Source organism: Streptomyces sp. NPDC055287 (assembly GCF_053646035.1).
In genome coordinates this window covers 337,928-391,871 of the sequence record NZ_JBSHNE010000005.1, presented here as the reverse complement: position 1 = coordinate 391,871, position 53,944 = coordinate 337,928, and the positions used below count along the sequence as shown (strand labels likewise).

Sequence of the window (53,944 nt, the reverse complement as noted above, 5' to 3'; positions counted from 1 at the left end):
GGTATCAACATATCTGGCGTTGACTTTTGGCACGCTGTTGAGTTCTCAAGGAACGGACGCTTCCTTTGTACTCACCCTCGCGGGCTTTCCTCCGGGCTTTCGTTCGGTATTTCGTGTTTCCGACTCTATCAGACTCTTTCGTGTCCGACTTCCTCGGCGCTTTCCAGTTCTTCGCTTTCGCGTTTCCCTTTCCGGCGGTTCCGACTCTATCAGATCCTTTCGGGCCTGACTCCCAGTCAGCGGGCTTTGTCTTTGCGGCTGTTCTGCCGTTCCGACGCCTCAAACCCTAGCGGATTTCCCGGGTGGCTCATAATCGAGCCTGTCGAATGAATTCCGGCATGCCGAAATTCTCTCCGAGTAGGAGACCGTGCAGAGTTTGGGTTTGCCGCGTGTGCGGCGAGTGGTTGTCGCAGAACCGTTCCGGCTCCGTGACAACTCGAAGAACCTTACAGATCGACAGGTGGCGTGTCAACCCCCGCCTCGGTCGCGCCAGTCCGGGCCCACGAGGGGCCCTCAGTCCAGGTCGGTGAGGCGGCCGCCGGCGTCCGGCTGGGCGTCCTCGACCCTGCGCAGCAGGCGGATCAGCATCTCGCCGAGCGAACCTCGCTCGTCGGCGGAGAGGTCCTGGAGCAGGTCCTCCTCGAAGCTCGACGCCATCCGCATCGCCTCGAGCCACTTGGCGCGTCCCTCGTCCGTGAGCTCCACGATCACGCGTACGCGGTTGTTCTCGTCGCGGTCCCTGGTGACCAGACCGTCCGCTGCCATCCGGTCGATGCGGTGGGTCATGGCGGCCGGGGTGAGGCCGAGGCGCTTCGCCAGCTCGCCGGGGCCCAGGCGGTAGGGGGCGCCGGAAACCACGAGGGTCTTGAGTACTTCCCACTCCGTGTTGCTGATGCCGAGTGCGGCGACCTGTCGGCCGTACGCGACGTTCATGCGGCGGTTCAGGCGGCCCAGGGCCGAGACGACCTTCTCGACCTGCGGGTCCAGGTCGCCGTACTCGCGCTGATAGGCGGCGATCTGTTCGTCGAGGCTCGGCTCCTGGAGGCCGGGCGGCTCATGGGTCTCAGGCATGCCGCGCAGTATGACACGGAGCCGTTGGCAGTTAAGTCCTTCGGTGTGTACTGTTGAGGGTCTAACTTTAGTGTTGAAGTCTTCAGCCTTCAGCTCTTCTCTTTCGAACCTTGAGGTAGGTGAGTGTGACCAGGGCTATGGGCGCCGCGATGCGCCGGATCCAGATGGGGAACGCGCTGAGTGCGTTCGGTATCGGATTCACCGTTCCGTATCTGTATGTGTACGTCGCCCAGGTGCGGGATCTGGGCGCGAGTACAGCAGGTGTGGTGCTCGCCGTCTTTGCTGTGGCCGCACTCCTCGTCCTGCCGTTCACCGGGCGCGTCATCGACCGGCGCGGACCGCTGCCCGTGCTGGTCGCCGCCGCTGTCATCGCTTCCGCCGGCTCACTGTGCATGGGGCTCGCGAGCAGCGTGCCGATGGTCCTGCTGTCCGCGGCGCTGCTCGGCGCGGGTACGGCGGTCGTCCAGCCGGCGCTCGCCACGATGATCGTGTGGTGCTCCACGCCCGCCACCCGTACGCGGGCCTTCGCCATGCAGTTCTTCCTCGCGAACCTGGGCCTCGGCATCGGTGGCCTCATCGGCGGCCAGCTCGTCGACGAGAGCCGGCCGGACAGCTTCCTGTTGCTCTTCAGCATCGAGGCCGTGATGTTCCTGGTGCTCGCCGGAATCGGTGCGAGCGTCCGGCTGCCGCGTGCCGCCCTCATCCCCGGCGCCATGCCGCAGGACGACGCCACTCCCAAGGGCGGGCTGCGGGCGCTGCTCAAGCACCGGGCGATGGTGCAGCTGTGCGGGCTCGGGTTCGTCCTGTTCTTCGCCTGCTACGGGCAGTTCGAGTCGGGCCTGGCGGCGTACGGCACCGAGGCGGCCGGGATTCAGCCGTCCACGCTCGGGATCGCCCTGGCGGCGAACACCGCCGTCATCGTGCTCGCGCAGTTCGTGGTGCTTCGGCTGGTCGAGCGCCACCGGCGTTCACGCGTCATCGCGCTCGTCGGGCTGATCTGGACCGTCGCGTGGATCGTGGCGGGTTACGCCGGGCTCGGGCACGGCAGCCAGACGATGGCCACGGCGGCGTTCGTGTCGACGTACGCGCTCTTCGGGCTCGGCGAGGCGATGCTCTCGCCGACCGTCGCGCCGCTGGTCGCCGATCTGGCGCCGGAGTCGATGATCGGGCAGTACAACTCGGCTTTCGCGCTGGTCAAGCAGCTCGCGCTGGCTGTCGGGCCGGCGGTGGGCGGGCCAATGGGCGCGTCGCTGCACGCGCCGTACATCCTCACCTTCGTCCTCTTCTCGCTGGGCATCAGCGTGCTGGCGCTGCGGCTCGGCAAGCAGCTGACTCCGGCTCAGGACAAGCCGCTGCCGGCCAAGTCGCGGGTCGTCGCCTCGGGCGCGCCGAAGAAGGATCTCGCTCCGGCGGGCTGAGGCGTCAGGACGTCGGCAGGGCGAATTCGCACCAGACGGCCTTGCCGCCGCCCGGTGTGCGGCGGCTGCCCCAGGACGAGGCGATCGTCGCGACGATCGAGATGCCGCGGCCCGCCTCGTCCGCCGGTTCGGCGCGGCGGCGGCGCGGCAGGTGGTCGTCGCCGTCCGTCACCTCGATGATCAGGCGGCGGTCGGTACGGCGAAGGCGAAGGCGCATCGGCGGCGTGCCGTGCTGGAGGGAGTTCGCCACCAGCTCGCTCGCCGCCAGGACGCCCAGGTCGCACAGCTCCACCGGGAAGCGCCAGGAGGCGAGCACTCCGGTGGCGAAAGCGCGGGCCCGCGGGGCCGCCTCGACGCCGCCGAGCAGGTCCAGCGCCGCGTTGTGGAAGAGCTCCGCGTTCGCGCCCGTGCGCGTGGGGTGCTGGAGGACCAGTACCGCCACGTCGTCGTCGTGGTCGGCGGTGACGCCCAGCGCGCGGATCAGGCGGTCGCAGACGACCTGCGGCGTGCCGGTGGCGCCGGACAGGGCGCGCTCCAGGGCTGCCACGCCCTCGTCGATGTCCTCGCGGCGGCGCTCGACGAGACCGTCCGTATAGAGGACAGCCGTGGAGCCGGGAGGGAGGGCGATCGTGCCCGAGGTGTGCATCCAGCCGCCGGTGCCGAGCGGGGGGCCCGTGTGGTCCTCGGCGCGGCGGACCGCGCCGTCCTCGTCGCGGACGAGGATCGGGAGGTGACCGGCGGACGCGTAGACGAGACGGCCCTCGTTGGGGTCGTGGACGGCGTACGCGCAGGTGGCGATCTGGTTGGCGTCGATTTCGGCGGCGAGGCCGTCGAGGAGTTGAAGGACCTCGTGGGGCGGGAGGTCGAGGCGGGCGTACGCGCGGACCGCCGTGCGGAGCTGGCCCATGACGGCGGCGGCGCGCACGCCGCGGCCCATGACGTCACCGATGACCAGGGCTGTACGGCCGGCGCCGAGGGTGATGACGTCGTACCAGTCGCCGCCGACCGCCGCGTCCGTGCCGCCCGGCTGGTAGGTGGCGGCGATGCGCAGGTCGTCGGGTTGTTCCAGCTCCTGCGGGAGGAGCGAGCGCTGGAGGGTTACGGCCGTCTCGCGCAGGCGGCGCTCGCTGGCGCGCAGGCGCTCGGCCGCCTCGGCGTGGTCGGTGACGTCGGCGGCGAACACGAGGACGCCGCCATCACCCGCTCCCGCGCCGCCCGGGATCTCGATGGGCGTGCAGGTGATGGTGTACGAGCCGCCCTTGGGCACCTTGCGGGACTTGACCGTACGGGGCGTGCCGCTGCGCAGGACCTGGTCCAGGAGCGGGAGCAGGCCCAGCTCGTCCAGCTCGGGGAGTGCGACGGCGGCGGGGGTGCCGGTCTCGCGGGGGCCGAAGGCGGCGGCGTAGGCGTCGTTGACGTACGCGACGCGGTGCTCCGGGCCGTACACCAGGGCGACGAGGGCGGGGAGCCGACCGAGGATCTCGCGGACGGACAGGTCGGTCAGGGGGTCCGGCGAGTGCAGGGGGTCGTCACCGGACGCGTCCGGGGCGTCGGGTCCGTGCTCGGACTGCCGACCGTACTCAACGCGGGCCGCCGGGACGGAGCCGCGGTCGGTCCGCGCTGCGGCGCGGCGCTGCGTTCCGGGGAGACGGGCGCTCCAGCGCGTGAAGTTCACTGACTTTCAAGCCTCATGGTGTCGCGTTGCGTTGTGTGGCGTCGCTGACGCTGCGGTCGCCGTCCTTGCTTGGTTGCTGCTGTTGCTGTGAGGGGGAGCTGCTGTGTGGTTACAGCGGGTCACTCTGAGCGGGTGTGAACCAACCTATGGTCACACGCCCAGTGTGACCGACCGCACTGACAGCCGTCACTTGGTCTTGGGGGGCTTACCGCCCGCGGCCAGTTCGAATTCTGCCCGCGGGTGCTCCAGGGAGCCGAGCGAAACGATCTCTCGTTTGAAGAGTCCGGCGAGTGTCCATTCGGCGAGGACCCGGGCCTTGCGGTTGAAGGTCGGCACCCGGCTGAGGTGGTAGGTGCGGTGCATCAGCCAGGCCGGATAGCCCTTGAGCTTGCGGCCGTAGACGTGCGCGACCCCCTTGTGGAGACCGAGCGAGGCGACCGAACCGGCGTACTTGTGCTCGTAGTTCTTCAGCGGTTCGCCGCGCAGGGCGGCCAGGACGTTCTCGGCGAGGACCCTGGCCTGGCGGACGGCGTGCTGGGCGTTGGGGGCGCACTCCCTGCCCTTCTCGTCCGCCGTGAGGTCGGGGACGGCTGCGGCGTCCCCGGCGGCCCAGGCGTGCTCGGTTCCTTCGATCGTGAGCCTGGCGGTGGCGGTGAGGCGGCCGCGCTCGTTCAGCGGCAGGTCGCTCGCGGCGAGAACGGGGTGCGGCTTGACGCCCGCGGTCCATACGACGGTGCGGGTGGGGAAGCGCGAGCCGTCGCTGAGGACGGCGACGCGGTCCGCGCAGGAGTCGAGGCGGGTCTCCAGGCGTACGTCGATATTGCGACGGCGCAGCTCACGGATCGCGTACTTGCCCATCTCCTCACCGACCTCGGGAAGGATGCGGCCCGTGGCCTCGACCAGGATCCACTTCATGTCCTGGGGCTTGACGTTGTGGTAGTAGCGGGCGGCGTAGCGGGCCATGTCCTCCAGCTCGCCGAGCGCCTCCACGCCGGCGTACCCGCCGCCGACGAAGACGAAGGTGAGGGCGGCGTCGCGGACGGCCGGGTCTCGGGTGGCGGACGCGATGTCCATCTGCTCGATGACGTGATTGCGCAGGCCGATGGCCTCTTCGACGGTCTTGAAGCCGATGCCGTAGTCGGCGAGACCGGGGATGGGGAGGGTGCGTGAGACGGAACCGGGCGCGAGGACGAGTTCGTCGTACGTGATCTCGATGCCGCCGGTGCCCTCCTCCTCGGTGGCGAGGGTGGTGACGGTCGCGACGCGCTTGGCGTGATCGATGGACTTGGCCTCACCGATGACGATCTTGCACTTGTCCAGCACACGGCGGAGCGGGACCACGACGTGGCGCGGGGAGATGGAGCCGGCCGCCGCTTCGGGCAGGAACGGCTGATACGTCATATAGGGATCAGGAGTCACCACAATGACCTCGGCCTCGCCGCTTCTCAGCTTCCGCTGGAGGTGCAGCGCGGTGTACATCCCGACGTAGCCGCCGCCGACAACGAGAATGCGCGCAGGTTCTGTCACTGTCCCATGACGCAACGGCCGAAGGACTTTGTCCACAGGCCCGGCAAATTGTGTGACCGGAGGTCATGGGTACCGCACGCTGCGGGAATTCCTGCTCGGTCTGGAAGGTTTGCAGGTCAGCGAGTGGGGAGGGGGTGTCGACAGTGGCCGAATCAGGAAGGTTCCGGTCGATACTCCGATCGGGCGGGCGCTCCGTGCGGAACTACCCCCTTCTGAATCCACGCGCGCTCAACTATGTTCGTATCTCGTCGGGGCGGCCAGGTCTGCGGTCCCGGCCGACTATCAGGGCGGGGAGTCTCCGGGGGGAGACATCATTACCGGGGGAACGCTGATGCACATTCAGGACTCACATTGGCAGACGGCCGTCGCATCCGACGGCCACGGGCGCGCGGGGGCAGGCGGATCTCGCTCCGCGCCGCTGCGTGTGGACGCACAGCGCAATCTTGAGCATGTACTGCGGGCCGCTCGCGAGGTATTCGGCGAGCTGGGCTACGGGGCGCCGATGGAGGACGTGGCGCGACGGGCCAGGGTCGGTGTCGGGACGGTGTACCGCCGCTTCCCGAGCAAGGACGTACTGGTGCGCCGCATAGCCGAGGAGGAGACCTCCCGGCTGACCGATCAGGCGCGTACGGCCCTGGGCCAGGAGGACGAGCCGTGGTCGGCGCTGTCCCGCTTCCTGCGTACGTCGGTGGCGTCCGGCGCGGGCCGGCTGCTGCCGCCGCAGGTGCTGCGGGTGGGCGTGGACGGCGCGGACGCTGCCGAGTCGCCGCACGTGCGGGACGAGGTACGGGTGCCGCAGCAGCGGCAGGCCGTGCGTCCGGTGGCGTCGGGTCCGGCTGCGACCGGGACGGCTGCGGGGCCGGCGGCGCCGGAGCTGCGGCTGGTCGGGCAGCGGCCCACGGGTGCCGGATCCGACGGCCTGGGGAGTGACGACGCGGGTGCCGCGGAGCTGCTGGAGGTCGTGGGGCGGCTCGTGGACAGGGCGCGTGCGGCCGGTGAGCTGCGTGGCGATGTGACGGTGGCCGACGTGCTGCTGGTGATAGCCACGGCGGCGCCTTCGCTGCCGGACGCGGCGCAGCAGGCGGCGGCTTCCGCCCGGCTGCTGGACATCCTGATCGAGGGGCTGCGGTCCAGGCCCGCGTAGGCCCGTAGGTGGGACTTTCGCGGGAGTTCGACCTGTCGGCCCGCTTGTTCGCCAGGTGGCGGACGGGCGGGCCTTCCGGTTCCAGGAACCGTTGAACCTTCCCCGTTCGAGTGAACGGTAGAGCTCGCATACGGCAAAACTCCCCGGATGAGTGGTTGCCCGGTCGGAGCAATGGGCCGTGGTGCGCTCTGTGGGATTCTTGGCCGGTATCTCCGGTCCGAGGGTGCTTACGGGGGCTTCCGCTATGGGTGTTGAGGGGCGCGACGACCCGCTCGACCGTGTCGGTATGGAGTCCGACGGGCTGCCTTCGCGACAGGTGCCGAGCCAGGCGGGACCCGGCCGGGCGGAGAACAAGGCACGCGGGTACGAGGACGGGTACGGGGACACGGACGGCGGGACCGTGCTGCCGGGGCCGTGGCCGGCCGTGGACGGTGACGACGCGAGCGTCCCCATGCAGCGCAGCGGCCCCGGCACACAGACGCCGAGCGCCGACGTGGCGCTGATCCAGCGGGTGCGCGGCGGTGACGACGGTGCGTACGAGGAGTTGTTCCGGCGGCACTCCGACGGCGTCCGCCGGTACGCCCGTACCTGCTGCCGGGACGCCCACACCGCCGACGACCTGACGGCCGAGGTCTTCGCGCGCACGCTGCAGGCGGTGCGCAGGGGCTCGGGACCCGAGCACGCCGTACGGGCGTACCTGCTCACGACGGTGCGGCGGGTGGCGGCGGCGTGGGCGACGACCGCCCGGCGTGAGCACCTGGTCGAGGACTTCGCCGTCTTCGCGACGCAGTCAACCCGTTCCGTGGAGGTGTCGGACGACGACACCCTGGATCTGGGCGCCGACGTCAGGGCCATGCACGAGGCCGAGCAGACGCTCGCCATGCAGGCGTTCCGCAGCCTGCCCGAGCGCTGGCAGGCCGTGCTCTGGCACACCACGGTCGAGGAGGAGTCGCCAAGCGATGTCGCGCCGCTGTTCGGGCTGACCGCGAATGCCACGGCGGTGCTGGCGAGCCGGGCCCGGGAGGGCCTCAAGCAGGCGTACCTCCAGGCACATGTGAGCACCGCGCTGACGGCCGGCGGCGACTGCGCGCGGTACGCCGACCGGCTCGGCGCGTATGCCAGGGGCGGGCTGCGGATGCGGGCCGAGCGGGGGCTGCGCAAGCATCTGGAGGAGTGCTCGAAGTGCCGGGTGGCGGCCGGTGAGCTGAGCGATGTCAACGCCGGGATTCCGGCGCTGCTTCCGGTCGCGGTCATCGGCTGGTTCGCCGCCGGGTACGCGGTCAAGGGCGCCGGGCTGGTGGCGGGTGGTGCCGCGGGGGCGGCGGGAGCCGCCGGAGCGGGGGCCGCCGCTGCCGCGACGGGCGGGGGTTCGAGTTCGGCCGGGGGTGCGGCCGGTGCCGCCGGGGGCGAGGCCATGGGTGCCCCGGCCAAGGTGGCGATCGGTGCGGCGGTGGCTGTGTCGGTGGCGGCAGGGGTGGTGTTCGCGCTGGTGGGCGAGGACGCGAAGCCCAAGGCGAAGCCGGTGGCCAAGCCGCCGGTGTCGCAGCCGGCCGTTCCGCGGCCGCCGAGTCCGGAGCCGCCCGCGCCGCCCGCGCCCAAGCCGCCGCCGGTGGTTCCGGCGGGGCCGTCCCCCACGCCCACCCCCACTCCTACGCCCTCGCCCACACCGGCCGAGGCGGAGCCCACGCCGAAGCCGCCGGCGCCCAAGCCCCCGCCCCCGCCCACCCCGACTCCGAAGCCCACGCCGCCCCCAAAGCCGCCCCCGGCGCCGACGCCGCCTCCTCCGCCGCCCGCCCCGGTCGTCTACCAGGTGAACACGCTGGATTACGGCACGTTCGGCGATCACACCGAGCCCGAAGTGCGGCTGGGCGAGAGCAGTTGGCTGTGGCAGCGCTACGGCATGTCGATCGGCGGGGTGCGGTACGGGAACGGCGTGACCACGCACGCGAAGTCGTCCGTCACCATCGACCTCAACCGCGCGTGCACCACCTATGACGCCCTGGTCGGCATCGACGACATGACGATGGGGATCGGCGCGGCGCGCTTCTCGCTCTACGGGGACGGCTCACTGCTGTGGCGGTCGGGGTTGGTGCGCGGCAGTGGGGGTGCTGTGGCGGTGCGCGCCGGTATCTCGGGACGGGAGACGATCCGGCTCGTCGTGGAGCCGGATCATCCGCACGAGTCGATGGTGCTGGCGGACTGGGCGCAGTCACGGATCAGCTGCGGGGGGTAGTGGGGGGCGGGGCGTGAGCACGACCCGCCTCCGGCGGAATAGCCCCTACTGGCCCCTCCCGGCTGTGGCACTTGCGGCTCCGCCGCGTGAGGCAGTTCCGGACCCCGTGCGCCCTCCGGGCGTGTCCTGGCGTGCCCTCGAAGGCCGGACGGGCTGGGCACATCCAGATGTCCGCCCGGAGTCAGAGAGCCCGGCGTGGGGGCACGCCGCCTGCCACCGCGCGTTGGCGGGGGGCCGCCGTGCCCGTCCAGCAGGTTCCCCGGCGCGAGATCAGCCGGCGCAGCCACAGTTCCGTGGAGACCAGGTCGGCCAGGCCGTCCAGCGGGACCGGTTCACCCTCGGCGGCCGCGCGCAGGGCTTTGCGTACGACGCGGGCCTCGATCAGGCCCGCGTCCGCCAGCAGCGGGGCGTCGAAGAGTGCGATCAAGTCGCCCACCGACGCGCGCAGTCCGGCCCGGGCCGCCGTCGCCGAGGAAGCGTGGGACGTGGCACCCCAGCCCGGCGGGAGGTCCTTGATGCCCGCCCCGGACAGCACGGCGCGCAGGATCGCTGCCCGGGCGCCCGGCTGGACCCGCAGTGCTTCGGGGAGGGTGCGGGACGCCCGTACGACCTGGTTGTCGAGGAACGGGGCGTGGAGGCGCTGGCTCCGCACTTCCGCGGCCTGCTCGAAGACCCGGTGGTCGGCCGCCGCCCGGGCCAGGGCGGCCCGCGCGCGGGCCTCGCCCGGGCGCTGCACCGACGAGGGCCTGGCGGCCGAAGCCTGGAGGCGAACCGATACTTCAGCCAGTGCCTCCCCCGTCAGCCAGCGCGCCGCGGGGCCCGGCCTGGTCCAGGCGAGGGCGGCGAGTGAGGCGTCGAGGGCGGACGCGGGACCGTTGGCGGCGCCCCTGGTGCCCGGCTCGTCGAAACGGCCGTCCATGAGGCGGGCCGCCGCCTCCTCGATGCCCACGCGGTACGGCGTACGGGCGAGCCGGCGTGCGGCGCGGTAGACGGTCAACGGGACGAAGAGCGAGTGGGCGGAGGGCCCTTCGACCTTGGCGAGGGCCGCGACCGGGCGCAGCAGGTCGCGGCGTCTGCGGTCCATCAGGAGGTCGGCGAGCCGCGCCGGGTGGGCGTCCAGGACCTGACGGGCGCCGTGCCCCGTGAAGTGGTCGGCGCTGCCCGCGGCGAGGCGCCGGCGGTGGCGCTCGGCGGTGACCAGGGACGGCCCGGGCTCGTCGGTGAGCGGGCCGCTGTCCAGGTCGGCGTACGGCAGGGCTTCCTCTCCGGCGGTTACGACGACGTGGTGCAGGCGGGGGTTGGCGGCGATCGCGCCGGCCCGTGCCAGCTCGGCCTCGGTGCCGGGCCCTTCGGCGGTCAGATCGTTGAAGGTGACAGCGAGGAGCCGCTCCCCCGCACCGGTGCCGTGGCCGAGGACGGTCCCGGGCAGCCCCGGCAGGCCCGCCGCGAGGAGGGCCAGGGTCGCCGACGCGCTGCCGCCCGAGAGGTCGGCGCCGATGCCGGGGACGGGTGCGCCGCGCGCGGCCCGGCGGTCGGCGGGGCCCATGCCGGGGACGGGCCCTGGGTCGGGCGGCACGGTCTCGGGGGCGTGGCGCGGTGCGGTGAGCCGGGCCCGTACGGCTTCGACCAGGGCGTCGCGTACGCCGTCGACGGCGCGCTCCGGGTCGAGTTGGGGCGCGGCGACGGCGAGGGAGGCGACCTGCTCGTACCCGGTGATCTCCCGGGATCCCTCGCGCAGGACGAGCGCGTGCCCCGGCGGAATGCGCCGTACGCCGGCGTACGGCGTACCGTCGCGCAGCGCCTCCGGCACGTCCGGGCAGGCGAGCAGCGCGGCGAGGTGGCCGATGTCGAGCTGTGCCTCGATGAGGTCGGCGAGCGGGAGCGCGGCGGTGGCGTACGCGGTGCCATTGGCCCAGGGCGTGTAGAAGACGGGGCGCGCACCTGCCAGGTCACCAACCACGGTGACGCGCCGGCCGACCTGGACGACGGCGGTGTAACTGCCGGACCACGCGGTCAGGTGCCGCAGTGCGCCGCCGCGCGCCGCGAAGAGGCCGACGCGCAGTTCCTCGTCGGACGCGCCGCAGCAGCCGAGGACGGCGATCCGGGTGAAGGGGTCGACGCTGAGGGTACGGACCTCGTCGGGGCGCCAGTCCCCGACGGCCCACAGGGGGTCGGGATCGCCCCACAGGAGCTGGGAGCCGACGGGGTGCACGGTGAGGGATTCATGGTCGGAGGGGGAGGACGAATGGACGGAGGAACGGGCCGAGGAGGGCATGGCGCCGACCGCTCCCACCGTCCCGAAGCTGGCGGCGACACTGCTCCACCCCACCAACCACCGCATCGCCGCCTCCACAGGCTGTGGACAACCAAACGCACGTACCGAAGCAGCATCGAGAAATCCGAGAAGTAGCTTCGGGACCATGCTGCCACGACAACGGCACGCAGGAGGGGCTACGGAAGGCGTACGGGCAAGTCAATGCGCCCGCCGCGCACAGGACTTCGGCCGGTTTGGGCGACAGGCGCCATTCAGCCATTCTGCGAGCACGGCGGTACCGCGGGTATCCGTCGGGGAACGCACAGTCCGGGAGGCGCTGTTCGCCTCCCGGACCGGTCCGCCGCCCGCGGGGATGAAGACGGCGGTGTCCCCCAGCCCACTGGATCCAGTGCAGCGGGCCGACCCACGCAACTCCCATGGAACGGCCGCGGCACCGGCCCGACGAGAGCGCAGGGCGGGCGCACGGCCACACACACGGAGCACGGGGCGGAGCCCGGGCGTTCGTGTAACTACACGAATCTCGCCATACGGACCACCGCCCCTTAACGGTCGGGAGGCGGCGAACTACGCTGGGTTTACTGATGTCCTGCGCGGTCCGCATATTCCGGCTGGGCTGGCCGCATGGTTGTGCGGGCAGTAAGGCTGGGAATGTCCCCGCCGGACGGCCGTCTGTGTCGAGGGGTGGCGCAATGTCCAGGGAGCAACGCGGGCCGAACGAAAAGCTCGGCACGGTTCTCGCCCTCGCGGGAATCAGCAATGCCGGCCTGGCGAGGCGGGTCAATGATCTCGGGTCGCAGCGCGGCCTGACACTTCGCTACGACAAGACGTCGGTGGCGCGGTGGGTGTCCAAGGGCATGGTGCCGCAGGGCGCCGCGCCCCATCTGATCGCCGCCGCGATCGGCGCCAAGCTCGGCCGCCCCGTGCCGCTGCACGAGATCGGCCTGGCGGACGCCGACCCGGCGCCGGAGGTCGGTCTCGCCTTCCCGCGCGACGTTTCGGCGGCGGTGCGGTCGGCGACCGAGCTGTACCGGCTGGATCTGGCCGGACGGCGGGCGGGCAGCGGCGGCATCTGGCAGTCCCTGGCCGGTTCGTTCGCGGTCAGCGCGTACGCCACACCGGCCTCCCGGTGGCTGATAACACCCGCCGACTCCTCGGTCGCGCGGGACTCCGCGGCCGACGAGTCGGCGACCGATGCGACGCCGCTGCGGGTGGGGCACGCGGACGTGGCCAAGCTGCGGGAGGCGGCCGAGGACGCGCGGCGCTGGGACTCCAAGTACGGCGGTGGGGACTGGCGTTCGTCGATGGTCCCGGAGTGCTTACGGGTTGACGCGGCGCCGCTGCTCCTCGGCTCGTACAGCGACGACGTCGGCCGCTCGCTCTTCGGCGCGACGTCCGAACTGACGCGGCTGGCCGGGTGGATGGCCTTCGACACCGGGCAGCAGGAGGCCGCCCAGCGGTACTACATCCAGGCGTTGCGGCTCGCCCGCGCGGCGGCCGACGTGCCGCTCGGCGGGTACATCCTGGCGTCCATGTCGCTCCAGGCGACCTACCGCGGCTTCGCCGACGAGGGGGTCGACCTGGCGCAGGCGGCGCTGGAGCGGAACAGGGGTCTGGCCACCGCCCGCACCATGAGCTTCTTCCGGCTGGTGGAGGCGCGGGCGCACGCGAAGGCGGGCGACGCGCAGGCGGCCGGGGGCGCGCTGAAGGCGGCGGAGGGGTGGCTGGAGCGGGCGCGGGAGGGCGACCCCGATCCGACCTGGCTGGGCTTCTACTCGTACGACAGGTTCGCGGCCGACGCGGCGGAGTGCTACCGCGATCTGAAGGCGCCGCGGCAGGTGCGCAGGTTCACCGAGCAGGCGCTGTCCCGGCCGACGGAGGAGTTCGTACGCTCGCACGGCCTGCGGCTGGTGGTGTCGGCGGTCGCGGAGCTGGAGTCCGGGAACCTGGACGCGGCCTGCGCGGCGGGGACGCGGGCGGTGGAGGTCGCGGGGCGGATCTCGTCGGCGCGGACGACGGAGTACGTACGGGATCTGCTGCACCGGCTGGAGCCGTACGGCGACGAGCCGCGGGTCGCGGAGCTGCGGGAGCGGGCGCGGCCGCTGCTGGTGGCGCCGGCGTAGGGGGCGGCCCCGGAGCCGGCCCGGCGGTCGGCGCAGAGGTCGGCGCGGGAGCGACGCAGAGGTCGGCGCGGCAGTCGGCGCAAGGGTCGGCTCAGGGGTCCTCTCCCGTGGTTTGAAGGCGTTGTCAGTGGGTCAGTGCATCATCGGGAGTCCGGGGCGCTGTCAGGGCGCCTTCCCGGAGGACACGCACACGTACACGGACATGGCCGCGGTCGGAGGTGAACAGCGATGCCGTACGACTGCGATGTGCTCGTGATCGGTGCGGGGATCGTCGGCCTCTCGGCGGCGTACGCCATCACGCGCTCCGCGCCCGGCACGCGCGTGACGGTGCTGGAGAAGGAGCGGGGCCCCGCCCTGCACCAGACCGGGCGCAACAGCGGCGTGATCCACAGCGGCATCTACTACCGGCCGGGGTCGCTCAAGGCGAAGTACGCGGTGCGCGGTGCGGCGGAGATGATCAAGTTCTGCGCGGAGCACGGCATCGCGCACGAGGTCACCGGCAAGCTGATCGTCGCGACCGGGCGGGAGGAGCTGCCGCGGCTGCACGCGCTGGTGCAGCGCGGTCGCGAGAACGGCATTCCGGTGCGGGAGCTCGGACCCGCCCAGATCGCGGAGTACGAGCCGAATGTGCGGGGCCTGGCCGCGATCCAGGTCGCCACGACCGGCGTCTGCGACTTCGGGGCGGTCGCGGGGCAGCTCGCGGAGAGCCTGGGCGCGTCGGGCGCGGAGATCCGGTACGGCGCGGAGGTGACGGCCGTCGACCGGCGGCCGTGGGGTGTGGCCGTGCGCACGGCGGACGGGGCGGTGGTGCGGGCGCGAGTCCTGGTCAACTGCGCGGGTCTGCACTGCGACCGGGTGGCGCGGCTGGCGGGCGACGACCCCGGCATGCGGATCGTGCCCTTCCGGGGTGAGTACTTCGACCTGGCGCGCCCGGAGCTGGTGCGCGGCCTGGTCTATCCGGTGCCCGACCCGGCGTTCCCCTTCCTCGGGGTGCACCTCACGCGGGGCGTCCACGGCGGCGTGCACGTCGGGCCGAACGCGGTGCCCGCGCTGGCGCGGGAGGGGTACGGGTGGTCCGCGATCCGGCCCCGGGAACTGGCGGACACGCTCGCCTGGCCGGGATCCTGGCGGATAGCCCGGCGGCACTGGCGGTACGGGGCGGGGGAGCTGCACCGCTCGATGTCGAAGCGGGCGTTCACCGACGCGGTGCGGCGCCTGCTGCCGGAGGTGACGGAGGCGGACCTGCGCCCGGCGCCGGCGGGGGTGCGGGCGCAGGCAGTGCTGCGGGACGGGACGCTGGTCGACGACTTCCTGATCCAGGAGTCCCCCCGCACGATCCACGTCCTGAACGCCCCGTCCCCCGCGGCGACGGCGTCACTGCCGATCGGGAGACGAGTGGCCCGGCGGGCGCTGGAGGCTTTGGGGGCGACGGCGTAGGGGGTGCGGCGTCCGGGGGGATGCCGGGGGACGCGCGGTGACGCCCCGCGAGTGGGGGGGCGGCCAACGTATGGGGCGATCCCCGGGCACGGGGCGGACGGGCGCCGCGCGGCACAGCGCCGAAGCAGCGACGGAGGGATGCGCGGTTACGGACGGCCCGTCCGCCCGACGCGAGCCGCTTCGCTTCGGGAGGTCGGGTTCAGCCCCGAGGGGGCCTTGCCCGTCCGGCGCTGAGGACAACGATCGTGGGCTCCGGGGCCGGGGGCCTGCCCCCGATTGGGGAAGGCGTGGGGCGGGGCAGGGTGGGGCGGGGAAAGCTCCACAGGGCCGCGTCGTGTCCCGGCGTAGAATCGGGTCATTGTGTCTGAGTCCTCCCGCGTCCAGCCCGACGCCGCCCTCCATGTCTCCCCCTTCCACCGCGCCAAGGGCGAGCCCCGCTTCCCCGGCGGTCCCGCGCCCGACCCCGCCGGGTCGCACCACGAGCGACGGATCCGCAGCTTCCAGCCGCGCCGCAGCCGCGTGACCACGGGGCAGGCCGAGGCGCTGGAGCGGCTGTGGCCCCAGTGGGGGCTCGACATCGACGGCCGGCGCGTACTCGACCTCGACGAGCTCTTCGGCGGCCACGGCCTGCCCGTCGTACTGGAGATCGGCTTCGGGATGGGCGAGGCCACCGCGCAGATGGCCGCCGGGGACCCGGGCACGGGCATCCTGGCCGTCGACGTACACACACCCGGCCAGGGCAACCTGCTCGGTCTCGCCGAACGCGCCGGTCTCAGCAACGTCCGCGTAGCGAACGGCGACGCGATCATCCTGGTCCGCGAGATGCTGCCGGCCGCCTCCCTCGCCGGCCTGCGCGTCTACTTCCCCGACCCGTGGCCGAAGAAGCGTCACCACAAGCGGCGCCTCATCCAGCCCGAGTTCCTCGACCTGGTCGCGCCCCGCCTCGCGCCCGGCGCGATCGTGCACTGCGCGACCGACTGGGAGTCGTACGCCGAGCAGATGCTGGAAGTGCTCAGCGCGCACCCCGACTTCGAGAACACCGTGCCGGACGGCGGCTACGCGCCCAGGCCCGCGTTCCGGCCGCTCACCCGCTTCGAGGGGCAGGGCCTCGACAAGGGCCATGTCGTGCACGACCTGCTCTTCCGCCGCCGGTAGAGCCCGGGGAGGCCCCGGCAAGGACCTGGCAAGGACCTGGCCCCGACCCGCCGGGCCCCTGGCCCCGACCCGGTCGGCGCCCGCCCGGCACCCGGCGGAGCCCGCACGCACCATCGCCGGTGTCAGTGGCTCTCGTTAGGGTCGACGGGTGTACGAGACGCCTCCGCACCCCCGGCAGCACCCGGCGGTCCCGGACTGTGAGCGGCAGCCGCAGTTCACCGCCGTACCGCCGCCTGCGCACTGGCGCTACAAGCCACGCCACGCCTGGTGGCGCACCAGGGCGGTGCGCGCGGGCGCGGTGATCACGGCCCTCGCCCTGTGCGGCCTGGTGATCCTGGCGATCGTCCGGGACCAGACCGGCACGCACGGCTTCCTGGTCGGGCTGGGGCTCGCGGTGTTGCCGGTGCCGCTGCTGGCCTCGGCGTTCCGGTGGCTGGACCGGGTGGAGCCCGAACCCTGGCGGAACCTCGTCTTCGCCTTCGCCTGGGGCGCGTTCGCCGCCGCACTCGTCGCGATCATCGCGAACAGCTTCGCGACCCGCTGGATAGCCACGGCCACCGCCGATCCGGCGGGGGCCGAATCCCTCGGCGCGACGGTGATAGCCCCGGTCGTCGAGGAGAGCGCGAAGGCGGCGGCCCTGCTGCTGATCTTCCTCTTCCGCAGACGGGACTTCACCGGGATCGTCGACGGGGTGGTCGTGGCCGGGTTCACGGCGACCGGCTTCGCCTTCACCGAGAACATCCTCTATCTCGGCAACGCCTTCGGCGAGGACCAGGAAGCGGGCGCCTCCGGCCTCGCGTCGGTGACCGCCGCGACCTTCTTCGTCCGCATAGTGATGTCCCCGTTCGCGCACCCGCTGTTCACGGTGCTGACGGGCATCGGCTTCGGGCTGGCCGCGCTCGCCCCGCCGCGCCGTGGCAGGTGGCGGCGTATCGCGCTGCCGCTGCTCGGCCTGGCGCTCGCGATGGGCGTGCACGCCCTGTGGAACGGCTCGTCGGCCTTCGGTCAGTACGGCTTCTACGCGGTGTACGCCGCGTTCATGGTCCCCGCCTTCGCGATGCTCACCTGGCTGGTGGTCTGGACGCGCCAGCGCGAGCTGGGCACGATAGCCGCCGAACTGCCCGCCTATGCCGCCGCCGGCTGGCTACTGCCCGCCGAACCGCTCGCGCTCTCCTCGATGCGGGCCCGCTCGCTGGCGCGGGGCGCGGCGGCGCGTGCGTACGGAGGACGGGCCGGAGGACGGGCCGCCGCCCGTGCCGTCGCCGAGTACGAGGCCTTCGCCACGTCCCTGGCCTTCCTGCGCCACCGCGCCCACCGCGGCGCACCGGGCCCGGACTTCACGGCACGCGAGCAGGAGCTGCTCCACCACCTGTGGCAGCGCAGGGAGGTCGCCGGGCCGGCCCTGGAGTACGCGGCGCGGGCGACGGGCCGGGTGCGGACCCCACCGCCCTGGCAGCCGCCGCCGTGGCAGCAGCCGCCCTGGCCGCCGTACGGGTACGGACCGCCCCCGCACCAGGCCTGCGCCGCGTACAACCCGTACCGGCAGCAGTAACCGCTGCGGCCGGTCCGAGGTCAGGCGGACGCCGCCGTCAGTGCCGCCAGCTCCGCCTCCGCCAGCTCCAGATCCGCCACCGCCAGCAGCGCAGGCAGCTGTTCCACCGTCCGCGCGCTCGTGATCGGCGCCGCGACCGTCGGCTGCGCCGCCAGCCACGCCAGCGCCACGGTCCGGCACGCACAGCGCCCCGCACACACAGACCGGCAGCCCTGGGCGCGGGGGGCGTGCGCCGGGACTGCCGGGGACTGTGGGAAAAGCGTCAGACGGTGAGGCCCTTGCCGCGCAGCCAGGCCGCGGGGTCGACGCCGGCGCCGTCGGGCGTGTGCACTTCGAGGTGCAGGTGCGGACCGGTGACATTGCCGGTGGCGCCCACACGTCCGATGACGTCGCCCGTACCGACCTCGCCGGACGTGACGGTCATCGAGGAGAGGTGGCAGTACCAGACCTCCGTGCCGTCCGAGAGCTCCAGGACGATGCGGTAGCCGTACGAACCCGACCAGCCCGCGGACTTGATCGTGCCGCCGTGCACGGCCTTGACCGGCGTGCCCGTCGGGGCGGCGAAGTCGAGACCGGTGTGCTGGCCGGAGGACCACATCGAGCCGGACTGGCCGTAGGTGGAGGTGAGCGTGTACGACGAGGTGGGCAGCGAGTAGCTGGCGGCCAGCTTGGCCAGCCGCTCCTCCTCGGCCTTGCGCGCGGCTTCTTCCTCCGCCTCGCGCTTCTTCTCCTCGGCCTCGCGCTTCTCCTCGGCGGCCTTGGCCTCGGCCGCGGTCTGCTGCTGCTTCGCCTCGGCGGAGGCCTTCTCGGCGGCCTCCTTCTCGGCGGCCAGCTTCACCTCGGCGTCGGCGGCGGCCTGCTGCTGCTCGGCCTGCTGGAGGATGCGGGCGCGCAGGGCCTCGCCCGCGTCGGTGGTGCCCTGCCGTGCGTCGGCGGTGGTGACGCCCGCGGTGGTGAGCGGGGCCGCGGCCACGACGGCTTCGTTCGCGGCGCCCGTCCCGGAGCCGGATTCCGCGTCGTCGGACATCAAAGACCCGACACCGGGTAGTGACTTGGCGTCGGGAAGGGATTCCGTTATCGCGTCGGGAAGGGAGATCGAGATTGCCGGCTTGTCCTGCGCGGTGGCGATGCCTCCCGCGCCGACCGCGGCGATGACGCCGACGCCGAGAACGGTGGAGCTGCGGCCGAGACCGCCGCGCTGCTTGGCGACGCGGTGACGACCGCGTACGGGCCGGACGGATTCCTCAGTCGGATTCCATTCTTCCCAGGTCCCCTCCCCGGCGACGTGACTCTCGCTGTCGTGGGGCGCCCCGTAAGGGGGCAGGGTGGCTTGGGGGGCAGGCCTGTTGGACGCCACGGAGGCGTGCTCCTTTCCTTCCTTCTCGCCTACCGGGTTAGCTGACGGGTTCGGAGCAGGAAGGTCTCCTACGGGCCTCTTCGTGGGTACGAAGCGGCCCGATTCACCCCAAGGAACATGGTTCCCCGGTTCCCTTGCGGGATTCGGCGCGTGCGCACGGTGCCGTCTCTTGCGACGACTGGGACGACCGCGCTGCGTTATCGAACGTTAATAGACACCGGCTCCGGTTTCCAAGCTGTTCCAACTGATCGTTAAGGACCTTGGCCCGAACCAATCGGGACACAAGCGACCACAGTCGGACGAGTTGACCACCCCTCAGAAAACATCCGCACCATGACGGTTCGTCAATTGTTATGCGCAGGGCTCTCGTGCGGTTACCCAGCGTCGCGACGGTCTCCGCACGGCTAACTTCAGCACATGGTTGTCAACAGCACGCATCCCAGTCCGTGGCCGGCCGATCGCTACCGCGAGTTCTCCGAGCAGCAGGCGCGCGGCATTTCTCCCGCTTACGCCGAACTCACCGCCCGTATCAGCGAGGACCGGGACTTCTGCGCCCTCATCGCCGGCCTGCCACCCGGCAACAAGCAGCAGCCCAATCTCCTCCTCGCCGCCGTCCGCTTCCTCGGCGGCCCCTACGAGCAGTGGGCGCCCTTCCGCGAGTGGACCCTGGCCCACTGGGACGACGTACGCGCCGTCATGCTGGACCGCTTCACCCAGACGAACGAGCCCGCCCGCTGCGCCACCCTGCTGCCCCTCCTCGCCGCACTCCCCCAGCCCCTCGCCCTCATCGAGGTCGGCGCCTCGGCGGGCCTGTGCCTCCACCCCGACCGCTACGCCTACCGCTACAACGGCGGCGCCACCCTGGGCACGTCCCCCGTCACCTTCGACTGCCGTACGGAGGGCCCCGTGCCCCTGCCCACGGCGCTCCCCGACATCGCGTGGCGCGCCGGCATCGACCTCAATCCCCTCGACCCCACGGACGAGGAGGACGTCCGCTGGCTCCAGTCACTGATCTGGCCCGGCCGCGCGGAGCGCCCGCGTCAGCAGCTCGCCGCCATCGAGGCCGTACGTACGGCGCCCGGCCCCCTCATCGTCCGCGGCGACCTCGTCGACGAACTCCCGGCGCTGGCGGCCCGCGCCCCCGCGGACGCCACGCTGGTCGTCTTCCACACCGCCGTGCTGACCTACCTGCCGCTCGCCCGCCGCGAGGAGTTCGCCCGGCTCGTCCGCGACCTGCCGGGCCACTGGATCTCCAATGAGCACCACACCGTGCTGCCCTGGCTCGACGCCCCGGCCCCCGACGACGAGCACCTGCTCACCCTCGCCCTGGACGAGCGCGCCGTCGCCTTCACAGCCCCGCACGGCCAGGGCCTGCACTGGTTCGACCGGCCGGCAGGCCTGCCCGTCTGACCAGGCCCACGGTCCTGCGGCGGTCCTGCTGCCCCTCGGTGGGCCGCCCGACCGCCAGCAGGGCCATGTCGTCCGTGGCGGCTCCCGCCGTGTGCAGCCGTACGTCGTCGACGAGCGCGTCCAGCAGCTCCTCGGGGCCCGGGAAGATCCGGCCGCGCAGCCGGGCTGCCGGATCGTAGAAGACCCCCGCCGCGTTCCGCGCCTCGGACAGACCGTCCGTGTAGAGCAGCAGCGTGGCGCCGGGCGGGAACGCGTACTCCCGCGCCCGGTCCGGCCAGACGCCCAGATCGCCCATCCCCAGCGGCAGCGCGGCCTCGGGCGGCACGATCTCCGCGAGGTCCCCGTCGGCGTACAGCAGGAGCGGCTGCGGATGGCCGCGGTTGACCAGCCTCACGACGCCCTCACCGCGCGGGATCTCGGCCAGTACGGCCGTCGTGAAGCCCTCGAAGGCGTCGAGCCCGTCGCGCCGCGCGCCCTCGCGCGTGAGCGCCCGCTCGAGCCGCTGCGCGACCCCTTCGAGCGTGCCCTCCTGTTCGGCCGCCTCCCGGAACGCCCCGACGACCACAGCCACCGCCTCCACCGCGCCGAGCCCCTTCCCCCGGACGTCGCCGACCACCAGCCGTACCCCGGACGGGGTGTCCTGTACGGCGAAGAGGTCGCCGCCGATGAAGGCGTCCGCCTGGGCGGCCTCGTACCGCGCGGCGACGTGCAGCCCGGCGATCCGGTCGGCGGGCACCGGGATCACGGCGCGCTGGGCCGCCTCGGCGATGGTGCGGGCGGAGGCGAGCTGCCGGCCGCTGCGGCGTACGACACGGTTGATGACGAGGGCCAGGACGGCGACGGTCACCACGGTGATCAGCTCGGTCACGGACTCGACGTGCGTCGAGGTGCCGTTGTAGAGGTGCAGCCCGACGACGGCGGCGATCGCCACGACGCCGGTCAGCAGGGTGTGGCGGAGCGAGAAGAGCGGCGCGGCGATCAGCGGGGCGGCGGCGAAGAGCGGCGACGCGGTGAAGTTCGGCGGTGTGGTGATGTCGAAGACGCACCCACCGACGATCAGCAGCGCCGGCAGCGCCCGGACGAACCGCGAGGTCTTGCCCACCGGCTGCGAGGCCCTGCCCGCGCCGGGCCCGGCCCCCGCTCCGCCTTGCTTCCCCACCAGTGGTCTCCTGCTCGCCGCGCACCCGGCTGCGGACGGTACCGCGCCCAGCCCAGGCTGGCCGTAGCCGCGCCGCGCGGCCATCGGGCACCGGCCGAACGGGGGACGCCGGGCCCGGCGACGCGGTCCGGACACGACGAAGGCCCGGATCTCTTCCGAGATCCGGGCCTTCGTTTTCTTCTTCAGTAGCGGGGACAGGATTTGAACCTGCGACCTCTGGGTTATGAGCCCAGCGAGCTACCGAGCTGCTCCACCCCGCGTCGTTAAACCCAACTGTACGCCATCGGGGGACCTCCCCCGACCACTCGCCTCCGCGCGGCGGTCGCACCCGCGCCGGTCACCTGCGCACAGGCCGTGGCTTCGGTCCGCGGGGTGTCCGGCTCCACGTCGTAGCCGACACCGCGGCGTACCCGGAACTCGCCCGCGACGGACACGTGCCCGTTGAGAACGGTCACCTGGACTGCCGCGGCGCCGCCGCGGGACGGCGTCCAACGCCCTCCCCCCGGCGGGGCGTTACTCGGCGATCTCCGTACGCTCCCACCACGCGTAGACAGTCAGGCGCCCCTCCTCGCTGTCCTGATGCCTCGAGGTCACCTTGAAGTGTTCGTACCCGCCGCGGTGCGGGATCTTCAGCTCTTGTCCGGGAGGCGTGATCGGGACGACACGCTTGGTCAGATCGTCCGGCCCGCCTTCGAGGAGCGCCTTTTCAGTCATGGCCCCAGTCTTCCCACGCTCCGGCGCGCCCGCACGTCGGTGCGGCCGACCGTGAACGCGAAAGCGCCCCGCCGGACAGGTCCGGGGGGCGCTGACGTGCGGTTCGACCGGGGTGTCCCGGTCGCCTTGGGCGGTAGGCCGTGTGGGACTCGAACCCACAACCAACGGATTAAAAGTCCGCTGCTCTGCCAATTGAGCTAACGGCCCTCGGCGAATCACCCCCGAGCATAGCCGCAGCGAGCCCGGCAGCCGATCGGGTATCGGTTGCCGGGCCCGTCGAAGCCGACCGGGAGCCCGCAACAGGCCCTTGTATCCCCGCCGGACGGTGGCGATCCGCGTCAGTACATGTCCCCGGTGGATGCCTGACGGGCGACCAGGTCCGCCCGGCCGTCACGGTTCATGACGCCGGGGAGACGTCAGCACGTCGTACTGGCCCCGGCCGGCGCCGACCGAGGTGTACGCGTCGAAGACGTCGGCTCGCCGACGGTAGTGGGAAGGGAAAAGAAAAGCGGGCCCGTTCGTGGAGAACGGGCCCGCCTGCGGCTCAGCGGCTCACGCCGCCGAGCTGATCAGCTATCAGCTGCGCTTCCAGCGCGGCTTGTCGTCACGACGGCCGAACGAGCCGGTCGCGGTGCCGGTGCCGGTGCTGCCGCCGCCGCGGTGGTCGTCACGACGGCCCTGCGGGCGGTCGTGGCCACCGGTGCGGAAGCCGCCACCGGCCGGACGGTCGTCACGACGGTCGCGGTTGAACGGACGGTCGGCGCCGCCGGAGCGGAAGCCGCCACCGGTGGCCGGACGGTCGTCACGGCGCTGGAAGCCACCACGCTCGCCGCCACCGCGGTTGTCGTCACGACGCTCGTTGTCGCGGCGGAAGCCGCCACCACGGTTGTCGTCACGGCGCTCGAACGGACGGCCGCCACGGTCGCCACCGGCCGGACGGTCGTCACGGCGCTGGAAGCCACCGCGCTCGCCACCACGGTCGTCGCGACGGAAGCCGCCACCACGGTTGTCGTCACGGCGCTCGAACGGACGGCCGCCACGGTCACCACCGGCCGGACGGTCGTCACGGCGCTGGAAGCCGCCACGCTCGCCACCACGGTCGTCGCGACGGAAGCCGCCCCGGTCACCACCGCGGTCGCCACCGCGGAAGCCCCCGCGGTCACCGCCACGGTCGCCACCGCGGTCGTCACGGCGCTGGAAGTTGCCGCGGTCGTCGCGACGCTCCGGGGCCTGGGCCGGAACAGCGGCGGCGGCCTCAGCGGCAGCCAGCTCGGCCTCGGCGGCCTTGGCCGCCTCCGCCACAGCCTCGTCCGGGTCCTCGCCGCGCTCGCGCGCCGCACGGGCGACCAGACGGTCGGCCTCCTCGCGCAGCTCGGTCGCACGGCGCTGAACACGCTCGAGCTCACGAGTGAGCTCCTTGGCCTCACGCTCCGCCTGCTTGGCGGCGTTGTTCGCGGAGTCGGCCTGGACCTCGGTCAGCGAACGGGCGCCGGTGATCTCGGCGACCTCCGGCTCGAACGCGCCCGCACCTCCGACGATGTGGCGCGAGGCGTCGACGCCCGCGTCCTCCATGAGTCGGAAGATCTGACGGCGCTGGTGCGGCAGCGACAGGGAGACGACGACGCCGGACTTACCGGCGCGGGCGGTACGGCCCGAGCGGTGCAGGTAGTCCTTGTGGTCGCCGGCCGGGTCCACGTTCAGCACCAGGTCGATGCCGTCGACGTGGATGCCGCGAGCGGCGACGTCGGTGGCGACCAGGGCGTTGACGTAGCCCTTCTTGAAGTCTTCGAGGACGCGCGTACGGGCGCCCTGCGTCATGCCGCCGTGCAGTGCGTCGGCCTTGACGCCCGAGTCCTGGAGCTGCTCGGCGATGCGGTCCGCGCCCAGCTGGGTGCGGACGAAGATGATCGTGCGGCCCTTGCGGGCGGCGATCGCGGCAGTGACCGGCGCCTTGTCCTTCGGCTTCACGACGAGGACGTGGTGGGTCATGGTCGAGACGTTGCCCTGGGCGCTGTCGACCTCGTGGGTGACCGGGTTGGTCAGGTAGCGCTTGACCAGCGTGCTGATCTCGTTCTCCATGGTGGCGGAGAAGAGCATCCGCTGGCCGCCGCCGGGGATCTGGTCGAGCAGCTCGGTGACCTCGGGCAGGAAGCCCAGGTCGGACATCTGGTCGGCCTCGTCGAGGACGGCGACCTGGACGTTGGCGAGCGAGCAGGCGCCGCGGTTGATGATGTCGCGCAGACGGCCCGGGGTGGCGACGAGGACGTCGACGCCGCGCTCCAGGGCGTAGATCTGGTTGCTCATGGACGTACCGCCGCAGACGACCTTCATCTTCAGGCCGAGTACGTCGCCGTACGGCTGAAGCGCGTCCGCGACCTGCATCGCGAGCTCACGCGTCGGGGTGAGGATGATCGCGCGGGGCTTCTTCTTCTCCGTGTGACCACCGGCCAGCGTGGCCAGGGTCGGCAGACCGAAGGAGAGGGTCTTGCCGGAGCCGGTGCGGCCACGGCCGAGGATGTCCTTGCCGGCCAGGGCGTCCGGGATGGTCGCGGCCTGGATCGGGAAGGGGGCGGTGACGCCGTTCTGGGCGAGCTTGCGGACGATGCCGTCCGGGAGGCCCAGGGAGGCGAAGGTCACAGTGGGCTCGGCGTCGGCGGCGGCTACGACGGCCTCTTCCGCCTCGTCGGTCTCAACGGCCTCGATCGCGTCGTCGAGCTCGGTGATCTCGGCGGTGATCTCGGTGTTGACCTCGGTGGCCTCGATGACGTCGGCGGCCACTACGGCCGTCTCGTTCTCGGGCATGGCGGTGCGGTCAGTGCTGGAAATGGACATACGAAATGCGAAACCTCTCGGAGTCTCGGCACGCGCCCAAACTCCGTGAAATCGCAAATCAATCGCAAATTCGACCGCCTCAGTGCGGTCAGTCACGGTAAGGGAGAGTACGCGCCACGGGGCGCTCCAGGTCCTCGTTCTTTACGAGAACTCAACGGCGCCGGGCAATGGGATCAAACGATCTATAACCATACGCACCCTCCCCCCCTTATGGCAAACCGGGGTCCCTATACCGGCCCCACCTGCGGTGATGCCGCCGGCTCGCGCCGCAGCTCCCCCCGCTCACCCATCGCCGCCGTCTGCGTGTCCGCCGCCGGCGACGCCGAGGGCGGCGGCGGGGTCGGCTCCGGCTCGGACGGCTCCGGAGGCGGCGGCTCAGTGGCCGGCGGCGGCTCGGGCGGCTCCGGCGGCCGCGTCGGCGCGGGCGTGTCCCGCGTGGGCGTCGGCACGCCGGGTCGCGGCTTCGGCGGGGTGCCGCCGGCCCGGGGCGGGGCCTTGCCGCTCTTCGACGGCGCGGCCGTGGCGCCCGGTGACGCTCCGGGGCTCGCCGACGCGTCGTCCCTGGCCTTGTCGTCGTCCGCCTTCCCGCCGCCGTCGCGGCCGGCCGCGCCCCGCCCGCCCGTACGGCCGATTCCGGTTCCGCTCTGCGCCTTCCCGCCGTCGGGCTCCGCCGCCGCGGCCCCCTGCCCGGCCGCCGAACGGGACGGGGCCGGCTTGCCTCCCTCGTCGCTCACGCTCATGCAGCCTGCGGACGCCGCGACCGCGAGGACAGCGGCGGCCAGTCGGACAGGGGCCAATCGGACAGGCGGGGGCAACTGGCGCACGAGCGGCACCTCCGGGGCACGGCGGGCGGGATTTCACTGCCCAACTCCCTTTGGCCCACAAGGGACACGCAAGGGAGGCACCGGGTGGCCACGGGCCGGGCCCCGGTCCACTCACGCCCGGCTCACGGGCGGGAGCCGCCCCGCGGGCCGCTACCCCACCGGCCCCCGCCCGAGCGCGAACCCGAGAAAGACCGCGCCGAGCCCCACCAGCAGCGAACCGCCCGCATTGGCCACCGCGAGGAACGGCCGGCCGCGCTCGGCCAGCCGCAGCGTCTCGTAGCTGAAGGTCGAGTACGTCGAAAGGGCCCCGCACAGCCCGGTTCCGAGCACGGCGTACGTCGCCGAGTCCACCAGCGCACCCGTCAGCGTCCCCACCACCAGGCTCGCCCCCGCGTTGACCACGAACGTCCCCCACGGGAACACCGCGTCGTGCCGCGCCTGCACCGCACGGTCCGTCAGGTACCGCAGCGGCGCCCCGACAGCGGCCCCCACCGCCACCAGCAGCCAGGTCACGACGCGGCTCCGGCCCGCGTCACGGCGCCGCGCGTCACCGCCACCCCGGCCCAGACCGCGCCCATCGCCCCGGCGAACGTTCCGGCGGCGTACGCCATCGCGGTGAGCGCGTCCCCCCGCTCCAGCAGCCGCGCCACATCCACGGCGTACGTCGAGAACGTCGTGAAGCCGCCGAGCACGCCGACCCCGAGGAACGGCCTGACCAGCGCATGTCCCCTGCCCTGCTCGCTCACCAGCACCATCAGTACGCCGATCAGCGCGCAGCCCAGCACGTTGACGCCGAAGGTCGTCCACACGCTCCCCGGCCAGAGCAACGCCGCCCCGTACCGTCCCAGCGCCCCCAGTACCCCGCCGGCCGACACTGCGGCGAGCACCCGCCACTTGCCGCGCCCGGCCGTCTCGGCGCGCTGCGCGGGCACGTGCAGGTCGACATCCGGGTCGACGACGTCACCCGGGCCGGCCGCCCGGCTCACCCGTACCCCAGCGCGTGCAGCCTCTCGTCGTCGATCCCGAAGTGGTGCGCCACTTCGTGGACGACGGTGATCTCCGTCTCCGCGACGACGTCCTCCCGGGACTCGCACATCCGCAGCGTCGGCCCCCGGTAGATCGTGATCCGGTCCGGCAGCACCCCCGCGTACCACTCGCCACGCTCCGTCAGCGGGGTCCCCTCGTACAGCCCGAGCAGGTCGGGTCCGTGGTCGGGGTCGTCCGTCGCCGGTTCGTCCTCCACGAACACCGCGACGTTGTCCATCAGCCGCGTCAGCTCCGGCGGGATCCTGTCCAGCGCCTCGGCGACCAGTTCCTCGAACTCCTCACGCGTCATCTCCAGCACCCCGCCATTGTCACGTAATCCGGTGCGATGGGGTGGGGTCAGTGCCGGCGGGCATGGGCCCCGGCCCGCATGGGCATACGGGACCAATGGCCCGCGCCCCTTTCCGTGCCACGCTGACCCGACTGCAACGCCACTACCGCTCCCGCCGCTCCAGCCCCACCAGCACCCTGGTCCACACGCCGCATCCCTACACACGGGTGCTCGGTCTCGTCACGGTGGTCCTGTGCGGGGCCTGGCTCGGGCTGCTGATCGTCGGCAGTGTCCGTACGCCGGTCGGCCCGATGGACACGACCATGACGCTCCGCGCGTCCGCCGTCGGCGGCACCAAGATCAACGTCTCCCCGCTGGGCGCCCTCGAACTCGACACCCACACCGCCCCCATCCGCCTCGACGTGGACGTCGACCAGCTCGACCCGGTCCGCTCCCAGGCCCTCGTCGAACACCCCGAGCGCCTCTCCGGCCTCCAGGACGAGGTCACCCAGGACGTCGCCGACGGCGCCACCGAACTGGCCGTACGCTCCTGCGTCGCCGTCGTGTCGGGCGCCACCGCCCTCGGTCTCGCCGTCTACCGGCGCCCGCGCCGCGCCTTGGCGGCGGGCGGCCTGGCGCTCGTCCTGCTGACGGCGTCGGGCATCAGCGCGTACGCCACCTGGAACCCGAAGTCGGTCCTGGAGCCGAAGTTCTCCGGCCTGCTCTCCTCCGCGCCCTCGGTGGTCGGCAACGCGCGCAGCATCGTCAGCGAGTTCGACGTCTACCAGAAGGAGCTGGCCCGGCTGGTCACCAATGTGACGAAGCTGTACGACGCCACCTCGACGCTGCCCACGTACCAGCCGGACCCGGCCACGATGCGCGTCCTGCACGTCTCGGACATCCATCTCAACCCGGCGTCGTGGCACATCATCGGCTCGCTCGTCGAGCAGTACGACATCGACTTGATCATCGACTCCGGCGACACGATGGACCACGGCACCGCCGCCGAGAACGGCTTCCTGGACCCGATCCCCGACCTGGGCGCGCCCTACGTCTGGGTCCGCGGCAACCACGACTCGCTCGCCACCCAGCGCTACCTCGAAGGGCTCAAGAACGTCCACGTCCTCGACGAGGGCAGGGCGGTCACGGTGGCGGGGATCCGCGTGGCGGGCGCGGGCGACCCGCAGTTCACGCCGGACCGCTCGGTCGAGGCGCAGGGTGATCCGGCCGAACGCATGACGGGGATCCGCCTCGCCTCCGCCCTGCGCGACCAGCGGCGCGCCGGTACGCCCGTCGACATCGCGGTGGCACACAACCCGGTCGCCGCACGCGAGACGGACGGCACGGTTCCGCTGGTCCTGGCCGGGCATGTCCACAACCGCAAGACGCAGGTCCTCAAGCACGGCACCCGTCTCAAGATCGAGGGTTCGACGGGGGGCGGCGGCCTGCGCGCGCTGCAGAACGACGAGCCGGAGAAGGTCCGTACGTCGGTGCTCTATCTGGACCGTTCGACCAAGCGGCTGCAGGCCTGGGACGAGGTCACGCTGGGCGGCCTGGGCCTGACAACGGCCGAGGTCAGCCGCCATCTCCCGGAGGAGAACCGACCGGGCGCGCCCGCCTCCCCTGCCCCTTCCGACACGTCCCCCTCACCCTCCCCGTAAACCGTTTTGGCGAACGGTCCCGCCATCCCATATGCTTCTCACGTCCCCGACGCGCTGCAAAGCGCCCAGGCGGGCTCTAGCCCTCATCGTCTAGTGGCCCAGGACGCCGCCCTTTCAAGGCGGTAGCACGGGTTCGAATCCCGTTGGGGGCACGCACAACCGTGTGCGAGACTTGTTCTCGCACCACGCTTGGTCCTGTGGAGCAGTTTGGAGTGCTCGCCACCCTGTCAAGGTGGAGGCCGCGGGTTCAAATCCCGTCAGGACCGCTGCGGATCGCGAGATCCGAGTGGCTGGGTAGCTCAGTTGGTACGAGCGATCGCCTGAAAAGCGATAGGTCGCCGGTTCGATCCCGGCCCCAGCCACCACTTCGAAGGCCCCCGTCCGGTGGACGGGGGCCTTTGCGTTTCCCCCGGCCCCCACCGCTTCGAAGGCCCCGCCCACCGGACGGGGCCTTTCGCGTCAGCCCTCCTCCGCCGGCGCCTTGCGGCGCCTCGCGCGCAGGGCGAGCGTCACGCCGACCACGGCCACCACACCGGTCAGCAGCACCGCGTCGGGCACCGACTCCCCCAGGCCGCTCACCCACTCCTCCACGGCGAACGAGTCGTCCACGTCCAGCAGGCCGGGCAGGGACGTCGTCCCGTCGAAGACGAGGAAGAGCGTGCCCAGCGCGACGAAGAAGAGCCCGGACAGCAGCGACGTCGTGTGCAGCTCGAAGCGGCCGAGCCGCAACGCCCGCCCCCGCAGCCACTGCCGCCCGCCCAGTTCGTACCGCTCCCAGAGCAGCGCGAGCAGGAACAGCGGCAGGGCCATGCCCAACGCGTAGACGGCCAGCAGCAGTCCGCCGTACACCGGACTCCCGCTGATGGCGGCGACCGTCAGGACACTGCCGAGGATGGGGCCCGCGCAGAAGCCCGCCAGGCCGTAGACGGCACCGAGCGCGTACACCGAGACCGCCGTCGTCGGCCGGATCCGCCCCGACAGCGCGGCGATGCGGCGGGACGCGAAGCCCCTGCCCAGGATCTGCGCGACGCCGAGCGCGATGATCAGCCAGCCGCCGGCGAGGACGAGCTGGTCCCGGTGTCCGTAGAAGAGCCGTCCGGCGTACGAACCGGCCGCGCCCAGCGGCACGAGGGTGGTGGCGAGTCCGGCGTAGAAGATGCCGGTCCTGGCCGTCAGCCGTGACGTCGAGTCGATCGAGTACGCGAAGAAGGCGGGGAGCAGGAGTGCGCTGCACGGGCTGAGCAGGGCGAGCAGCCCGCCGAGGAAGGCGGCGAGATACCCGATGTCGGCGCTCACTGCCCCGCCTTCGCGTCCTTCGGGGCCTTTGCCGCCTTCGCCGCCGCCTCGATCGCCGTGGTGAAGGTCCCGGCGGACTGGGCTCCGGCGATCGGCCTGCCGTTGACGAGGAAGGACGGCGTGGAGGTGGCCCCCAGCTGGTACGCCTCCTCCTGGTCCGCCTTCACGGCCTTCACGGCGGCGTCACTGCCGGCGTCCCGGGTGAACCGGGCGACGTCCTTCACCCCGGCTTCCTCCGCCAGCGCCTCGAGCCGGGCGTCACCGAAGCCCTTCTCCTTGGCGCCGTCGGCGTACGCGGCGGCGTGGAACTGCCAGAAGCGGCCCTGCTGCCCGGCCGCCCAGGCCGCGCGGGCCGCCGCGTCGGACTCCTTGCCGAAGATCGGGAAGTTGCGCCACTCGATGCGCAGGGTGCCGTCGTCGACGTACTTCTTCACCAGGGCGGGCTCGGTGTCGCGGGCGAACTTTCCGCAGTAGCCGCACTTGAAGTCGGCGTACTCGATCATCACCACGGGTGCGTCCGCCCGGCCCTGCGCGAGCGGGTCCCCGGCGTCGCGCCGGGCGAGCTTCGCGAGCTCCGGGTAGACACCGGCCGTCGGATCGGCGGAGACCTCGGCGGCGGAGGCGTCGCGGGCCTCGCCGGGCTTGGTGGCGGTGTACGAGACGACGCCGAGCAGGACGGCCGCCGCGGCGACGGCCGCCCCGATGGCGACGGGCTTGGTGCGGGAGGTACGGGAGGAGGTCATGGGTGTTCGGTACTCCTGAAGGGAAGTGCGGGACGCGGACGTGGGCGCGGGTGGCCGGGCGAAGCTGTTTCCCCTGCCCGCCGCTTCGCGTAACCGTGGCCGCGCTGCCGACGCGGCGGATCCACCCAGCCATGGCTGGTCCGGCCGGTGACTGGGGACACGCCCGCCGGGCGTCCGGGGCCCGGGGTCACGCGGCGGAGCCGCGCGGGGTCACAGCGGAGGGGCGGGGGACGAAGACAAGCCCGCCGCGGGCGCGACGGTCTAGACCCGCATGACCGAGAGGTCCATGGGCGTCGGCGGGTCCAGCGGCGGTGGCCGGTGGCCGGGCGCGAAGTGCGGGGTGACGCAGTCGGCGCCCCACGAGTCCGCCGAGGCCCCGGAGTCGAAGAGGGCGGGCAGCAGCTCGTACGCCGCCCCGCCGCGCGGGGGTGCCACGGGCTCGGTCCCCACGCCGTCCCGGTGCCGCTCCCGGCAGCCCGGCTCAGGGGTCTCCGTGGAGGCGGATGCGACCGCCGTCGGCGTCGTCGCCGCGCTCACGGCCGCGGCTTCAGCGGCGGGCGGCCCGCCCCCGGCGCCCGGGCCCGTGCCCGTAACGGGCAGCGGCACGGCGGCCGCAATCGTGACCGCGACCGCGACCGCGACCGCGACCAGCATGCCCAGGAGCACGCGGCACGGGCGGCTGACCTGGGGCATCGGCTTTCGATCTCCTGTCCGGGGAACGTCCCGCCCAGCGTAAAGGCTGCCGCGCACCCGGCCCCACCGCCGCCCCGGCCGAAATCGGTTCGCCAGTCCTGACCGGCGGGTGAGATCCTGAATCAGGTATGTCTACTTCCTTCGCCGACCTCCAGACCGTGCTCGGAGGGCTGCCGCTCCGCGACGCCCACCGGCTCGGCCGCCGTCTCGACGGCGCCCGTCGCATCCGCAAGCCCGAGGCCCGCCAGGCCGTACTGGACGAAATCGCCGCCGAGGCCGAGAAGTCCGCCGCCCGGCTGGCGCAGCGTGCTGCCCGGATGCCCGAGATCACGTATCCGGAGTCGTTGCCGGTCAGCCAGCGCAAGGACGACATCGCCGCAGCGATACGCGATCACCAGGTCGTGATCGTCGCGGGCGAGACCGGCTCCGGCAAGACGACGCAGATCCCCAAGATCTGCATGGAGCTCGGCCGTGGTGTGAAGGGCATGATCGGCCACACACAACCCCGCCGCATCGCCGCCCGTACCGTCGCCGAACGCATCGCGGACGAGCTGAAGACGCCGCTCGGCGAGGCGGTCGGCTGGAAGGTCCGGTTCACGGATCAGGTCAACCCGGACGCGACCTTCGTCAAGCTCATGACGGACGGCATCCTGCTCGCCGAGATCCAGACGGACCGCGAGCTGCGCGCGTACGACACGATCATCATCGACGAGGCCCACGAGCGGTCGCTCAACATCGACTTCCTCCTCGGCTACCTCGCCCAGCTGCTGCCCAGGCGCCCGGACCTCAAGGTCGTCATCACCTCCGCGACCATCGACCCGGAGCGCTTCGCCCGCCACTTCGGCGGTTTCGCCTCCGTAGGAATCGATGGCAGCGAAGGCCGAGCGCAGCCGAGCGCGCCCATCGTCGAGGTCAGCGGCCGGACGTACCCCGTGGAGGTCCGGTACCGGCCGCTCCTCGAGGACGACAGCGACGACTCCGACCGCGACCAGATCACCGCCATCGCCGACGCGGTCGACGAGCTCCAGGCCGAGGGCCCGGGCGACATCCTCGTCTTCCTCTCCGGCGAGCGCGAGATCCGCGACACCGCCGACGCGCTCAACAAGAAGAACCTCCGCCACACCGAGGTCCTCCCCCTCTACGCCCGCCTCTCGCACGCCGAGCAGCACCGCGTCTTCCAGCGCCACACCGGCCGCCGGATCGTTCTCGCCACCAACGTCGCGGAAACCTCGCTCACCGTCCCCGGCATCAAGTACGTGATCGACCCGGGCACCGCGCGCATCTCCCGCTACAGCCACCGCACCAAGGTCCAGCGCCTGCCGATCGAGCGGATCAGCCAGGCCAGCGCCAACCAGCGCAAGGGCCGTTGCGGTCGTACGTCCGACGGCATCTGCATCCGGCTGTACGCCGAGGACGACTTCCTCACCCGCCCCGAGTTCACCGACGCCGAGATCCTCCGCACGAATCTCGCCTCCGTCATCCTCCAGATGACCGCCGCCGGCCTCGGGGAGATCGAGAAGTTCCCCTTCATCGATCCGCCGGACCACCGCAACATCCGCGACGGCGTCCAGCTCCTCCAGGAGCTCGGCGCGCTGGATCCGGCCGAGAAGGATCCGAAGAAGCGGCTCACGGACCAGGGGCGCAAGCTCGCCCAGCTGCCCGTCGACCCCCGCCTGGCCCGCATGGTCCTGGAAGCCGACAAGAACGGCTGCGTACGCGAGGTGATGGTGATCGCCTCCGCGCTCTCCATCCAGGACCCTCGCGAGCGGCCGTCCGAGAAGCAGCAGCAGGCCGACCAGCAGCACGCCCGTTTCAAGGACGAGACGTCCGACTTCCTCGCCTTCCTCAATCTCTGGCGGTACGTCCGCGAGCAGCAGAAGGAGCGCGGCTCCTCCAGCTTCCGCCGGATGTGCAAGTCGGAGTACCTCAACTTCCTGCGCATTCGCGAATGGCAGGACATCTACACCCAACTGCGCTCGGTCGCGAAGCAGATGGGGATACACGTCAACGAGGACGACGCCCCCGAGCTGTCCGTGCACCAGTCGCTGCTGGCCGGCCTGCTCTCCCACATCGGGCTGAAGGACACCGAGAAGAACGAGTACCTCGGAGCCCGCAGCGCCAAGTTCGCGATCTTCCCCGGTTCGGCGCTGTTCAAGAAGCAGCCCCGCTTCATCATGTCCGCCGAGCTGGTCGAAACGTCACGCCTGTGGGCGCGGGTCAACGCGCGGATCGAGCCGGAGTGGATCGAGCCGCTCGCCCAGCACCTCCTCAAGCGCACGTACAGCGAGCCGCACTGGGAGAAGGACCAGGCCGCCGTCATGGCGTACGAGAGGGTCACGCTGTACGGCGTACCGATCGTCGCCCAGCGCAAGGTCAACTACGGCCGGATCGACGCGGAGACCAGCCGCGATCTTTTCATTCGCAACGCACTGGTCGAGGGTGACTGGCGTACGCACCACAAGTTCTACGCCGACAACCGCAAGCTGCTCACCGAGGTCGAGGAGCTGGAGCACCGCGCCCGCCGCCGCGACATCCTCGTGGACGACGAGACGCTCTTCGACTTCTACGACAAGCGCATCCCCGAACACGTCGTCTCGGGCGCGCACTTCGACTCGTGGTGGAAGCACAAGAAGCGGGACGAGCCCGAACTTCTCGATTTCGAGCGCGAGATGCTCATCAACGAGAAGGCCGGGGCGGTCACGAAGGACGACTATCCGGACTCCTGGCGGCAGGGAAAGCTCAAGTTCCGGGTGACGTACCAGTTCGAGCCGGGCGCGGACGCGGACGGTGTGACCGTCCACATCCCCCTCCAGGTGCTCAACCAGGTCACGTCCGAGGGCTTCGACTGGCAGATCCCCGGCCTGCGCGAGGAAGTGGTCACCGAGCTGATCCGCTCCCTCCCGAAGGCGATCCGCCGGCACTACGTCCCGGCCCCGGACTACGCGCGGAAGTTCCTGGAGCGGACCGTGCCGTCGGCCGCCGGCCACCCGGTGTCGCAGCAGGAGCCGCTGCCGCTCACGCTCGCCCGCGAGCTGAAGCGGATGGTCGGCGTCCCGGTCGAGGCGAACGACTTCGACCTCTCCCGCGTCCCGGATCACTTGAAGATCACATTCCGGATCGTCGACGAGCGCCGCAAGAACCTCGCCGAGGACAAGGACCTGGAGGCACTGCGGCTCACGCTGCGCCCCAAGGCCCGTCAGGCGCTCTCCAAGGCCGCCGCGGCCACCGCCGGCCCCGCGGGTGAGTCCGTCGAACGTACGGGCCTCACGGACTGGACCATCGGCACGCTCGGCCGCGTATTCGAGACCCGCAGGGCGGGGCAGCCCGTCCGGGCGTACCCGGCCCTCGTGGACCAGGGTGAGAGCGTCGCCGTACGGCTCTTCGACACGGAGGCCGAGCAGCAGCAGGCGATGTGGCGGGGCACGCGCCGGCTCATCCTGCTGAACATCCCGGTCAATCCGGCGAAGTTCGCCTCGGACAAGCTCAGCAATCAGCAGAAACTGGCTCTTTCGCGCAATCCGCACGGATCGATCCAGGCGCTCTTCGACGACTGCGCCACCGCTGCCGCCGACAAGCTGATCGCGGACCACGGCGGCCCGGCCTGGGACGAGGAATCGTTCCGGAAGCTGTACGACAAGGTCCGCGCCGACCTCGTGGACGCGACCGTGCGCACGGTGAACCAGGTCCAGCAGATCCTCGCCGCCTGGCAGGCCTGCGAGCGCCGCCTGAAGGCCACGAACAGCCTGGCCCTGATCAACAACCTCGCTGACGTACGCGACCAGCTGGCGGTTCTCGTGCCGCCCGGCTTCGTGACGAAGACGGGGCTGCGCCGGCTGCCCGATCTGATGCGCTATCTCGTCGCGGCAGACCGCAGGCTCCAGCAGATGCCCACGGCCGTCCAGCGCGACACCACGCGCATGGAGAAGGTCCACGAGATGCAGGACGAGTACGCCTGGCTGCTGGAGCAGTTGCCGCAGGGCAGGCCGGTGCCGCAGGAAGTGCTCGACATCCGCTGGATGATCGAGGAGCTGCGGGTGAGCTACTTCGCGCACGCCCTGGGGACGGCCCAGCCGGTCTCGGACAAGCGGATCGTGAAGGCGATCGACGCGGCGGCGCCGTAACTCCTCCGTCGCCTTGAGTGAGTTCGCACGCACCCCCTGACCTGCTGTACAGTCTGTCTTCGCAGCGCAACGCAGTACGGCGCGGCAAGCAAGGTCCTGTGGAGCAGTTTGGAGTGCTCGCCACCCTGTCAAGGTGGAGGCCGCGGGTTCAAATCCCGTCAGGACCGCTCGATACGAAGTAGCAGAAGGCCCGGATCCGCAAGGATCCGGGCCTTCTTGCGTCTTGACGGCGTCATCTGCCACCGGTACCCAGGCATCAGGGCATCGGGGGGCCCGCACCGGGGAGGTGACGCATGGCGGCATCAACGGCCAGGCACGAGACGCGCGCGCTGCTACGTGCCCATCTGGCGGCCTCGACGGGCTATCGCCACGTGACACGGCACTGTCCCATCTGCCATCGGCTCCTGCGGCTCGCCATGGAGCCCGAGCCGGAGCCTCGTCAGGCGCCGGAGCCCGAAGAGAACGAGAGCCCGCCGGCGTCGTGACGCACTGCCGCTATCGCTGGCAGCCCTGAAATACACAAGAGTTGCGTCATGTGACGGGTGTCACCCAACGAGTTTTGGGAACCGGTGGACTTACACCCTCCCTACAACCGGTCAATTTAATATGTGCAATTGCACCCCTTCGGAGGGGCCGTCACAGGCCCCCCGAAAAGCCGGCGTCCCGCAGGTCAGAGGGGTCGAGAGTGGGGTTGGGAGAGGGCTGGACGGGTACCCGGGAACGGGCACAAAAAAGATCGCGCTGGACCCGGCGGAGTCCAGCGCGATCAACGACGCACCCGTCATGCATGGATGTGGCGCCTGTTGGGGCAGACGCCTGTCGTGTGGTGCTCAGGTGGGCGTCCAGGTTGGGGGACCCGGAGGAATGCCCGGTAAAGCGGGGTTATGCGGTTGTTCAGGCCTCGCTGCGCTGTTGCGGAATACCCGCAAGCAGTGCGCGGACCTCTGCCTCGCGGTAACGCCGGTGTCCACCAAGTGTGCGGATGGACGTGAGCTTGCCTGCCTTGGCCCAGCGCGTGACCGTCTTCGGGTCCACGCGGAACATCGTGGCAACCTCAGCCGGGGTCAGCAGCGGCTCGGCGTCAGGGGTGCGAGCGGTCATGAGCGGCCTCCTCGGGAGAACCGAACCATCACGGTTCTTTCCTCTAAATTCTGCACCTTGACCCGCGTTGCCCGAAATGGCGGACGCGGGCCGAGTCGGTTATAGGACGAACGGCTTGTCCTCGGCACTACAACTACACCATCCGTCCAGCCACGTCGGCCAAACCGATGGAATTGCCCTCCCAGGTGTTCATCAGCGACGAAGCCGATGGACCATGCCATAGCGGACAGTCACGTCACAGTGACGATCAGTCACAGAGCGATCAGGAGCCATCAGACCCCCCATAGCGCGCAATACCGAGCTAATCCGCCCTTAGTTGGACGGAAGGAGCCCTCACCGGACTCCTTGTCCTATTTTGGCATGAGGATAGGCGATGGGCGCAAGAGCCCGCTTAGTGCTGTCCGTCACGCTTGAGGCAAAGGCCCGGATCAGGACCTACGTCCCGGCCGCCAGGAGCCGCCCGACTGCCGTCAGTTCGCGAACTGGCGCTCGCGCACCACCCGCCACCGTTCCGTGAGCCGTCCGTACGCCTCACCGGCCGCCGCGCCGTCCCCGGCGCGCAGCGCCGCGATCCCCTCGGCCACGTCCGCGGCGGAGAGATCCGCGGCCAGGTGCTCCTGCGGGAGTACATGTGCCAGGCCGCCGTAATCGAGCTCGACCAGTGACCGGGGGTGGAATTCCTCCAGCCAGCGCCCCACATCCACCAGGCCGTCGACGAGCGGCCCCCCGGCCTCTTCGTCGAGATGCTCCCGCAGCGCCTTGAGCGCCCGCGCCACCCGCCGCCGCGCCTGGGCCATCGGCGTCCGGTAGCGCAGTACGGGCGGCGCCTCGCCCTCTGCCTTCGCGTACTCCCGCTCCTCGCCCGCGAAGAGCGCGAACCAGCGCACCGGCACGTGCCACGCCGAGCTCCTGATCCACGGACGCGCGTCCGGGTTGCGCTCCAGCCAGCGCTCGTAGTCCGCGGCCGCCTGCCGGCGCACCAGCGGCGGCAGCGCGGCGTCCAGCAGCGGCTCCGGGAGCAGGTCGGGCAGCTCCACGAGCGCCAGCCACCCGCGCAGCCGCGTACGCCATGGACAAACGCACACGACCCCGTCGACTTCGGTCACGAACGCGTCGCCGCTCTCGTGCACCGGCACCGGGACGGGCGGAGTCGCCAGCAAGTCCGCCAGGGAGCGCCTCAGTTCGTCCTGGGCGGTGGGCAGCCGCTCGCGCTTGGCGTACTGCGTCCAGTGACCGCGTTCGGGCTCGGGGAAGGCCGCCAGCGGTTCATACACCCGCAAATAGGAGACGTACGGGACGATCACCGAGGACTCCTGGGCCACGCCTGCTCCTCACTCGGACCGGAAAGAACCTCAAAGAACCGGAAGGAAACCGGAGGGAAATCGTCCCACGCGTACTCCGCCAGGGGGTGATCCCAGGCACTGCCGCACGCACGCGGCCCGCCAGGTCTTACTCTCTTGCCCACCGGCCCTCCCCACCCGCAGGAGGGCAAAGCCGCCTCGTACTTGGGAGTCACCACCGTGACCGACGCAACCGACGGCGTCCTGCACACCCTGTTCCGATCGGAACAGGGCGGCCACGAGCAAGTCGTGCTGTGCCAGGACCGTGCCTCCGGCCTCAAGGCCGTCATCGCCATCCACTCCACCGCCCTGGGCCCGGCCCTCGGCGGCACCCGCTTCTACCCGTATGCGAGCGAGGAAGAGGCCGTCGCCGACGCGCTGAACCTCGCGCGCGGCATGTCGTACAAGAACGCCATGGCCGGACTCGACCACGGCGGCGGCAAGGCCGTGATCATCGGTGACCCCGAGACGCTCAAGAGCGAGGAACTGCTGCTCGCGTACGGCCGGTTCGTGGACTCCCTCGGCGGCCGCTACGTGACCGCCTGCGACGTCGGCACGTACGTCGCCGACATGGACGTCGTCGCGCGCGAGACCCGCTGGGCCACCGGCCGCTCCCCGGAGAACGGCGGCGCGGGCGACTCGTCCGTGCTGACCGCCTTCGGTGTCTTCCAGGGCATGCGGGCCTCGGCCCAGCACCTGTGGGGCGACCCGACGCTGCGCGGCCGCAAGGTCGGCATCGCGGGGGTAGGCAAGGTCGGCCACCACCTCGTCGAGCACCTCCTCGCGGACGGAGCCGAGGTCGTGATCACGGACGTGCGGGAGGAGTCGGTACGCCGCATCACCGACCGCCACCCGCAGGTGACGGTCGTCACCAACACCAGGACGCTGATCGGCGTGGAGGGCCTCGATATCTACGCCCCCTGCGCCCTCGGCGGCGCACTGAACGACGAGAGCGTCCCGGCGCTCACGGCGAAGGTGGTGTGCGGCGCGGCCAACAACCAGCTCGCCCACCCGGGCGTCGAGAAGGACCTCGCCGACCGCGGGATCCTCTACGCGCCCGACTACGTGGTGAACGCCGGCGGAGTGATCCAGGTCGCCGACGAGCTGCGCGGCTTCGACTTCGACCGGTGCAAGGCCCAGGCCGCGAAGATCTTCGACACCACGCTGGCAATATTCGCACGTGCGAAGACGGACGGTATTCCGCCGGCCGCGGCGGCCGACAGGATCGCCGAGCAGAGGATGGCCGAGGCGCGCCGGAGCTGACCCCGAGGACTCTCCGGACGGGGTCGGCCCGCCGCCGGTGAGACATGACGAGACATGACTCACCCCCGTCGGCGGGTCGACCCTCGGGAAGAGGTTAAAATCGCAGTTGACCAGCGAGGACGGGGCTCCTCGCAGGTTCTGTGCCGAGGCGTTGCATGCGGGCGGCGTACCGTATGGCCGCGGAAGCAGGTACCGTTGATGCCCTACGGACCGGTCTCTCCAAGGGGAGCCCGTTCCGAACCATGAACGCGTGTCAAGACTCTGGGGCCGTCGAGCCCCGTCACCGAGGGGGTCGAGCCATGGGGCGCGGCCGGGCAAAGGCCAAGCAGACTAAGGTCGCCCGCCAGCTGAAGTACAGCAGCGGCGGGACTGACCTGTCGCGTCTGGCCAACGAGCTGGGCGCTTCGACTTCGCAACAGCCGCCTAATGGCGAGCCGTTCGAGGACGACGACGAGGAAGACGACCCGTACGCACAGTACGCGGCTCAGTACAACGATGACGGGGACGAGGACGAAGAGTCCGGTCCTTCGGCACATCGTCGCGGCGCTTGACGTCCGTACACCTCGAACAGGCATTACACACTGACCCGGTCCTGGGGCCTCGGCCCCGGACCGGGTTCTGTGCTACCCCCGGCGACTACTTGGCGTAGTCGCCCGTAAGCGTCGCGCCCGTGGCGTGGTCGCCGCGCTCGGTGATCTCTCCGGCCACCCAGGCGTCCACGCCGCGGTCGGCGAGGGTTTCCAGGGCCACGTTCACCGACTCCTCGGGGACGACGGCCATCATGCCGACGCCCATGTTGAGGGTCTTCTCCAATTCGAGCCGCTCGACCTGACCGGCCTTGCCGACCAGATCGAAGACCGCGCCGGGGGTCCAGGTGGAGCGGTCGACCGTCGCGTGCAGGCCGTCCGGGATCACGCGGGCCAGGTTGTTCGCAAGCCCGCCGCCCGTGATGTGGCTGAAAGCGTGCACCTCGGCGGTGCGGGTGAGGGCCAGGCAGTCCAGCGAGTAGATCTTGGTGGGCTCCAGGAGCTCCTCGCCGAGCGTACGGCCGAACTCCTCGACCTCGCGGTCCAGCGACCAGCCGGCGCGGTCGAAGACCACGTGGCGCACCAGCGAGTACCCGTTCGAGTGAAGACCGGAGGACGCCATGGCGATCACCGCGTCACCCTTACGGATACGGTCCGCGCCCAGCAGCCGGTCGTACTCCACCACGCCCGTACCGGCGCCGGCGACGTCGAAGTCGTCCTCGCCCAGCAGGCCGGGGTGCTCGGCCGTCTCGCCACCGACCAGGGCACAGCCCGCGAGGACACAGCCCTCGGCGATGCCCTTGACGATGGCCGCGACACGCTCGGGATGCACCTTGCCGACACAGATGTAGTCGGTCATGAAGAGCGGCTCGGCGCCACAGACGACCAGGTCGTCGACGACCATGCCGACGAGGTCGTGGCCGATCGTGTCGTACACGCCCATCTTCCGGGCGAGGTCGACCTTCGTACCGACACCGTCGGTGGCGGAAGCGAGCAGCGGACGCTCGTAGCGCTTGAGCGCGGAGGCGTCGAAGAGACCGGCGAAACCGCCCAGGCCGCCCAGGACCTCGGGGCGCTTGGTCTTCTTCACCCACTCCTTCATCAGCTCAACGGCGCGGTCGCCTGCTTCGATGTCGACGCCCGCGGACGCGTAGCTGGCACCAGTGCCCGCGTGCGGAGCACGCCCAGAAGATTCAGCAGACATTGCTGGGAACTTTCGTGTCGTGGAACGGGGGCGTTACGGGCGACGGAGCGCCTCGGCCGCGGCGTTCGCCGGGCCGGCCGCGAGCTCGGTCTCCAGAAGCTGCTTACCGAGCAGCTCGGGGTCCGGGAGCTCCATCGGGTACTCGCCGTCGAAGCAGGCGCGGCACAGGTTCCCCTTGGGGATGGTGGTCGACTCGATCATCCCGTCGATGGAGATGTACGAGAGCGAGTCGGCGCCCAGCGAGGTGCCGATCTCTTCGATCGTCATGCCGTTGGCGATGAGCTCCGCGCGGGTCGCGAAGTCGATGCCGAAGAAGCAGGGCCACTTCACCGGCGGGGAGGAGATCCGGATGTGGATCTCGGCGGCGCCGGCCTCGCGGAGCATCTTGACCAGGGCGCGCTGGGTGTTGCCGCGGACGATCGAGTCGTCGACGACCACCAGGCGCTTGCCGCGGATGACTTCCTTGAGCGGGTTGAGCTTCAGGCGGATACCGAGCTGGCGGATCGTCTGCGACGGCTGGATGAAGGTCCGGCCGACGTACGCGTTCTTGACGAGGCCCGAGCCGTACGGAATTCCGCTGGCCTCCGCGTAGCCGATGGCGGCGGGGGTGCCGGACTCGGGCGTCGCTATCACCAGATCGGCTTCGGCCGGGGCTTCCTTGGCCAGCCTGCGGCCCATCTCCACGCGCGAGAGGTAGACGTTCCGGCCGGCGATGTCGGTGTCCGGGCGCGCCAGGTAGACGTACTCGAAGACACAGCCCTTGGGCTTCGCTTCCGCGAATCGGGAGGTGCGCAGACCGTTCTCGTCGATGGCGAGCATCTCGCCCGGCTCGACCTCACGGACGTACGCGGCGCCGCAGATGTCCAGGGCGGCGGACTCGGAGGCCACCACCCAGCCGCGCTCGAGCCGGCCGAGGACCAGCGGGCGGATGCCCTGCGGGTCACGGGCGGCGTAGAGGGTGCCCTCGTCCATGAAGACGAGAGAGAAGGCGCCCATGACCTCGGGAAGAACCTTTGCGGCGGCTTCCTCGATCGTCAGCGGCTTGCCGTCGTCGTCCGTCTGGCCGGCCAGCAGAGCTGTGACCAGGTCGGTGTCGTTGGTCGCGGCGACCTGGGTCGCGCGGCCGTTCTCCTTGGGCAGGTCGGCGACCATCTCGGCGAGCTGCGCCGTGTTGACCAGGTTGCCGTTGTGACCCAGCGCGATCGATCCGTGCGCGGTCGCACGGAACGTCGGCTGCGCGTTCTCCCACACCGAGGCTCCGGTGGTGGAGTAACGGGCATGGCCCACCGCGATGTGGCCCTGGAGGGAGCCGAGGGAAGTTTCGTCGAAGACTTGCGAGACCAGTCCCATGTCCTTGAAGACCAGGATCTGGGACCCGTTGCTCACTGCGATGCCCGCGGACTCCTGTCCACGGTGCTGCAGGGCATACAGTCCGAAATAGGTGAGCTTGGCGACCTCTTCGCCGGGAGCCCAGACACCGAAGACGCCGCAAGCGTCCTGGGGGCCTTTCTCACCGGGGAGCAGGTCGTGGTTGAGTCGTCCATCACCACGAGGCACGCCACCGAGTGTAGGCGAGATCGACCACTGGTCCGAATTGGGGATGCGAGCCGCTGCCGGTCTCCGGCACCCGGGCTTGACAGGTGTGCGGTGCCTCCGTCACGCTCCGGCCTCCCGCAGCCCCTCGGTGACTACTCGGTCAGGCTTGTGGCGCGCCGCCACGTCGACCTGGTCCGTGTCGCGAGCGCAGTCTGTCGCTGCGCGCAGGCGCGTTTCCCCCAGCGCCCACAGCTCCCCCCTCCCTCCCCCTCGTGCGGCCCCTCCGTGGCCGGTCTCTGCCCCGACCCGGCCCCGGCCGGGCGCTGAACCGTGCCGCCAGAGGCCGGGTCGGTGTGCCCTTCATCACTGAAGGCCCTGTGACCTCGCACGACGAGAAGCTGCGCGCCGGGGGCGTGAGGGGGGATTCGCGGTTTGGCGCGTGCCGCGCGTGATCACGATCTCCTCCCTCACGGTTTTCGTTCGCGACGGAAGGAACCCCCACATGCAGTCGACCTCCCGAGTCCGTCTGTCGGCCCTCGCCGGTGGCGTCGTACTCGCCTCGGCGGCGCTCTCCGCCGGGTACGCCGTCGAGGCGGCGCCCGCCGACCGGCGCACCGTGCAGGTGGTGATGGTCGACTTCAGCGACAGCGCGTTCACCGGGGCGGCCAGGCTGGAGGCGACCCTGGAGTCCACCTACTACGGGAAGAGCGGTTCGCTGACCTCGTACTACGACGAGATCACCCGGGGCAGGACCACCTTCGCGCCCGCCGGTGCGGACCGGGTGATCGGGCCGCTCACCCTGCCCATGGCCGCCGCCTGCGACAGCGGCCGGATCGCGGACGAGGCGCAGAAGGCGCTGGCCGTGCAGGGGGTCGGGGCGAAGGCGTACCACCACGTCTCGATCGTCTTCCCGAACGAGAAGGCCAAGTGCGGCTACGCCGGCCTCGGCACGGTCGGCGGCGGCAAGACCTGGATGCCGAACGAGCACTTCACGGCCGACGCGCTGGTCCACGAGTTCGGCCACAACCTCGGCTACCACCACCAGATGCGGCTGCGGTGTCCGGCCGGGGACCTGGGTGCGGGCTGCAAGGAGGACGGCACCAGCGATACGTCCGTGATGGGCAGTGGTGGTTCGGCGGCCGGCCTGTCGTCGCCCGAGCTGATCCACAACAAATGGCTGACGGGTGACGAACTGGCCGATGTCACGGCGTCCGGCACATACCGGCTGCGCCCGCTGAACGGTGCGGGCAGCGGTGCCCGCGCGCTGCGCATCCCGCTCGGCGGCCAGGACAAGATCGTCGTCGAGTTGCGGGCGCAGGCGGGATCGCTCGACGGCGCGGTCCGGGGCGTCCACGCCTACCGGGTCTCCGGGGGCGACTACACGCGGTCGGCGCTGATCGACCCGACCCCGGGTGACAGGAAGGCGCCGGACGCGGACGCGGTCAAGACCGGTACCGAGCTGACCGACACCGCGCGGAAGGTGTCGGTGAAGGTCGTGGCCTCGGACAGGGCGGAGGCCACGGTCGCCGTCGCCCTGGGCGCCCGGGCGGCGGCACCCGGAGGTAGGGCGCAAGCGCCGGACCCGGGTCCGGACCCGGCGCCTGCTCAGGCTCCGGCTCCCGAGGCGCCGAAGGCCGCGGCAGCGGGGCCGAAGGCTGCCGCGGCGCAGGCGAGGGCCGCCGCCGCGTCGGCCTCGCCCCTGGACCGGCGGTCCGGCGTACGTCCCCACGAAGGCGGCCGGGTGCTGGCCGAGACCGGTGGCGACCCGGCCACCGTGCCGCTGGCCGTCGGCGGTGCGGCGGCGCTCGCACTGGGCGGCGCGGCCCTGTTCGCGCTGCGCCGCCGTCGCGCGTAACCGGCCGGCGGTCTACTTGGCGAGTGCGACCGCGTCCAGTCCCTTGCCGTCCGCCGCGGTGAGGGACAGGGCGCGCTCACGGATCTCGTAGGACGTCTTGCCGTCGAGGACCTTGAGCAGCGCCCGCTCGGCGTCCATCACCGGCGGCGTGCACAGCTTCCGGGTCGTGGCGATCTTGGAGAAGGTGAGGGTGGAGCCGGAGACCTTCGCCTTGCCCGAGACGTTGTTGCAGCCCAGGTGTCCGCCCACGGACCCGTCCTCGCCGAAGATCAGCTTCGCCTTGCCCGCCGCGTCCCCGGGCAGCGAGGTCGCGGTGTCGCCGTCCCGCAGCGACTCCACACGCCACTCGGTGCCGAGGAGCCGCGCGGCAGGCTCGGGCTTCGTCTCGGACAGGGCGATGGAGTCGCCGTCGGCCGTGGTCAGGGTCAGCCGGTCGTCCGAGACCTTGGCCTTGAGCTCACCGGTGAAGGTGCGCTGCAGGTGCTGCTCGAACTTCGCGACGTTCTTCGGGCAGCCGATCTCGGTGGTGTGGCCGGACCCCACGGTGACCGTGTCGCCCTTGACCGTCACATCGGCGCCGAAGTGATTGCAGCCTGTGTTGCCCTTGGCCCGGCCCTTGTCGTCGATCCGGACGGTGGCCTTCTCGGGCGCCGGCATCTTCTTCCCGTCGACGGTCACGCTGTCGACGGTCCAGTCGATGCCGGAAACCTGGATGTCCGGCTTTACGGTGCCGTCGTTTCCGGCGCCCGAGCCCGATTCCGTGCCGCAGGCGGCCAGGGTCAGGAGGGCCAGAACGGTGACGGTGCCGGTGAGGGGGCCGGAGATGCGGGTGCGCGACGTATCCATGGCGATGGGACGGAACGAGTGGGGTTTCTGGTTCCACCTCCCCTCCCTCACGCACCCTTCCTTCCGATGACGACGGTGGCGTACAGCTCTTCGGACGTGACGACCCGCGGGACCATTCCGCCGCGTGCGACGGCTTCGACCGCACGCGACGCCTGGCGCTCGCTGGTCTCGAACAGCAGATGGCCGCCCGGCGCCAGCCACCGCGCCGCTTGGGCCGTCACCCGCCGCAGTACGTCGAGCCCGTCCGCCCCTCCGTCGAGAGCGACCCGCGCCTCGTGGATGCGGGCCTCCGGGGGCAGCAGCTCTATCTCGTCGGTCGGTACGTACGGCACATTCGCCAGCAGTACGTCGACCCGCCCCCGCAGCGCGGCGGCCGGCAGCGGCGCGTAGAGGTCGCCATCGTAGACCTGCCCGCCGAACGCGGTGACGTTGCGCCGGGCACACCGCACGGCGGCGGGATCCACGTCGGCGGCGTACAGCTCCACTTGGTCCAGGGACGCGGCCAGCGCCGCGCCGAGCGCGCCGGACCCGCAGCACAGGTCGACGACGACGGCCGGCGAAGGGGCGAGGGCCACGGCCTGCTCGACGAGGAACTCCGTGCGGCGGCGCGGGACGAAGACCCCGGGGTCCACGGCGATGCGACGGCCGCTGAACTCGGCCCAGCCGAGTACGTGTTCGAGGGGCAGACCGGCGACGCGGCGGTCCACCATGGCGCGGAGGTGGGCGGGTCCAGAGGCGGTGGAGAGCAGCAATTGCGCCTCGTCCTCGGCGAATACACAGCCGGCGGCCCGGAGCCTGGTGACGACGGAGGGGGAAAGCGAAGGGGAGAGCGACATGGGGAAACCTTTCGGGACGCCGATGGGCGCTCCCTCGGTCCCCTATGCCCGGCGGACCGCGCGGTCGCGAGAGGAGAGCACCCGACCTGATACAGCGGTAATGGGTCTCACCTCCTTGGTGCGTACGTCCTGCTTTGGCGTCGGCAACACTACATGATCAACAACTGGCTAGCCGAGGATCGGCAACAACCCCGCCAGGTGCGCCCGCTCGCCGCCGGCACTGACCTTCGCGTCGCCGACGGCCGCGTCCCAGTCCGTACGCCCCGTGGCGAGGCGGATCCAGGTGAGCGGGTCGGTCTCGACGACGTTGGGCGGCGTGCCGCGGGTGTGGCGGGGCCCTTCCACGCACTGCACGACGGCGTACGGCGGGACGCGCACCTCGACGGAACCCCCGGGCGCCTTCACCGCGAGGGCGTCGGCGAGGAGACGGGTGCAGGCGGCGAGGGCCTGCCGGTCGTACGGGACGGCAAGGCCGGCGGCGCGGTTCAAGTCGTCCGTGTGGACGACGAGTTCGACGGTACGGGTGACGAGGAAGTCGTCGAGGCGCATGGCACCGACCCGGGTCGCGACAAGCCGGTCGTCGGGGACGGCGGGCAGCAGCTCGGCGAGCCGGGCGCGGGTCCGCTCGTACCGCGCGGCGAGGTCGGGGGCGGAGCCGGCGATCGACTTCGTGTCGTCGGAGATCTGCGCGGCGCGCTCTGCCGTGGCGAACGGCCAGTCCAGTAGCGGGACTTCCTGCCGGGGCGGGGCGGGCTGTTCGAGACAGCCGACGACCGCGCCGACCCCCATGGAGATGTGCGCGGCCAGCTCCCGGACGGTCCAGTCCCCCAGGTGGGTGGGGAGGGCAAGCTGCGCGGGCGTCAGCTCCCGTACCGCCTCTTCCGCGTTGCCGAACTGTGCCAGGACGGAGGCGCGGATCTTGCCGGCGTCGTAACGACGCGGGCGGGGGCGCGGACGCTTCTGGGCAGCGGATGACATGCCCCCGAGATTAACGCGTGGGTACGACAACGGGTCTTGTGCGGCGCGGACCAGCAGCGGCCCTGCCGTGAGAAAAACCCGGTCCCGGCCAGTAACTGGCCGGGACCGGGTGATGGCTCCGGGACACGTCAGGCGAAGAGGCCCGGCAGCGTCGCCTCGTGCGCCGTGCGCAGCTCGCTCAGCGGGATGCTGAACTCGCCCTGCACCTCGATCTCCTCGCCGTCCACGACACCGATCCGGGTCACGGGCAGGCCCCGCGCCCCGCACATGTCGTTGAAGCGGAGCTCCTCGCTGCGCGGCACGGACACGACCGCGCGCCCCGCCGACTCCGAGAAGAGGAACACGAACGCGTCGAGCCCCTCCGGCACGACCAGCCGCGCACCCTTCCCGCCCCGCAGGCAGGACTCGGTGACCGCCTGGATCAGGCCGCCGTCGCTCAGGTCGTGCGCCGCGTCGATCATTCCGTCGCGCGAGGCCGAGATCATGATCTCGCCGAGCAGCTTCTCCCGGTCCAGGTCGACCTTCGGCGGCATGCCGCCGAGGTGGTCGTGGATCACCTGCGACCAGGCGGAGCCGCCCAGTTCCTCGTGCGTGTCGCCGAGCAGGTAGAGGAGCTGGCCCTCTTCCGCGAACGCGACCGGCGTACGCCGCGTCACGTCGTCGATCACGCCGAGCACCGCGACGACCGGCGTCGGGTGGATGGCGGTCTCGCCGGTCTGGTTGTAGAGCGAGACGTTGCCACCGGTCACCGGCGTACCGAGCTGGAGGCAGCCGTCCGCGAGGCCGCGCGTGGCCTCCGCGAACTGCCACATGACGTCCGGGTCCTCGGGCGAGCCGAAGTTCAGGCAGTCGGAGATCGCGAGCGGCTTGGCGCCGGAAGCGGCGACATTGCGGTACGACTCGGCCAGCGCGAGCTGGGCGCCCGTGTACGGGTCGAGCTTCGCGTACCGGCCGTTGCCGTCGGTCGCCATGGCGACGCCCAGGTTCGTCTTCTCGTCGATCCGCACCATGCCGGCGTCCTCGGGCATGGCGAGCACCGTGTTGCCCTGCACGAAGCGGTCGTACTGGTCGGTGATCCACGACTTCGACGCCTGGTTCGGCGACGAGACCAGCTTCAGCACCTGCTCGCGCAGCTCCGCCGCGTTCGCCGGGCGCGCCAGCTTGTTCGCGTCGTCGGCCTGGAGCGCGTCCTGCCACTCGGGGCGGGCGTACGGCCGGTGGTAGACGGGACCCTCGTGGGCCACGGTCCGCGGCGGTACGTCGACGATCTGCTCGCCGTGCCAGAAGATCTCCAGCTGCGAGCCGTCGGTCACCTCACCGATGACGGTGGCGATGACGTCCCACTTCTCGCAGATCTCCATGAACCGGTCGACCTTGTCCGGCTCGACGATCGCGCACATGCGCTCCTGCGACTCGCTCATGAGGATTTCCTCGGGCGAGAGGGAGGAGTCGCGCAGCGGAACAGTGTCCAGCTCGACACGCATACCGCCGGAACCGGCCGAGGCCAGCTCGGAGGTCGCGCAGGACAGGCCCGCGCCGCCGAGGTCCTGGATGCCCGCGACGAGCTGCTCGCGGAAGATCTCCAGGGTGCACTCGATGAGGAGCTTCTCCTGGAAGGGGTCGCCGACCTGAACGGCGGGACGCTTCGCGGGCCCGGTCGACTCGAAGGTCTCGGAGGCGAGTACCGATACGCCGCCGATGCCGTCGCCGCCCGTGCGGGCGCCGTACAGGATGACCTTGTTGCCGGGACCGCTCGCCTTCGCGAGGTGGATGTCCTCGTGCTTCATCACGCCGATGCAGCCGGCGTTGACCAGCGGGTTGCCCTGGTAGCACTTGTCGAAGACGACCTCGCCGCCGATGTTCGGCAGGCCCAGGCAGTTGCCGTAGCCGCCGATGCCGGCGACGACACCGGGCAGTACGCGCCGGGTGTCGGGGTGGTCGGCCGCGCCGAAGCGCAGCGGGTCGACGACCGCGACCGGGCGGGCGCCCATGGCGAGGATGTCGCGGACGATGCCGCCGACACCCGTGGCCGCGCCCTGGTAGGGCTCGATGTACGAGGGGTGGTTGTGCGACTCGACCTTGAAGGTCACGGCGTAACCCTGGCCGACGTCGACGACACCCGCGTTCTCGCCGATGCCGACGAGCATCGCGTCGTTCTCGGGGACCTTCTCGCCGAACTGCTTCAGGTGGACCTTGCTGCTCTTGTACGAGCAGTGTTCGGACCACATGACGCTGTACATGGCGAGCTCGGCGCCGGTCGGGCGGCGGCCGAGGATCTCCCGGATGCGCGCGTACTCGTCCTCCTTGAGGCCGAGTTCCTTCCAGGGCTGCCCGGCCTCGGGGGTCTCCGAGGCGTGCTTGACGGTGTCCAGAGTCATGCGTTGACCAGCTTCTTCAGGATCGAGGTGAAGAATCCGAGGCCGTCGGTGCGTCCCGTGCCGACCAGCGGCTCCACGGCGTGCTCCGGGTGCGGCATCAGGCCGACGACATTGCCGGCGGCGTTGGTGATGCCGGCGATGTCGCGGAGCGAGCCGTTCGGGTTGACGTCGAGGTAACGGAAGGCGACACGGCCCTCCGCCTCCAGCTCGTCGAGCACGCGCTCCTCGGCGACGTATCGGCCGTCCATGTTCTTGAGCGGGATCTGGATCTCCTGCCCGGCGGTGTAGTCCGCCGTCCAGGCCGTCCCGCTCGTCTCCACGCGCAGCTTCTGCTCGCGGCAGATGAAGTGCAGGTGGTTGTTCTGCAGCATTCCGCCGGGCAGCAGGTGCGCCTCGGTGAGGATCTGGAAACCGTTGCAGATACCGAGGACCGGCAGGCCGGCCTTCGCCTGCTCGATGATCGTCTCCATCACCGGCGAGAAGCGGGCGATGGCGCCGGCCCGCAGGTAGTCGCCGTAGGAGAAGCCGCCCGCGAGCACGACCGCGTCGACCTGCTTGAGGTCCTTGTCGCGGTGCCACAGCGAGACCGGCTCGGCGCCCGCGGTCCGGACGGCCCGGAGGCTGTCCTTGTCGTCGAGCGTTCCTGGAAAGGTGACGACTCCGATACGAGCGGTCACTTCGACTCCTCCACCTTCACGGTGAAGTCCTCGATGACGGTGTTGGCGAGGAACGATTCGGCCATCTCATTGATGCGGGCGAGGGCGGCGTCATCGACCGGCCCATCGACCTCGAGCTCGAAACGCTTTCCCTGACGGACGTCCGCGATTCCCTCGAAGCCGAGACGGGGCAGTGCACGCTGCACCGCCTGTCCCTGCGGGTCGAGGATCTCGGGCTTGAGCATGACGTCGACTACGACGCGTGCCACTGGCACTCCCGGTGGTGGTGTGGTGCGAAGGCGGTTCCATCAGCGTACCCGTCCTGAAATTCTACGCGGGTAGATATACGTTGACGTGGATCACGTTCCGGTATCGGCGGCAACAACCGCGGGAAAAATCCACGAAAAAACGGCCGCCTCCGATTGCGGAAGGACACGCGGACGGAATTAACTGGGCTTCACCATGCAATGCCTCTCGCTGTACAAAGGAATAGCGAGAAAATCAGCATTGCTCCAAAACAGCCGGAAGGCCGGCATCACCCCACGTCAGGCGCGATGTCGGACGTGGCAGTGCCGCAGGAAAGGACCGATATCCGTGGCTCAGCGCGTAGTGGTCACGCTCTCCGACGACATCGACGGAGGGGAAGCAGCGGAAACGGTCAGCTTCGGCCTGGACGGGAAGTCGTACGAGATCGACCTGAATCCCGCCAATGCAAAGAAACTGCGCACCGCGCTGGAACCGTTCATCGAGGCAGGCCGAAAGCACTCGAAGTCGGGCAAGGTCTACCGCCACACCCCCGTGGCCCCCGACCCGGCCGCCGTGCGCGCGTGGGCGCGCTCGCACCAGATGGACGTGCCGGCCCGGGGCCGCATCCCCAAGAAGGTCTACGAGGCCTTCGCGGAGGCTTCCTGACGGGCCGCCGGGGACCGGGACCGGCGCGCACGGAGCCCCCGGAACAGCCGACTTGCGTTCCACCCCAGGTGATCGGCTAGAGTCTGGAGCACGCCGAGGGGCAAGGCCGCAGGGCCGGTCCCCGAGCAGCGTGCGGGTGTAGTTCAGTAGTAGAACATCCCCCTTCCAGGGGGAAGGCGCAGTGTGCAATTCCTGTCACCCGCTCTACATCGCTTACCTACCACTTCGGTGGTTCGGGTACAGTGGTGGCACCAAATGCGGACGTGGCTCAGTTGGTAGAGCATCACCTTGCCAAGGTGAGGGTCGCGAGTTCGAATCTCGTCGTCCGCTCCATGAGTACGAAGGCCCCGGTCATTGCGACCGGGGCCTTCGTCGTCTCAGTGTCCGGTGTCCCCGCCGACTGACATTTGTCATGTACGTCGATGACAACGCGCACTGCCGGTGGCCGTGGCCCGGCGGAAGTCTTGTGTCATGACCAGCAATGAGTACGTGATCGATGCCGAGGGGCTCCGGCGTACCTACAGCGGCGGCTTCGAGGCCGTCCGTTCGCTCTCCTTCTCCGTGGCCCGCGGAGAGCTCTTCGCGCTCCTCGGTACCAACGGGGCCGGCAAGACGTCCACCCTGGAACTCCTGGAGGGCCTCGCCCGGCCCAGTGGCGGCAGCGTCCGGGTACTCGGGCACGACCCGTACGCCGAGCGGGCGAAGGTGCGCCCCCGGATCGGCGTCATGCTCCAGGAAGGCGGCTTCCCGTCCGAGCTGACTGTGCGCGAGACCGTCCGGATGTGGGCGGGGTGCACCAGCGGGGCACGGCCGGTGGGCGAGGCGCTGGAGCTGGTGGGGCTGGGGAGGCGGGGGAACGTACGGGTCAAGCAGCTGTCCGGTGGGGAGCGGCGGCGGCTGGACCTGGCGACGGCGCTGCTCGGACGGCCCGAGATCCTGTTCCTCGACGAGCCGACCACGGGGCTCGACGCCGAGGGGCGGCGCGAGACGTGGGAGCTGGTGCGTGAGCTGCGCGACGGGGGGACGACCGTGCTGCTGACCACGCATTACCTGGAGGAGGCGCAGGAGCTCGCCGACCGGCTGGCGATTTTGCACGAGGGACGGATCGCCGCCGAGGGGCGGGTGGACGAGGTCGTGGCGGAGTACCCGTCGCAGATCTCCTTCGAGCTGCCGGACGGATACCACTTGGGGGACCTGCCGCCGCTGGCGCAACTGGGCGTGACGGGGCACGCACTGGCGGGGCGGACTGTGCGGCTCTTCACCGACCGGCTTCAGCGGACCGCCACCGGGCTGCTGACGTGGGCGGAGACGGCGGGGGTGGAGCTGCGCGGACTCGATGTGCGGTCGGCGTCGCTCGAGGAGGCGTTCCTGAGCATCGCGCGCGAGGCGAAGAAGAGCGAGCGGGACGGGGAAGAGGTGGGTGCCCGATGAGTACGGTTGTGGCGGGACGTATGGCGGCGCTGACACGGGCCGAACTGACTCTGCTCGTACGGCACAAGGCGGTGCTCCTCACGGCGCTGGTGGTGCCGGTGGCCATGACGTACGCGATGCGGCCGGTCGTCGAGGATCTGGACCTGCGCGGGGCGGGGCTGTCGCTGGGGGAGGCGATGATGCCGATGGCCGTGGCGTTCGTCCTGCTCTTCGGGGTGTACTCGGCGCTGGTCACGGTCTATGTGGTGCGGCGCGAGGAGCTCGTACTGAAGCGGCTGCGGACGGGGGAGCTCGGCGACGCGGAGATACTGGCCGGGACGGCCGCCGCCACGCTGGTGGCCGGGCTCGCGCAGTGCGTGGTGCTGCTGATCGCGGGGGCGGCGGTGCTGGGGATGGAGATGCCGGCCGATCCGGTGTGGGTGGTGGCCGGTGTGCTGCTGGGGCTGGTGGTCGCGAGTGCGATGGCGGCCCTGACCACCGTGTTCACGCGGTCCGCCGAGGGCGCCCAGATCACGATCATGCCGCTGATGCTGATCTCGATGGTGGGGTCCGGCGTCATCGTGCCGCTGGAGCTGCTGCCGGACAAGGTGGCCTCGGTCTTCGAGCTGCTGCCGCTGTCGCCGGTGGTGGAGCTCGTGCGGGGCGGCTGGAGCGGACAGTTGGGAGCGTACGAGGCGCTGGGGGCGGTCGGCACGGCGGTGGCATGGACCGTACTGTCGGTGGTCGCTGTCCGGCGGTGGTTCCGGTGGGAGCCGCGGCGGTAGGGGGCGGCGTATCGGCGCGGTTCCGTGCTGAGCGCGAGAGCCGGCCGCCGACTGGGTGTGTGGAAGAGGGGGACGGGATGAGGGGCTTCTGGCGGAAGCGGAGTCAGGCCGCGAAGCTGGATCTGTACATGCGGGCGCTGCTGTACATCCTGCCGTGGCCGCTCTCTCTCGGCGGCGTGCTCCCCCTCATGGGGGGACTGACCGGCCACGACCCCGGTGCCGTCGCGCTGGTGCAGGGAGTGCTGGCGCTCTCCGTGGCCCAGTGCGCCGTCGCCATGCACACCATCCACCACGGGCTCGCGCATTACGTCGACGGCGCCCCGGCGCCCTGGCGCTCGGCGACCGTCGCGCTCGCGCTGATGGTGGCGTCGGTGGGGCTCATCGCGGCCCTTCAGGCGACCGGCGGCATCGACCGTGAAGGGACGGCGATGGCGCAGATGCTGCTGAACACCCTGCTGACAGCGGCCATGTCGACGTTCATGCTGTCGACGCTCCGGCGGCTGGTCCTGGGGACGCTGGTCGTGGCGGTGCTGGTGGCGGGGGCGCTGGCAGCGACCGGCGGACACAGCGGGCTGCCCGTGGCAG

Annotated in this window: 44 protein-coding genes, 8 tRNA genes, 1 pseudogene and 1 riboswitch (1 of these 54 only partly in view); of the genes and pseudogenes, 25 read left to right on the top strand and 28 right to left on the bottom strand. The window is 71.2% G+C overall.

The genetic code is table 11. The features are described from left to right. Nucleotides 1-513: 513 nt before the first annotated feature. A complete protein-coding gene (locus ACWIHY_RS11815) occupies nt 514-1,071 on the bottom strand; it encodes a MarR family winged helix-turn-helix transcriptional regulator (RefSeq protein WP_454375462.1) in 558 nt (185 codons plus the stop codon). A 137-nt stretch (nt 1,072-1,208) separates the two neighbouring features. On the opposite strand from ACWIHY_RS11815, the gene ACWIHY_RS11810 reads away from it, so the two are divergent. Then, on the top strand, nt 1,209-2,489 hold the full coding sequence (locus tag ACWIHY_RS11810; RefSeq protein ID WP_454375484.1) for an MFS transporter: 1,281 nt from the start codon (nt 1,209-1,211) through the stop codon (nt 2,487-2,489). A 4-nt stretch (nt 2,490-2,493) separates the two neighbouring features. Here the strand turns inward: ACWIHY_RS11810 and ACWIHY_RS11805 are convergent, their stop codons facing one another. Beyond that, nucleotides 2,494-4,164: an ATP-binding SpoIIE family protein phosphatase gene (locus tag ACWIHY_RS11805; RefSeq protein ID WP_454375461.1), complete on the bottom strand. Its 1,671-nt coding sequence runs from the start codon at nt 4,162-4,164 to the stop codon at nt 2,494-2,496. Between the two features lie 186 nt (nt 4,165-4,350). Then, nucleotides 4,351-5,691, bottom strand: coding sequence for an NAD(P)/FAD-dependent oxidoreductase (locus ACWIHY_RS11800; RefSeq protein WP_454375460.1), 1,341 nt, complete (start codon nt 5,689-5,691; stop codon nt 4,351-4,353). 331 nt (nt 5,692-6,022) lie between these two features. Between ACWIHY_RS11800 and ACWIHY_RS11795 the strand changes: the two genes are divergently transcribed. Next, nucleotides 6,023-6,835 (top strand): TetR/AcrR family transcriptional regulator, encoded by an 813-nt coding sequence (locus tag ACWIHY_RS11795; protein WP_454375459.1) that lies wholly within the window; start codon nt 6,023-6,025, stop codon nt 6,833-6,835. 244 nt (nt 6,836-7,079) lie between these two features. Continuing rightward, entirely contained in the window at nt 7,080-9,068 is a 1,989-nt protein-coding gene (locus ACWIHY_RS11790; protein WP_454375458.1) for a sigma-70 family RNA polymerase sigma factor, read from the top strand. 181 nt (nt 9,069-9,249) lie between these two features. Here ACWIHY_RS11790 and ACWIHY_RS11785 read toward each other — a convergent pair whose 3' ends face one another. Continuing rightward, nucleotides 9,250-11,409 (bottom strand): asparagine synthase-related protein, encoded by a 2,160-nt coding sequence (locus ACWIHY_RS11785; RefSeq protein ID WP_454375457.1) that lies wholly within the window; start codon nt 11,407-11,409, stop codon nt 9,250-9,252. Between the two features lie 623 nt (nt 11,410-12,032). Between ACWIHY_RS11785 and ACWIHY_RS11780 the strand changes: the two genes are divergently transcribed. The 4 genes from ACWIHY_RS11780 (at nt 12,033) to ACWIHY_RS11765 (ending at nt 17,607) form a co-directional block, all read left to right on the top strand. Further along, nucleotides 12,033-13,463, top strand: coding sequence for an MFS transporter (locus ACWIHY_RS11780; protein WP_454375456.1), 1,431 nt, complete (start codon nt 12,033-12,035; stop codon nt 13,461-13,463). Nucleotides 13,464-13,691: 228 nt separating this feature from the next. Then, a complete protein-coding gene (lhgO, locus tag ACWIHY_RS11775) occupies nt 13,692-14,900 on the top strand; it encodes an L-2-hydroxyglutarate oxidase (RefSeq protein ID WP_454375455.1) in 1,209 nt (402 codons plus the stop codon). 360 nt (nt 14,901-15,260) lie between these two features. Further along, a complete protein-coding gene (gene trmB, locus ACWIHY_RS11770; RefSeq protein ID WP_454375454.1) occupies nt 15,261-16,055 on the top strand; it encodes a tRNA (guanosine(46)-N7)-methyltransferase TrmB in 795 nt (264 codons plus the stop codon). A 148-nt stretch (nt 16,056-16,203) separates the two neighbouring features. Continuing rightward, nucleotides 16,204-17,607, top strand: coding sequence for a PrsW family intramembrane metalloprotease (locus tag ACWIHY_RS11765; RefSeq protein WP_454375453.1), 1,404 nt, complete (start codon nt 16,204-16,206; stop codon nt 17,605-17,607). A 20-nt stretch (nt 17,608-17,627) separates the two neighbouring features. Here the strand turns inward: ACWIHY_RS11765 and ACWIHY_RS11760 are convergent. Together ACWIHY_RS11760 and ACWIHY_RS11755 are read right to left on the bottom strand one after the other, a co-directional pair. Beyond that, a pseudogene (locus tag ACWIHY_RS11760) lies at nt 17,628-17,780 on the bottom strand (aldo/keto reductase); the annotation flags it as partial. Between the two features lie 89 nt (nt 17,781-17,869). Further along, complete coding sequence (locus ACWIHY_RS11755; RefSeq protein ID WP_454375452.1) at nt 17,870-18,964, bottom strand: M23 family metallopeptidase; 1,095 nt, start codon at nt 18,962-18,964, stop codon at nt 17,870-17,872. 11 nt (nt 18,965-18,975) lie between these two features. After that, nucleotides 18,976-19,123: riboswitch (cyclic di-AMP (ydaO/yuaA leader) on the bottom strand. A 258-nt stretch (nt 19,124-19,381) separates the two neighbouring features. On the opposite strand from ACWIHY_RS11755, the gene ACWIHY_RS11750 reads away from it, so the two are divergent. Continuing rightward, entirely contained in the window at nt 19,382-20,374 is a 993-nt protein-coding gene (locus tag ACWIHY_RS11750; RefSeq protein WP_454375451.1) for a DUF2332 domain-containing protein, read from the top strand. Here the strand turns inward: ACWIHY_RS11750 and ACWIHY_RS11745 are convergent. From ACWIHY_RS11745 to ACWIHY_RS11705, 9 genes are all read right to left on the bottom strand, one after another. After that, entirely contained in the window at nt 20,313-21,617 is a 1,305-nt protein-coding gene (locus ACWIHY_RS11745; RefSeq protein WP_454375450.1) for a PP2C family protein-serine/threonine phosphatase, read from the bottom strand. The genes ACWIHY_RS11750 and ACWIHY_RS11745 overlap by 62 nt on opposite strands. 102 nt (nt 21,618-21,719) lie before the next feature. Next, a tRNA-Met gene (locus tag ACWIHY_RS11740) sits at nt 21,720-21,793 on the bottom strand. Between the two features lie 253 nt (nt 21,794-22,046). Further along, nucleotides 22,047-22,247, bottom strand: a complete 201-nt coding sequence (locus ACWIHY_RS11735) for a DUF5988 family protein (RefSeq protein ID WP_454375449.1) — start codon at nt 22,245-22,247, stop codon at nt 22,047-22,049. Between the two features lie 134 nt (nt 22,248-22,381). Next, nucleotides 22,382-22,454 (bottom strand) — tRNA-Lys (locus ACWIHY_RS11730). 369 nt (nt 22,455-22,823) lie between these two features. Beyond that, nucleotides 22,824-25,079 carry a DEAD/DEAH box helicase gene (locus ACWIHY_RS11725; RefSeq protein ID WP_454375448.1) on the bottom strand — a complete coding sequence of 752 codons (2,256 nt, stop codon included), beginning with the start codon at nt 25,077-25,079 and terminating at the stop codon, nt 22,824-22,826. Nucleotides 25,080-25,306: 227 nt separating this feature from the next. Further along, a complete protein-coding gene (locus tag ACWIHY_RS11720; protein ID WP_454375447.1) occupies nt 25,307-25,819 on the bottom strand; it encodes a hypothetical protein in 513 nt (170 codons plus the stop codon). Nucleotides 25,820-26,053: 234 nt separating this feature from the next. Next, nucleotides 26,054-26,416, bottom strand: a complete 363-nt coding sequence (locus ACWIHY_RS11715; RefSeq protein WP_454375446.1) for a fluoride efflux transporter FluC — start codon at nt 26,414-26,416, stop codon at nt 26,054-26,056. Then, entirely contained in the window at nt 26,413-26,889 is a 477-nt protein-coding gene (locus tag ACWIHY_RS11710; protein ID WP_454375445.1) for a fluoride efflux transporter FluC, read from the bottom strand. The genes ACWIHY_RS11715 and ACWIHY_RS11710 overlap by 4 nt, the downstream gene beginning before the upstream one ends. Further along, a complete protein-coding gene (locus tag ACWIHY_RS11705; RefSeq protein WP_454375444.1) occupies nt 26,886-27,248 on the bottom strand; it encodes a metallopeptidase family protein in 363 nt (120 codons plus the stop codon). Before ACWIHY_RS11705 ends, ACWIHY_RS11710 begins: the two co-directional genes overlap by 4 nt. An 86-nt stretch (nt 27,249-27,334) precedes the next feature. On the opposite strand from ACWIHY_RS11705, the gene ACWIHY_RS11700 reads away from it, so the two are divergent. The 4 genes from ACWIHY_RS11700 (at nt 27,335) to ACWIHY_RS11685 (ending at nt 29,244) form a co-directional block, all read left to right on the top strand. Continuing rightward, on the top strand, nt 27,335-28,879 hold the full coding sequence (locus tag ACWIHY_RS11700; RefSeq protein ID WP_454375443.1) for a metallophosphoesterase family protein: 1,545 nt from the start codon (nt 27,335-27,337) through the stop codon (nt 28,877-28,879). Between the two features lie 79 nt (nt 28,880-28,958). Then, a tRNA-Glu gene (locus tag ACWIHY_RS11695) sits at nt 28,959-29,031 on the top strand. 39 nt (nt 29,032-29,070) lie between these two features. Then, nucleotides 29,071-29,145, top strand: a tRNA-Asp gene (locus ACWIHY_RS11690). Between the two features lie 22 nt (nt 29,146-29,167). After that, nucleotides 29,168-29,244: transfer RNA gene (locus ACWIHY_RS11685), tRNA-Phe, on the top strand. Nucleotides 29,245-29,338: 94 nt separating this feature from the next. Here the strand turns inward: ACWIHY_RS11685 and ACWIHY_RS11680 are convergent. The 3 genes from ACWIHY_RS11680 to ACWIHY_RS11670 form a co-directional block, all read right to left on the bottom strand. Further along, entirely contained in the window at nt 29,339-30,175 is an 837-nt protein-coding gene (locus ACWIHY_RS11680) for a cytochrome c biogenesis CcdA family protein (protein ID WP_454375442.1), read from the bottom strand. Further along, on the bottom strand, nt 30,172-30,918 hold the full coding sequence (locus tag ACWIHY_RS11675; RefSeq protein WP_454375441.1) for a DsbA family protein: 747 nt from the start codon (nt 30,916-30,918) through the stop codon (nt 30,172-30,174). Before ACWIHY_RS11675 ends, ACWIHY_RS11680 begins: the two co-directional genes overlap by 4 nt. A gap of 261 nt (nt 30,919-31,179) precedes the next feature. Then, nucleotides 31,180-31,611 carry a hypothetical protein gene (locus ACWIHY_RS11670; protein WP_454375440.1) on the bottom strand — a complete coding sequence of 144 codons (432 nt, stop codon included), beginning with the start codon at nt 31,609-31,611 and terminating at the stop codon, nt 31,180-31,182. 128 nt (nt 31,612-31,739) lie between these two features. On the opposite strand from ACWIHY_RS11670, the gene hrpA reads away from it, so the two are divergent. From hrpA to ACWIHY_RS11655, 3 genes are all read left to right on the top strand, one after another. Next, on the top strand, nt 31,740-35,732 hold the full coding sequence (hrpA, locus tag ACWIHY_RS11665; RefSeq protein ID WP_454375439.1) for an ATP-dependent RNA helicase HrpA: 3,993 nt from the start codon (nt 31,740-31,742) through the stop codon (nt 35,730-35,732). A gap of 92 nt (nt 35,733-35,824) precedes the next feature. Further along, a tRNA-Asp gene (locus tag ACWIHY_RS11660) sits at nt 35,825-35,899 on the top strand. 126 nt (nt 35,900-36,025) lie between these two features. Next, on the top strand, nt 36,026-36,217 hold the full coding sequence (locus tag ACWIHY_RS11655) for a DUF6274 family protein (protein WP_454375438.1): 192 nt from the start codon (nt 36,026-36,028) through the stop codon (nt 36,215-36,217). Nucleotides 36,218-36,626: 409 nt separating this feature from the next. Here the strand turns inward: ACWIHY_RS11655 and bldC are convergent, their stop codons facing one another. Both bldC and ACWIHY_RS11645 read right to left on the bottom strand, forming a co-directional pair. Then, a complete protein-coding gene (gene bldC / locus ACWIHY_RS11650; protein WP_003949541.1) occupies nt 36,627-36,833 on the bottom strand; it encodes a developmental transcriptional regulator BldC in 207 nt (68 codons plus the stop codon). Between the two features lie 470 nt (nt 36,834-37,303). Next, a complete protein-coding gene (locus ACWIHY_RS11645) occupies nt 37,304-38,155 on the bottom strand; it encodes a hypothetical protein (RefSeq protein ID WP_454375437.1) in 852 nt (283 codons plus the stop codon). A 198-nt stretch (nt 38,156-38,353) separates the two neighbouring features. Here ACWIHY_RS11645 and ACWIHY_RS11640 point away from each other — a divergent pair, with 198 nt between their 5' ends. Further along, nucleotides 38,354-39,436, top strand: a complete 1,083-nt coding sequence (locus ACWIHY_RS11640) for a Leu/Phe/Val dehydrogenase (RefSeq protein ID WP_454375436.1) — start codon at nt 38,354-38,356, stop codon at nt 39,434-39,436. A 299-nt stretch (nt 39,437-39,735) separates the two neighbouring features. After that, the gene (locus ACWIHY_RS11635; protein WP_214921355.1) at nt 39,736-39,987 is read left to right on the top strand and encodes a DUF3073 domain-containing protein; all 252 of its coding nucleotides are present in this window, start codon (nt 39,736-39,738) and stop codon (nt 39,985-39,987) included. 85 nt (nt 39,988-40,072) lie between these two features. Here ACWIHY_RS11635 and purM read toward each other — a convergent pair whose 3' ends face one another. Beyond that, nucleotides 40,073-41,167, bottom strand: coding sequence for a phosphoribosylformylglycinamidine cyclo-ligase (gene purM, locus ACWIHY_RS11630; RefSeq protein ID WP_454375435.1), 1,095 nt, complete (start codon nt 41,165-41,167; stop codon nt 40,073-40,075). Between the two features lie 33 nt (nt 41,168-41,200). Beyond that, complete coding sequence (purF, locus tag ACWIHY_RS11625) at nt 41,201-42,724, bottom strand: amidophosphoribosyltransferase (RefSeq protein WP_454375434.1); 1,524 nt, start codon at nt 42,722-42,724, stop codon at nt 41,201-41,203. Between purF and ACWIHY_RS11620 the strand changes: the two genes are divergently transcribed. Both ACWIHY_RS11620 and ACWIHY_RS11615 read left to right on the top strand, forming a co-directional pair. Next, on the top strand, nt 42,695-43,030 hold the full coding sequence (locus ACWIHY_RS11620; protein WP_454375433.1) for a putative leader peptide: 336 nt from the start codon (nt 42,695-42,697) through the stop codon (nt 43,028-43,030). The two genes, purF and ACWIHY_RS11620, sit on opposite strands and share 30 nt — an antisense overlap. A gap of 175 nt (nt 43,031-43,205) precedes the next feature. Further along, nucleotides 43,206-44,558, top strand: coding sequence for an LPXTG cell wall anchor domain-containing protein (locus ACWIHY_RS11615; RefSeq protein WP_454375432.1), 1,353 nt, complete (start codon nt 43,206-43,208; stop codon nt 44,556-44,558). A 12-nt stretch (nt 44,559-44,570) separates the two neighbouring features. Here ACWIHY_RS11615 and ACWIHY_RS11610 read toward each other — a convergent pair whose 3' ends face one another. The 6 genes from ACWIHY_RS11610 to purS form a co-directional block, all read right to left on the bottom strand. Further along, nucleotides 44,571-45,404: an META domain-containing protein gene (locus tag ACWIHY_RS11610; protein ID WP_454375431.1), complete on the bottom strand. Its 834-nt coding sequence runs from the start codon at nt 45,402-45,404 to the stop codon at nt 44,571-44,573. A 47-nt stretch (nt 45,405-45,451) separates the two neighbouring features. Next, the gene (locus tag ACWIHY_RS11605; RefSeq protein ID WP_454375430.1) at nt 45,452-46,240 is read right to left on the bottom strand and encodes a putative protein N(5)-glutamine methyltransferase; all 789 of its coding nucleotides are present in this window, start codon (nt 46,238-46,240) and stop codon (nt 45,452-45,454) included. Between the two features lie 168 nt (nt 46,241-46,408). Then, the gene (locus tag ACWIHY_RS11600) at nt 46,409-47,218 is read right to left on the bottom strand and encodes a sterol carrier family protein (RefSeq protein WP_454375429.1); all 810 of its coding nucleotides are present in this window, start codon (nt 47,216-47,218) and stop codon (nt 46,409-46,411) included. Between the two features lie 128 nt (nt 47,219-47,346). Then, nucleotides 47,347-49,596, bottom strand: coding sequence for a phosphoribosylformylglycinamidine synthase subunit PurL (gene purL / locus ACWIHY_RS11595; protein WP_454375428.1), 2,250 nt, complete (start codon nt 49,594-49,596; stop codon nt 47,347-47,349). After that, nucleotides 49,593-50,273 carry a phosphoribosylformylglycinamidine synthase subunit PurQ gene (gene purQ / locus ACWIHY_RS11590; protein ID WP_454375427.1) on the bottom strand — a complete coding sequence of 227 codons (681 nt, stop codon included), beginning with the start codon at nt 50,271-50,273 and terminating at the stop codon, nt 49,593-49,595. The genes purL and purQ overlap by 4 nt, the downstream gene beginning before the upstream one ends. After that, nucleotides 50,270-50,521, bottom strand: a complete 252-nt coding sequence (purS, locus tag ACWIHY_RS11585; RefSeq protein ID WP_454375426.1) for a phosphoribosylformylglycinamidine synthase subunit PurS — start codon at nt 50,519-50,521, stop codon at nt 50,270-50,272. The genes purQ and purS overlap by 4 nt, the downstream gene beginning before the upstream one ends. A 325-nt stretch (nt 50,522-50,846) precedes the next feature. Here purS and ACWIHY_RS11580 point away from each other — a divergent pair, with 325 nt between their 5' ends. The 6 genes from ACWIHY_RS11580 to ACWIHY_RS11555 all read left to right on the top strand — a co-directional run. Then, the gene (locus ACWIHY_RS11580) at nt 50,847-51,164 is read left to right on the top strand and encodes a histone-like nucleoid-structuring protein Lsr2 (RefSeq protein ID WP_454375425.1); all 318 of its coding nucleotides are present in this window, start codon (nt 50,847-50,849) and stop codon (nt 51,162-51,164) included. A gap of 132 nt (nt 51,165-51,296) precedes the next feature. Next, a tRNA-Gly gene (locus tag ACWIHY_RS11575) sits at nt 51,297-51,368 on the top strand. Nucleotides 51,369-51,421: 53 nt separating this feature from the next. Then, nucleotides 51,422-51,497: transfer RNA gene (locus ACWIHY_RS11570), tRNA-Gly, on the top strand. A 138-nt stretch (nt 51,498-51,635) separates the two neighbouring features. After that, entirely contained in the window at nt 51,636-52,595 is a 960-nt protein-coding gene (locus tag ACWIHY_RS11565; protein ID WP_454375424.1) for an ABC transporter ATP-binding protein, read from the top strand. Then, entirely contained in the window at nt 52,592-53,359 is a 768-nt protein-coding gene (locus ACWIHY_RS11560; protein WP_454375423.1) for an ABC transporter permease, read from the top strand. The genes ACWIHY_RS11565 and ACWIHY_RS11560 overlap by 4 nt, the downstream gene beginning before the upstream one ends. 77 nt (nt 53,360-53,436) lie before the next feature. After that, nucleotides 53,437-53,944, top strand: partial view of a sensor histidine kinase gene (locus tag ACWIHY_RS11555; RefSeq protein WP_454375422.1) — the 5' end (the start) only. It continues 716 nt past the right edge of the window; 508 of the gene's 1,224 nt are visible here — the first part of the coding sequence; its start codon is at nt 53,437-53,439; its stop codon lies off the right edge, out of view.

Bases quoted from the DNA above. Each gene is read 5' to 3' on its own strand.
- ACWIHY_RS11815 (WP_454375462.1), bottom strand. From the start codon at position 1,071: ATGCCTGAGACCCATGAGCCGCCCGGCCTCCAGGAGCCGAGCCTCGAC.
- ACWIHY_RS11810 (WP_454375484.1), top strand. From the start codon at position 1,209: ATGGGCGCCGCGATGCGCCGGATCCAGATGGGGAACGCGCTGAGTGCG.
- ACWIHY_RS11795 (WP_454375459.1), top strand. From the start codon at position 6,023: ATGCACATTCAGGACTCACATTGGCAGACGGCCGTCGCATCCGACGGC.
- ACWIHY_RS11790 (WP_454375458.1), top strand. From the start codon at position 7,080: ATGGGTGTTGAGGGGCGCGACGACCCGCTCGACCGTGTCGGTATGGAG.
- ACWIHY_RS11785 (WP_454375457.1), bottom strand. From the start codon at position 11,409: ATGCGGTGGTTGGTGGGGTGGAGCAGTGTCGCCGCCAGCTTCGGGACG.
- ACWIHY_RS11780 (WP_454375456.1), top strand. From the start codon at position 12,033: ATGTCCAGGGAGCAACGCGGGCCGAACGAAAAGCTCGGCACGGTTCTC.
- lhgO (WP_454375455.1), top strand. From the start codon at position 13,692: ATGCCGTACGACTGCGATGTGCTCGTGATCGGTGCGGGGATCGTCGGC.
- ACWIHY_RS11750 (WP_454375451.1), top strand. From the start codon at position 19,382: ATGGTTGTCAACAGCACGCATCCCAGTCCGTGGCCGGCCGATCGCTAC.
- ACWIHY_RS11745 (WP_454375450.1), bottom strand. From the start codon at position 21,617: ATGGCCGCGCGGCGCGGCTACGGCCAGCCTGGGCTGGGCGCGGTACCG.
- ACWIHY_RS11735 (WP_454375449.1), bottom strand. From the start codon at position 22,247: ATGACTGAAAAGGCGCTCCTCGAAGGCGGGCCGGACGATCTGACCAAG.
- ACWIHY_RS11725 (WP_454375448.1), bottom strand. From the start codon at position 25,079: ATGTCCATTTCCAGCACTGACCGCACCGCCATGCCCGAGAACGAGACG.
- ACWIHY_RS11720 (WP_454375447.1), bottom strand. From the start codon at position 25,819: ATGAGCGTGAGCGACGAGGGAGGCAAGCCGGCCCCGTCCCGTTCGGCG.
- ACWIHY_RS11700 (WP_454375443.1), top strand. From the start codon at position 27,335: ATGGCCCGCGCCCCTTTCCGTGCCACGCTGACCCGACTGCAACGCCAC.
- ACWIHY_RS11675 (WP_454375441.1), bottom strand. From the start codon at position 30,918: ATGACCTCCTCCCGTACCTCCCGCACCAAGCCCGTCGCCATCGGGGCG.
- ACWIHY_RS11670 (WP_454375440.1), bottom strand. From the start codon at position 31,611: ATGCCCCAGGTCAGCCGCCCGTGCCGCGTGCTCCTGGGCATGCTGGTC.
- hrpA (WP_454375439.1), top strand. From the start codon at position 31,740: ATGTCTACTTCCTTCGCCGACCTCCAGACCGTGCTCGGAGGGCTGCCG.
- ACWIHY_RS11655 (WP_454375438.1), top strand. From the start codon at position 36,026: ATGGCGGCATCAACGGCCAGGCACGAGACGCGCGCGCTGCTACGTGCC.
- bldC (WP_003949541.1), bottom strand. From the start codon at position 36,833: ATGACCGCTCGCACCCCTGACGCCGAGCCGCTGCTGACCCCGGCTGAG.
- ACWIHY_RS11635 (WP_214921355.1), top strand. From the start codon at position 39,736: ATGGGGCGCGGCCGGGCAAAGGCCAAGCAGACTAAGGTCGCCCGCCAG.
- purM (WP_454375435.1), bottom strand. From the start codon at position 41,167: ATGTCTGCTGAATCTTCTGGGCGTGCTCCGCACGCGGGCACTGGTGCC.
- ACWIHY_RS11615 (WP_454375432.1), top strand. From the start codon at position 43,206: ATGCAGTCGACCTCCCGAGTCCGTCTGTCGGCCCTCGCCGGTGGCGTC.
- ACWIHY_RS11610 (WP_454375431.1), bottom strand. From the start codon at position 45,404: ATGGATACGTCGCGCACCCGCATCTCCGGCCCCCTCACCGGCACCGTC.
- ACWIHY_RS11605 (WP_454375430.1), bottom strand. From the start codon at position 46,240: ATGTCGCTCTCCCCTTCGCTTTCCCCCTCCGTCGTCACCAGGCTCCGG.
- ACWIHY_RS11600 (WP_454375429.1), bottom strand. From the start codon at position 47,218: ATGTCATCCGCTGCCCAGAAGCGTCCGCGCCCCCGCCCGCGTCGTTAC.
- purL (WP_454375428.1), bottom strand. From the start codon at position 49,596: ATGACTCTGGACACCGTCAAGCACGCCTCGGAGACCCCCGAGGCCGGG.
- ACWIHY_RS11565 (WP_454375424.1), top strand. From the start codon at position 51,636: ATGACCAGCAATGAGTACGTGATCGATGCCGAGGGGCTCCGGCGTACC.
- ACWIHY_RS11560 (WP_454375423.1), top strand. From the start codon at position 52,592: ATGAGTACGGTTGTGGCGGGACGTATGGCGGCGCTGACACGGGCCGAA.